Origin of the sequence: Pseudomonas sp. MH9.2 (genome assembly GCF_034353875.1) — a bacterium.
In the GTDB taxonomy this organism is placed as follows: domain Bacteria; phylum Pseudomonadota; class Gammaproteobacteria; order Pseudomonadales; family Pseudomonadaceae; genus Aquipseudomonas.
Genome location: NZ_CP133784.1, coordinates 2,012,945 through 2,070,615 on the forward strand (window position 1 = coordinate 2,012,945; position 57,671 = coordinate 2,070,615).

At 57.0% G+C, this 57,671-nt stretch carries 53 protein-coding genes (1 of these 53 cut by a window edge); 39 read left to right on the plus strand and 14 right to left on the minus strand.

What is annotated here, in order from left to right; genetic code table 11:
• The 7 genes from RHM55_RS09430 to RHM55_RS09460 form a co-directional block, all read left to right on the plus strand.
• On the plus strand, window positions 1-257 hold the 3' end of the coding sequence (locus RHM55_RS09430) for an Rnf-Nqr domain containing protein (RefSeq protein WP_322181400.1). Its footprint begins 331 nt before the window's first position; the window shows 257 of its 588 coding nt (coding positions 332-588); its start codon lies beyond the left edge, outside the window; the stop codon is at window positions 255-257.
• Window positions 254-1,120 (plus strand): electron transport complex subunit RsxB, encoded by an 867-nt coding sequence (gene rsxB / locus RHM55_RS09435; protein ID WP_322181403.1) that lies wholly within the window; start codon window positions 254-256, stop codon window positions 1,118-1,120. Before RHM55_RS09430 ends, rsxB begins: the two co-directional genes overlap by 4 nt.
• A complete protein-coding gene (locus RHM55_RS09440) occupies window positions 1,107-2,132 on the plus strand; it encodes an RnfABCDGE type electron transport complex subunit D (RefSeq protein WP_322181405.1) in 1,026 nt (341 codons plus the stop codon). Before rsxB ends, RHM55_RS09440 begins: the two co-directional genes overlap by 14 nt.
• Window positions 2,125-2,748 carry an RnfABCDGE type electron transport complex subunit G gene (locus RHM55_RS09445; RefSeq protein ID WP_322181407.1) on the plus strand — a complete coding sequence of 208 codons (624 nt, stop codon included), beginning with the start codon at window positions 2,125-2,127 and terminating at the stop codon, window positions 2,746-2,748. Before RHM55_RS09440 ends, RHM55_RS09445 begins: the two co-directional genes overlap by 8 nt.
• Entirely contained in the window at window positions 2,745-3,410 is a 666-nt protein-coding gene (locus tag RHM55_RS09450; RefSeq protein ID WP_322181409.1) for an Rnf-Nqr domain containing protein, read from the plus strand. The genes RHM55_RS09445 and RHM55_RS09450 overlap by 4 nt, the downstream gene beginning before the upstream one ends.
• The gene (nth, locus tag RHM55_RS09455; protein ID WP_322181411.1) at window positions 3,407-4,045 is read left to right on the plus strand and encodes an endonuclease III; all 639 of its coding nucleotides are present in this window, start codon (window positions 3,407-3,409) and stop codon (window positions 4,043-4,045) included. Before RHM55_RS09450 ends, nth begins: the two co-directional genes overlap by 4 nt.
• A 105-nt stretch (window positions 4,046-4,150) precedes the next feature.
• On the plus strand, window positions 4,151-4,333 hold the full coding sequence (locus RHM55_RS09460) for a PA3496 family putative envelope integrity protein (protein WP_322181413.1): 183 nt from the start codon (window positions 4,151-4,153) through the stop codon (window positions 4,331-4,333).
• A gap of 179 nt (window positions 4,334-4,512) precedes the next feature.
• On the opposite strand, the gene RHM55_RS09465 is transcribed toward RHM55_RS09460, so the two are convergent.
• Window positions 4,513-5,139, minus strand: a complete 627-nt coding sequence (locus RHM55_RS09465) for a response regulator transcription factor (RefSeq protein WP_322181415.1) — start codon at window positions 5,137-5,139, stop codon at window positions 4,513-4,515.
• Window positions 5,140-6,443: 1,304 nt separating this feature from the next.
• Here RHM55_RS09465 and RHM55_RS09470 point away from each other — a divergent pair.
• The 3 genes from RHM55_RS09470 (at window position 6,444) to RHM55_RS09480 (ending at window position 8,646) form a co-directional block, all read left to right on the plus strand.
• The gene (locus RHM55_RS09470) at window positions 6,444-6,989 is read left to right on the plus strand and encodes a hypothetical protein (RefSeq protein WP_322181417.1); all 546 of its coding nucleotides are present in this window, start codon (window positions 6,444-6,446) and stop codon (window positions 6,987-6,989) included.
• Between the two features lie 374 nt (window positions 6,990-7,363).
• A complete protein-coding gene (locus RHM55_RS09475; protein ID WP_322181419.1) occupies window positions 7,364-7,849 on the plus strand; it encodes a hypothetical protein in 486 nt (161 codons plus the stop codon).
• A 518-nt stretch (window positions 7,850-8,367) separates the two neighbouring features.
• A complete protein-coding gene (locus RHM55_RS09480; RefSeq protein ID WP_322181421.1) occupies window positions 8,368-8,646 on the plus strand; it encodes a hypothetical protein in 279 nt (92 codons plus the stop codon).
• Between the two features lie 221 nt (window positions 8,647-8,867).
• Here the strand turns inward: RHM55_RS09480 and RHM55_RS09485 are convergent, their stop codons facing one another.
• Window positions 8,868-10,085 carry an argininosuccinate synthase gene (locus RHM55_RS09485; RefSeq protein WP_219064177.1) on the minus strand — a complete coding sequence of 406 codons (1,218 nt, stop codon included), beginning with the start codon at window positions 10,083-10,085 and terminating at the stop codon, window positions 8,868-8,870.
• A gap of 129 nt (window positions 10,086-10,214) precedes the next feature.
• Window positions 10,215-11,120 (minus strand): flagellar protein MotY, encoded by a 906-nt coding sequence (locus RHM55_RS09490; protein WP_322181423.1) that lies wholly within the window; start codon window positions 11,118-11,120, stop codon window positions 10,215-10,217.
• Window positions 11,121-11,247: 127 nt separating this feature from the next.
• Here RHM55_RS09490 and pyrC point away from each other — a divergent pair, with 127 nt between their 5' ends.
• The 4 genes from pyrC to bfr all read left to right on the plus strand — a co-directional run bounded on the left by pyrC (window position 11,248) and on the right by bfr (window position 14,156).
• A complete protein-coding gene (pyrC, locus tag RHM55_RS09495) occupies window positions 11,248-12,294 on the plus strand; it encodes a dihydroorotase (protein WP_322181425.1) in 1,047 nt (348 codons plus the stop codon).
• Window positions 12,291-12,974: a ribonuclease T gene (gene rnt / locus RHM55_RS09500; RefSeq protein ID WP_322181427.1), complete on the plus strand. Its 684-nt coding sequence runs from the start codon at window positions 12,291-12,293 to the stop codon at window positions 12,972-12,974. Before pyrC ends, rnt begins: the two co-directional genes overlap by 4 nt.
• 290 nt (window positions 12,975-13,264) lie before the next feature.
• Window positions 13,265-13,483, plus strand: a complete 219-nt coding sequence (locus RHM55_RS09505) for a bacterioferritin-associated ferredoxin (RefSeq protein ID WP_322181429.1) — start codon at window positions 13,265-13,267, stop codon at window positions 13,481-13,483.
• 202 nt (window positions 13,484-13,685) lie between these two features.
• Window positions 13,686-14,156 (plus strand): bacterioferritin, encoded by a 471-nt coding sequence (gene bfr / locus RHM55_RS09510; RefSeq protein ID WP_322181431.1) that lies wholly within the window; start codon window positions 13,686-13,688, stop codon window positions 14,154-14,156.
• A 153-nt stretch (window positions 14,157-14,309) separates the two neighbouring features.
• Here the strand turns inward: bfr and grxD are convergent, their stop codons facing one another.
• From grxD to RHM55_RS09525, 3 genes are all read right to left on the minus strand, one after another.
• The gene (gene grxD / locus RHM55_RS09515) at window positions 14,310-14,651 is read right to left on the minus strand and encodes a Grx4 family monothiol glutaredoxin (protein ID WP_219064183.1); all 342 of its coding nucleotides are present in this window, start codon (window positions 14,649-14,651) and stop codon (window positions 14,310-14,312) included.
• A gap of 105 nt (window positions 14,652-14,756) precedes the next feature.
• The gene (locus RHM55_RS09520) at window positions 14,757-16,868 is read right to left on the minus strand and encodes a molybdopterin oxidoreductase family protein (protein ID WP_322181434.1); all 2,112 of its coding nucleotides are present in this window, start codon (window positions 16,866-16,868) and stop codon (window positions 14,757-14,759) included.
• A gap of 164 nt (window positions 16,869-17,032) precedes the next feature.
• On the minus strand, window positions 17,033-17,323 hold the full coding sequence (locus RHM55_RS09525) for a hypothetical protein (protein ID WP_322181436.1): 291 nt from the start codon (window positions 17,321-17,323) through the stop codon (window positions 17,033-17,035).
• A 332-nt stretch (window positions 17,324-17,655) separates the two neighbouring features.
• Between RHM55_RS09525 and argF the strand changes: the two genes are divergently transcribed.
• Both argF and RHM55_RS09535 read left to right on the plus strand, forming a co-directional pair.
• A complete protein-coding gene (gene argF / locus RHM55_RS09530; RefSeq protein ID WP_322181438.1) occupies window positions 17,656-18,576 on the plus strand; it encodes an ornithine carbamoyltransferase in 921 nt (306 codons plus the stop codon).
• Complete coding sequence (locus tag RHM55_RS09535) at window positions 18,573-19,637, plus strand: ABC transporter ATP-binding protein (protein WP_322181440.1); 1,065 nt, start codon at window positions 18,573-18,575, stop codon at window positions 19,635-19,637. Before argF ends, RHM55_RS09535 begins: the two co-directional genes overlap by 4 nt.
• 16 nt (window positions 19,638-19,653) lie before the next feature.
• Here the strand turns inward: RHM55_RS09535 and RHM55_RS09540 are convergent, their stop codons facing one another.
• A complete protein-coding gene (locus RHM55_RS09540; RefSeq protein ID WP_322181442.1) occupies window positions 19,654-20,436 on the minus strand; it encodes a PhzF family phenazine biosynthesis protein in 783 nt (260 codons plus the stop codon).
• Window positions 20,437-20,531: 95 nt separating this feature from the next.
• Window positions 20,532-21,002 (minus strand): Cys-tRNA(Pro) deacylase, encoded by a 471-nt coding sequence (gene ybaK / locus RHM55_RS09545; RefSeq protein WP_322181444.1) that lies wholly within the window; start codon window positions 21,000-21,002, stop codon window positions 20,532-20,534.
• A gap of 384 nt (window positions 21,003-21,386) precedes the next feature.
• On the opposite strand from ybaK, the gene RHM55_RS09550 reads away from it, so the two are divergent.
• From RHM55_RS09550 to RHM55_RS09610, 13 genes are all read left to right on the plus strand, one after another.
• On the plus strand, window positions 21,387-22,253 hold the full coding sequence (locus RHM55_RS09550; protein ID WP_322181446.1) for an MIP/aquaporin family protein: 867 nt from the start codon (window positions 21,387-21,389) through the stop codon (window positions 22,251-22,253).
• 30 nt (window positions 22,254-22,283) lie between these two features.
• Window positions 22,284-23,789 (plus strand): glycerol kinase GlpK, encoded by a 1,506-nt coding sequence (gene glpK / locus RHM55_RS09555; RefSeq protein WP_322181448.1) that lies wholly within the window; start codon window positions 22,284-22,286, stop codon window positions 23,787-23,789.
• 113 nt (window positions 23,790-23,902) lie between these two features.
• Window positions 23,903-24,658 carry a DeoR/GlpR family transcriptional regulator gene (locus RHM55_RS09560; RefSeq protein ID WP_219062058.1) on the plus strand — a complete coding sequence of 252 codons (756 nt, stop codon included), beginning with the start codon at window positions 23,903-23,905 and terminating at the stop codon, window positions 24,656-24,658.
• 300 nt (window positions 24,659-24,958) lie between these two features.
• Complete coding sequence (gene glpD / locus RHM55_RS09565; RefSeq protein ID WP_322181451.1) at window positions 24,959-26,497, plus strand: glycerol-3-phosphate dehydrogenase; 1,539 nt, start codon at window positions 24,959-24,961, stop codon at window positions 26,495-26,497.
• Window positions 26,498-26,817: 320 nt separating this feature from the next.
• A complete protein-coding gene (locus RHM55_RS09570; protein WP_322181453.1) occupies window positions 26,818-27,732 on the plus strand; it encodes a glutamate/aspartate ABC transporter substrate-binding protein in 915 nt (304 codons plus the stop codon).
• 88 nt (window positions 27,733-27,820) lie between these two features.
• On the plus strand, window positions 27,821-28,567 hold the full coding sequence (locus RHM55_RS09575) for an amino acid ABC transporter permease (RefSeq protein ID WP_322181454.1): 747 nt from the start codon (window positions 27,821-27,823) through the stop codon (window positions 28,565-28,567).
• On the plus strand, window positions 28,564-29,232 hold the full coding sequence (locus RHM55_RS09580) for an amino acid ABC transporter permease (protein ID WP_322182827.1): 669 nt from the start codon (window positions 28,564-28,566) through the stop codon (window positions 29,230-29,232). Before RHM55_RS09575 ends, RHM55_RS09580 begins: the two co-directional genes overlap by 4 nt.
• Window positions 29,229-29,963 (plus strand): amino acid ABC transporter ATP-binding protein, encoded by a 735-nt coding sequence (locus RHM55_RS09585; protein ID WP_219062062.1) that lies wholly within the window; start codon window positions 29,229-29,231, stop codon window positions 29,961-29,963. Before RHM55_RS09580 ends, RHM55_RS09585 begins: the two co-directional genes overlap by 4 nt.
• A 66-nt stretch (window positions 29,964-30,029) precedes the next feature.
• On the plus strand, window positions 30,030-31,940 hold the full coding sequence (locus tag RHM55_RS09590; RefSeq protein WP_322181455.1) for a sensor histidine kinase: 1,911 nt from the start codon (window positions 30,030-30,032) through the stop codon (window positions 31,938-31,940).
• Between the two features lie 24 nt (window positions 31,941-31,964).
• A complete protein-coding gene (locus RHM55_RS09595) occupies window positions 31,965-33,290 on the plus strand; it encodes a sigma-54 dependent transcriptional regulator (RefSeq protein ID WP_322181456.1) in 1,326 nt (441 codons plus the stop codon).
• Window positions 33,291-33,338: 48 nt separating this feature from the next.
• Window positions 33,339-33,668 (plus strand): GlpM family protein, encoded by a 330-nt coding sequence (locus tag RHM55_RS09600; RefSeq protein WP_219062347.1) that lies wholly within the window; start codon window positions 33,339-33,341, stop codon window positions 33,666-33,668.
• A gap of 115 nt (window positions 33,669-33,783) precedes the next feature.
• On the plus strand, window positions 33,784-34,158 hold the full coding sequence (locus tag RHM55_RS09605; protein ID WP_322181458.1) for a transporter: 375 nt from the start codon (window positions 33,784-33,786) through the stop codon (window positions 34,156-34,158).
• A 7-nt stretch (window positions 34,159-34,165) separates the two neighbouring features.
• The gene (locus RHM55_RS09610; RefSeq protein WP_322181460.1) at window positions 34,166-34,564 is read left to right on the plus strand and encodes an EamA family transporter; all 399 of its coding nucleotides are present in this window, start codon (window positions 34,166-34,168) and stop codon (window positions 34,562-34,564) included.
• A 28-nt stretch (window positions 34,565-34,592) separates the two neighbouring features.
• Here RHM55_RS09610 and RHM55_RS09615 read toward each other — a convergent pair whose 3' ends face one another.
• Window positions 34,593-35,378, minus strand: a complete 786-nt coding sequence (locus tag RHM55_RS09615; protein WP_322181463.1) for a MipA/OmpV family protein — start codon at window positions 35,376-35,378, stop codon at window positions 34,593-34,595.
• Between the two features lie 248 nt (window positions 35,379-35,626).
• Between RHM55_RS09615 and RHM55_RS09620 the strand changes: the two genes are divergently transcribed.
• The 5 genes from RHM55_RS09620 to RHM55_RS09640 all read left to right on the plus strand — a co-directional run bounded on the left by RHM55_RS09620 (window position 35,627) and on the right by RHM55_RS09640 (window position 41,895).
• A complete protein-coding gene (locus RHM55_RS09620; RefSeq protein WP_322181465.1) occupies window positions 35,627-36,325 on the plus strand; it encodes an MtnX-like HAD-IB family phosphatase in 699 nt (232 codons plus the stop codon).
• On the plus strand, window positions 36,318-37,712 hold the full coding sequence (locus RHM55_RS09625) for an aspartate aminotransferase family protein (RefSeq protein WP_322181467.1): 1,395 nt from the start codon (window positions 36,318-36,320) through the stop codon (window positions 37,710-37,712). Before RHM55_RS09620 ends, RHM55_RS09625 begins: the two co-directional genes overlap by 8 nt.
• On the plus strand, window positions 37,709-38,584 hold the full coding sequence (locus tag RHM55_RS09630) for an alpha/beta hydrolase (protein WP_322181470.1): 876 nt from the start codon (window positions 37,709-37,711) through the stop codon (window positions 38,582-38,584). Before RHM55_RS09625 ends, RHM55_RS09630 begins: the two co-directional genes overlap by 4 nt.
• Before the next feature lie 165 nt (window positions 38,585-38,749).
• The gene (locus tag RHM55_RS09635) at window positions 38,750-40,501 is read left to right on the plus strand and encodes an ATP-binding protein (protein WP_322181472.1); all 1,752 of its coding nucleotides are present in this window, start codon (window positions 38,750-38,752) and stop codon (window positions 40,499-40,501) included.
• The gene (locus RHM55_RS09640) at window positions 40,498-41,895 is read left to right on the plus strand and encodes a sigma-54 dependent transcriptional regulator (RefSeq protein ID WP_322181474.1); all 1,398 of its coding nucleotides are present in this window, start codon (window positions 40,498-40,500) and stop codon (window positions 41,893-41,895) included. Before RHM55_RS09635 ends, RHM55_RS09640 begins: the two co-directional genes overlap by 4 nt.
• Before the next feature lie 5 nt (window positions 41,896-41,900).
• On the opposite strand, the gene RHM55_RS09645 is transcribed toward RHM55_RS09640, so the two are convergent.
• From RHM55_RS09645 to metE, 3 genes are all read right to left on the minus strand, one after another.
• Entirely contained in the window at window positions 41,901-42,557 is a 657-nt protein-coding gene (locus RHM55_RS09645) for a DsbA family oxidoreductase (RefSeq protein WP_322181476.1), read from the minus strand.
• Window positions 42,558-42,629: 72 nt separating this feature from the next.
• Window positions 42,630-43,622 carry an alpha/beta hydrolase gene (locus RHM55_RS09650; protein WP_322181478.1) on the minus strand — a complete coding sequence of 331 codons (993 nt, stop codon included), beginning with the start codon at window positions 43,620-43,622 and terminating at the stop codon, window positions 42,630-42,632.
• A 122-nt stretch (window positions 43,623-43,744) separates the two neighbouring features.
• Window positions 43,745-46,057, minus strand: coding sequence for a 5-methyltetrahydropteroyltriglutamate--homocysteine S-methyltransferase (gene metE, locus RHM55_RS09655; protein WP_322181480.1), 2,313 nt, complete (start codon window positions 46,055-46,057; stop codon window positions 43,745-43,747).
• 107 nt (window positions 46,058-46,164) lie between these two features.
• Between metE and metR the strand changes: the two genes are divergently transcribed.
• Window positions 46,165-47,082 (plus strand): transcriptional regulator MetR, encoded by a 918-nt coding sequence (gene metR, locus RHM55_RS09660; RefSeq protein WP_322181482.1) that lies wholly within the window; start codon window positions 46,165-46,167, stop codon window positions 47,080-47,082.
• Window positions 47,083-47,321: 239 nt separating this feature from the next.
• On the plus strand, window positions 47,322-48,938 hold the full coding sequence (locus RHM55_RS09665) for an FMN-binding glutamate synthase family protein (protein WP_322181484.1): 1,617 nt from the start codon (window positions 47,322-47,324) through the stop codon (window positions 48,936-48,938).
• Between the two features lie 66 nt (window positions 48,939-49,004).
• On the opposite strand, the gene RHM55_RS09670 is transcribed toward RHM55_RS09665, so the two are convergent.
• On the minus strand, window positions 49,005-50,597 hold the full coding sequence (locus tag RHM55_RS09670; protein WP_322181487.1) for a glycosyltransferase family 39 protein: 1,593 nt from the start codon (window positions 50,595-50,597) through the stop codon (window positions 49,005-49,007).
• A 242-nt stretch (window positions 50,598-50,839) separates the two neighbouring features.
• Here RHM55_RS09670 and RHM55_RS09675 point away from each other — a divergent pair, with 242 nt between their 5' ends.
• Both RHM55_RS09675 and RHM55_RS09680 read left to right on the plus strand, forming a co-directional pair.
• Window positions 50,840-51,967 (plus strand): OpgC domain-containing protein, encoded by a 1,128-nt coding sequence (locus tag RHM55_RS09675; protein WP_322181489.1) that lies wholly within the window; start codon window positions 50,840-50,842, stop codon window positions 51,965-51,967.
• Between the two features lie 115 nt (window positions 51,968-52,082).
• Window positions 52,083-52,538, plus strand: a complete 456-nt coding sequence (locus RHM55_RS09680; protein WP_322181491.1) for a hypothetical protein — start codon at window positions 52,083-52,085, stop codon at window positions 52,536-52,538.
• 53 nt (window positions 52,539-52,591) lie between these two features.
• Here the strand turns inward: RHM55_RS09680 and RHM55_RS09685 are convergent, their stop codons facing one another.
• On the minus strand, window positions 52,592-54,013 hold the full coding sequence (locus RHM55_RS09685) for an amino acid permease (protein WP_322181493.1): 1,422 nt from the start codon (window positions 54,011-54,013) through the stop codon (window positions 52,592-52,594).
• 532 nt (window positions 54,014-54,545) lie between these two features.
• Between RHM55_RS09685 and RHM55_RS09690 the strand changes: the two genes are divergently transcribed.
• Complete coding sequence (locus RHM55_RS09690; protein WP_322181496.1) at window positions 54,546-57,671, plus strand: transglycosylase domain-containing protein; 3,126 nt, start codon at window positions 54,546-54,548, stop codon at window positions 57,669-57,671.

Genomic DNA, 57,671 nt, shown 5'->3' on the forward strand with positions numbered 1-57,671 from the left:
TACTGCTGGGTAACGCCGGGATTCTCGGGTTGGCGATGCTGAGCACACAGGCCGACAAGGGGATTTTCCTCACGCTGGCATTGAGCCTTGGGGCCGGACTGGGCTTCTGGTGGGTACTGAGTTTGTTTCATGATCTTCGTCAACGCATTCACATCCAGGATGTTCCACTGCCTTTTCGCGGCATGCCGATCGAACTGATCAGTGCCGGTTTGATGGGACTGGCCTTTCTCGGCTTCAGTGGGCTGGTCAAACCATGAACCTGATCCAACGTATCGATGCGCTGCTGCCGCAGACACAGTGTGGCAAATGTGGGCATCCCGGCTGCAAGCCCTACGCCGAAGGAATCGCCAGCGGCGAAGCGATCAATAAGTGCCCGCCCGGCGGCGACGAAACCATCGCAGCACTCGCCCGGCTACTGGAAGTCCCTGTCGTACAGTTGGACCTCGATCGCGGCCCCGCGCCAGCGCAGATCGCGTTCATCCGTGAAGCCGAGTGCATTGGCTGCACAAAATGCATTCAGGCCTGCCCGGTGGACGCCATCGTTGGCGCAGCAAAGCTAATGCACACCGTCATCATCGACGAGTGCACGGGTTGCGACCTGTGCGTGGCACCTTGCCCAGTGGATTGCATCGAAATGCACCCGTTGCCACTCAGCGTGATCCCGGTCGTTGGCGGTATGGCGTTTAGCAGCGAACTGCAACAAGCCCGCGCCAGCAAGCGCAACCATGCGCGCCGACGCTTCGAGCTGCGCAACGACCGGCTGCGTCGTGAAGAAGAGCATAAGCAGGCCGAACGGCTGGCCCGCTCCCAACGCCCCGTTCAAACACCCGTAACCACAGCAACGCCTGCACTCAACCCCGTACAGGCCGCCATCGAGCGCATCCGTGCGCAAAAAGCTGCGGCCGATGACCAGGCCCTGAAAAAAGCCAAAATAGCCTTGGCTATGAGCCGGGCGCAGTTGAACAAGTCGCTCAAGGCTTTTGGCCATCCGCCCACCGCCGAACAGCAAGCGCAACTGGTCGTGCTACAGCGCGAATTCGAAGCCGCCGAACACACCTTGATCACGCTCGAAGCAAACGCTCAGACGCAACCCAAGGTCGACACTCATGCCACCGCCTGAAGCAGCCGCCAGCCCGACCGAACAGGTCAGCGAGCGCCTGCAAAAGACCATGAGCCTGGTGTTACTGGCCACGGTGCCCGGCGCTCTGGTGCTTTTGTGGTTTTATGGATGGGGCGTTTTGATCAATTGGCTACTGGCGGCCAGCATGGCTCTGGCAGCCGAGGCCTTGGTGCTCACGCTGCGTCAACAGCCGCTCAGGCCCTCGCTGAGCGACGGTAGCGCACTGGTCAGTGCAACGTTGCTGGCATTCGCCTTGCCGCCGTATTCACCGTGGTGGCTGACACTGCTGGCCAGCGGCTTTGCACTGCTGTGTGGCAAGCACCTGTTCGGCGGAGTAGGAAAAAACCCGTTCAACCCGGCCATGCTTGGGTATGCCTTGGTGCTGGTGTCGTTTCCGCAACAGATGAACCACTGGCCGGCGCCTCACAGCCTGAACCTGATGGGCGGTCTGCAACAGATTTTCGGTTTCAACCTCGGCTCGACGACGCCACCCGATGCCTGGGCTCAAGCCACTGCGCTGGACGCCTTGCGGATCAATAAAAGTCTGACCGTCGACGAGCTGTTCGCAGGCAACCCGTCGTTCGGCCGGTTCGGAGGCAGAGGTGCCGAGTGGCTGAACCTGGCATTCCTGGCGGGCGGTGCATTCCTGCTCAAACAGCGGGTAATCAGCTGGCATGCGCCAGTGGGAATGCTTGGTAGCCTGTTTATCATCAGCCTGCTCTGCTGGAACGGTTCCGGGTCGGATTCCCACGGCTCGCCGCTGTTCCACTTGTTGACCGGTGCAAGCATGCTAGGCGCGTTTTTTATCGCGACAGAACCGGTGTCCGGCCCCAAAAGCCCACGCGCACGCCTATTGTTTGGGGCTGGAGTGGGCGTGATCACCTACCTTATTCGCACCTGGGGCGCCTACCCTGACGGGGTCGCTTTCGCGGTGCTGCTGATGAACCTTACCGTGCCTGCGCTGGAGCGAATGCGGCCTTCCGAAGAAAACCCGGAACCGCGTCATGAATAAACCCTCCAGAGCACTCAGCGTGCTGATCATTACCCTCATCGCCTGTGTCGGCGCGGGCCTGACGATCACTCTGCAACACGGCACAAGCGCGCGAATCATCGCTGCGCGCGAAGCGGCTCAGGCACAAGCGTTTCTATCGATTCTGCCACCAGACAGTTTCGACAATCACCCCTTGCAGCATCCTTTGACCTTGCCTGAGCAAACGCCTGCAACCCAGACAGTCATCGCCGCATATCTTGCAACGCTCGCCGATCAACCTAGCGCGATCCTTTTCCACAGCCGGACGCAGGGCTACTCCGGGACCATCGAGCTGCTGATTGGTGTTTCGACCACAGGCAAATTGATTGGGGTAAAAGCTCTCAAGCAAAACGAAACACCCGGTCTCGGTGCCCGTATCGCTACTGAACCGGGCTGGCTGGCAAGTTTTATCGGCAAATCAATGAGTGAGCCAGCAGAGTCAGGCTGGGCGCTGAAAAAAGACAACGGACAGTTTGATCAGATCGCGGGGGCGACGATTACCTCTCGAGCGACTGTCAGTGCGATCCACGAAACACTGCAATTCTTCGATGCCTATCGAGCGCAACTCCTGTCGCCATCCACAGGTAACCCGCCATGAGCGAGCGAGCGCAACATAACAATGATTTCAGCCCCCTTCTTGGCCCACTGAGCCTGACACCACTCCTGGGGATCACTGATTCACTCGTACGGGCCATGGGACTCTTGTTGGTCCTATGGATCGTCGGCGGCCTGCACAATGTGTTGGTCCGGTGGATGCGCCCGCTGTTAAACCCCGGCTCGCACCTGCTCGCCAGCACACTGGTGGCCGCCGCACTGGTCAGTTGCGCTGAACTGGTGTTGCAGGCTCAAGCGCTGGCGCTCTATCAGGGGCTGGGGATCTACCTGGCATTAATCGGCACTCATTGCGTGCTGAGCGAATACACCGGCGAAGCGACTGACGACCGGCCTCGGAATTATCCCAAGCCGATCGTTCTGTTCAGCGTATTGATGCTGAGTCTCGGGCTGCTGCGCGAGTTACTAGGCAACGGCACCCTACTCAGCCATGCCCAGTGGCTGTTCGGCGCAAGCGCGGCATACTGGGAAGTGAGTATATTTTCAGGGGGGCTGCACCTTGCCCTCCTGACGCCTGGAGGGTTTATCTTGCTAGGACTGCTCCTGGCTGCGAGAAACGTCTGGGCAAGCCGCTCAAGCCCAATTCGAACGCCTGATGCCAAGAACATCGACCGACTCTCCGCCTCCAAGGAAACGCTTCAGCCATGAATGCCGCAAAACGCCTGGAAATTTTCCGTCGCCTGCGCGAAGACAATCCGGAACCTAAAACCGAATTGGCCTACAGCTCACCGTTCGAACTGCTGATCTCGGTGATTCTTTCGGCTCAAGCGACAGACGTCGGAGTGAACAAAGCAACCGCACGCCTGTATCCGGTGGCCAATACCCCGCAAGCGATTTACGACCTGGGCGTGACAGGGTTGTCCGAGTACATAAAAACCATTGGTCTCTACAACAGCAAAGCAAAAAACGTCATCGAGACCTGCAGGATGCTGATCGAACTGCACGGTGGCCAGGTACCGCAGACCCGCGAAGCGCTAGAGGCCTTGCCGGGCGTCGGACGCAAAACCGCCAACGTTGTTCTCAACACGGCCTTTCGCCAACTGACCATGGCGGTCGACACCCATATTTTCCGCGTGAGCAATCGCACAGGCATCGCCCCCGGCAAGAATGTGGTCGAGGTGGAAAAGCAACTGATGAAGTTTATTCCGAAGGATTACCTGCTCGATGCTCATCACTGGCTCATCCTGCATGGCCGTTATGTTTGCCAGGCCCGAAAGCCCCGTTGTGGCAGCTGCAGGATCGAAGACCTCTGTGAATACAAGGACAAGACGTCTGACGATTGAGCGATAGAGGTTCCAGGGGGCAATCGATTGAAAAAATCTTTTTTACCCGGTCATGAATTGTCGCTATAAGGTGCGCCAATGACAGCCTAAGCCTGGAGTCACTTTATGAGCACTGGCAAAGAGCAATTGGACACAGAAGACGACTTCGCTACGGTCGAAGCGGATGAGGACGAGCAGGCGCCTGTGGAACAGGCAAAGACCAATTTGAGCAAACGCCGAACCATCGACAACCTTCTGGAAGAGCGGCGCTTGCAGAAGCAACTGGCTGAGTACGACTTCGACCTTTAAAGCATCGAACCTACCCGACCTCAATGCCTGGCGGTCTTTGATTGTAAAGGGTTTTCCCGTATAAAGCCTCTCACTCGCGAGAGGCTTTAGCGATGATCGGTTATCAATATACGACCACGGCAAAGCCTGCTCTCTCTTTCCCGTATTCCTGCTATCCCCGAGCACGGCGAAACGATGTCTCAGACCAGCCCATTGCGCTGAGCGAGTTCAATCAAATCAACCAAAGAACGGGCGTTAAGCTTGAGTAACAGGCGCGTCTTGTAAGTACTGACAGTTTTATTGCTCAAAAACATCCCGTCAGCAATTTCTTTGTTGGTTTTACCGCGAGCCAGCTGCTGCAACACCATCATCTCTCGGCCAGACAGCCGATCGACCATATCTGCCTCACTGGCATTACCCAGGCTTGAGCGCACGGAATGAAGTGCCTGGTTGGGGAAATAACTGTAGCCCGACAACACCGCCTTAATCGCGCTTAGCAACTCAGTGAGATCTTGTTGTTTACAGACATAGCCGGCAGCACCGGCTTGCATGCAGCGCATGGAAAAATGCCCCGGAGCTTGAGAGGTCAGAATCAGCACCTTGAAAGGCAACGTCATCGCTGTCAGACGGGCGATTACCTCCAGCCCGTCCAGCTTCGGGATACCTATGTCAAGAATAACGATGTCGGGCAAATGCTCTCGAGCCAGCTGCAAGGCGTCCACGCCATTATCCGTTTCCGCGATGACCTCATAGCCATGGCGCTCCATTAGCATGCGTACAGCAAGGCGAATGACGGGGTGATCATCCACGATCAGCACTTTATTCATGGGTAAGTCCAATTTTCGCTGTTCGATTTTTTAGAGTCAGCACAATAGCCTAGTCGTTTAGTGCTTTGCATAGCGCCCCCCCCGAGGACCAACAGCCAGAGACCATTCCTACATATACGACAGATACGCCCTACAAAAGACGCCATGCGTGATGTACTTTTTGATCCTTTTGACAATCGGCAACCCTCGGCGGCGGATGAACTGGTTTCAGTTTTGTTTGCTGATCTCCAGCATCGTGGTTCACGTAATAGAGTTATCAACGTTTGGTCAAGCACAGATCCGACACCTCGATAACTAGTCAATCGAGATTTGGCATTTTCAGTGCTCACTCGGGATCCTGCGAAGCACAAATATAGCCATAAGCCACATTTACCAACGTTTTCAACCCTTACTCCGCGGTGCCTGAAACTGGTTTTTTACAGAGTGTCAGTGAACCATGAACGCACTGATGAACGCACGTGTCGACCCTCTGTCTATTCAGAGATGTGTCGGATTGTCAGACACAATACAGAACACCCGTCATAAATTATTACCTATTATATTGCGGATGTCTCAGCAAAATTTACAAATGTTGAATTTAAAATCCACGTATTTGCACAGCTTTTTTATTATTCTCATCCACTTTAGGAAAAAAGCTACACGACACTCAGAAAAGTCCTAAAGCTCACGCCCTCATTCAACCCGACACCAACAGAAATACTTAATCCAACCGAACTGAATAGATAGCCCGCATCACCGATGCAGGCCATTTGCGTTACCACCTTAAAAGTTTATATAACAAACACGGCACGGTTACGGAGTGCAGACCTGAAGAAAGTCATCGACCTTACAACAAAACGCCTGCAGCCCTATACAAAGAGCTCATCCGACCTAGAGTTAATGCTATTCGTTGAACACTGGCCATACCTGGCGACACGAAGAGGAAACGTACTACATCACATTAAGAATGCCGACCCCTCCAATGTAATAACCTCGCACAACTCGCCAGGTAATTCATATAAAGCGCTTTTTTTCACTTGCAAATTCTATTACCAGTCGTTACTTTTTATTAGCAGCAACTCTATTAGAACGCTTGCCCACCCTATTTAATCGAATCACGGGATAAAGTTACTCATCGAGCCTGCTCACTGTACTGCCCGTGACTCGGTGATTTCATTGATTATTGGGCGGCGCCACTAAACTCGACAACTTAAAATCCGCCACTTTTCAAGAGCCCTTATTTTTCCCGCATAACCGGATCGAAGCGACTCACACCCAATGATGTGCTCACTTCCCCAACAGCATACAAACACAGGCCTATTACCATGAACAATAAAGCCCCCCATTCCCGCTCTAAACATGCGCCTCTGCTGGATTTGGCGACTGCCGTGGACCAGTTCATTCAGCGAGGAGGCGTTATCAATGTTATCCCGACCGGAGAGACTGCAGACACTATCCTGGCGTCAGAAATCCCCCCGCGCCTTGATATAGATCTGGAGGAAGACACCCATAAAAAACTGGAACTATTGAAAAGTTTGGTGGCCAAGGGTGCTGGCGTCAACGCTCTCCAATACTCCCTGAGGATGAACAAGAAAGATGTGAGACGGATGGCCGGGGAACACGGCCTGAAGATATCCTATAGCCGACCTATTCGCGGTATCCAGAATGAAAAAAAGGCAGAGCCTGCTACCGTTGATGACGACATTGCAGGCCACGCCATGCATTATTCCAACTTGGGGTATACGGCATGGGAGATCGCTCAGAAATTGAACTTGAGCGTGCGCCAGGTATGGAAAATCGGGCAGGACTATCGATTTGAATTCAGACAAGCCCGCGACAGAACCGACTCAAGCGACTTGCCTGAGGCGTAACACATTAAGCACCCCGACCGTCATCCGAGCCTGTGCTTGTGGGTAACGCAGCCTAACAAAACAGGTGTAAGCGTGATGACCGCATCACCGTCAGTCTTCATGCCTCGCAACGACCGGCTTTGGTCTTTTCAACCCCTGCCTGCCCGTGCCAGGCAGCCTTAAGCCAGTTGTTAGCCGACGCCATCGAAAAGCCCCACACTGTCCCTCTCTAATAACTAAAGAACTTAGTTATCTATCGCAATTAAATCCGCCCCCGCCGCCACCGTTAAACATACCCGCGTGGGTTTGCCTATTGCAAAAGATCGCACAATCCGCTTAAACAACATTACTCACTGCTCACCTCACATCCACTGACACTACCCTCAGGAACTAACATGAATAAAGACTCCATCACCGGCATGAACCCAGTGCGTATAATTGCCTTGTTCGCAGCGCTCTCCGAAGCCTCCGCCGCCACGGCGCTGCCCTTTCTACACGAGGACAACCAGACCCTTTATGTTTGGTTCCTCATTGTCTTCCCTTGCACCCTGACGCTTATGTTTTTTTTGACATTAAACTTCAACTATAAAGCCCTCTATGCGCCCTCTGACTTCTCCAATGAAAAAAACTTTCTAAAGGTCTCAAAAAAAACCGATCTTTATTCTAAAGACACGCCGCAGCAACCCCCACTCAAAGCGCCTACAAACGGGAATAAGAAGAAATCATTTTCGAAACTCTTGCTCCACCCTGCCAATAGACAGGATGCTTTTTATGGAGGGCCCATCTCCTGTCAGCGCGACTTAGAGAATACCCTATCCCTGCTCACTGTCCAGAACAGCACCTCTCACAGTAACACCCCCCCTCTGCCCGGTGGATTTTAGTGATTAAAGACTGGGACGAACCGATGCCGCATGACGAACTCATTGAGTTAATTAACCGCTGGGCAAAAAGCACACCACACTCCGACATTTCCGCCGTATGGGTAATTGAATCAGACCGTGTTATTTATCTATGAAAACACCCGAATACACGAGAGCGCTGTTCAACTGTTCGTTGCCCGCCGTAAGAACAATACGACAGGCGCCATGGACAACTCTAGAATTAACAACACTTCATTTACTTAATTGCGTAGGCGTTTACCGTGAACACCCACCGAATTATCTTCCAACGCCGTCCGACCGACGATGAAGACCTTAAGCCTCTTAAGACGCGAGCCCTGAGAAATCAAAACCCAAACTATTCCTTTGAATGAGTGACGCGACGCCTCGTATCTAAAAAGCGACTAGTGTAATGAGAAGCCGCCTGCGAATGCCCTCAGCCTTAAAAACTGACGAGCCAACGCTAACGTAAAAACACCGCGCACCGTCAAGGTCCCTCATCCAATTGAGCAGAGCATACAATGACGCTATTAAAAGATTATCACGACACCCAAAAAGCGCTTGAGCAACAACTGTCGTTGCTGGCATCACTCAAAAAAAATTCATCCTTAATAAAGGAGCTTGAGTTCGAGAAAAAAATCAAAGCGCTGATGACGCGCTACCGTAAAACGCCGAAAGACTTGATTACACTTTTCGACACCACAGCACCGCTCACTAACACGACTGTTCACGAACGTCCTGTCACGTACGCAACGGGGGCCAAGAGACTAAAGAAGACACCAGAATCAAAGCCTCAGTGATCCATTTCACGGGTGCACCCGAGACTGCAGAGTTGAATCACAGGACGACCTGGCAGTCCCTATGCGATGACCTGGCAGCGCTGAAAAGCGTTGCCAGACTCAAATTCAACGCTGGCCCTTGACCCGCTTCCATTGGAAAAATGGGTCAAGGGCTATATCGCTTCCGTGCACGAATACCTCAAACAAACCTTGGTTTATTCAATGGCCCCCGGCACCGGCCATCAGAACAACTTACGGCCTTTGTTTGCAGCAATGCGCATGCGCAGAGCATTCAATTTGATAAAGCCGGCTGCGTCCGCCTGATTGTAAGCGCCGCCGTCCTCTTCAAACGTCGCAATATTTGCATCGAACAACGACTCGTCGGATTTACGACCTGTCACGATGACATTGCCTTTATACAGCTTCAGACGCACAACGCCGTTCACGTGGGCCTGAGACGCGTCGATCATCTGTTGCAACATCAGACGCTCAGGGCTCCACCAGTAGCCGGTGTAAATCATGCTGGCGTACTTAGGCATCAACTCGTCTTTGAGGTGAGCGACTTCACGGTCCAGGGTGATTGACTCAATGGCGCGGTGAGCGCGCAGCATGATGGTGCCACCTGGTGTCTCATAGCAGCCACGAGACTTCATGCCCACATAACGGTTCTCGACGATATCCAGACGTCCGATACCGTTTTCGCCGCCGATGCGGTTCAGGGTGGCCAATACTGTCGCAGGCGTCATATCTACGCCGTCCAGCGCCACGATATCGCCATTGCGATAGGTCAGCTCAAGATACGTTGCAACGTTCGGCGCGTCCTCTGGGGACTTGGTCCAGCGCCACATGTCTTCTTCGTGCTCAGTCCAGGTGTCTTCCAGCACGCCGCCTTCATAGGAGATGTGCAGCAGGTTGGCATCCATGGAGTACGGCGACTTCTTCTTGCCGTGACGCTCGATCGGGATGGAGTGCTTTTCAGCGTAATCCATCAGTTTTTCGCGCGACAGCAGGTCCCATTCACGCCATGGAGCAATCACCTTGACGCCTGGCTTGAGGGCATAGGCGCCCAGCTCGAAACGAACCTGATCGTTACCTTTGCCGGTGGCGCCATGGGAAATGGCATCAGCGCCGGTTTCGTTGGCGATTTCGATCAGACGTTTGGCGATCAGCGGACGTGCGATGGAGGTACCCAGCAGGTACTCGCCCTCGTAGACGGTATTGGCGCGGAACATCGGGAATACGAAATCGCGCACGAACTCTTCGCGAAGATCGTCAATGTAGATTTCTTTCACGCCCATGGCTTTTGCCTTGGCGCGGGCGGGCTCGACTTCTTCGCCTTGGCCCAAGTCAGCAGTGAAAGTCACTACTTCGCAGTTGTACGTGTCCTGCAGCCACTTGAGGATTACCGAAGTATCCAGGCCACCGGAATACGCGAGAACCACCTTGTTTACGTCCGCCATGCCATCACTCCACCGGGTTGTACGGAAAACCGGTGATTCTACCGCTCAAACCTGTCAATTTACAGAGGCGCGACAGCTTGTGACGACGAAGCGACAGTTAGTGTCGAGAGTACGACCGATTCATGCCGCTCAGGACGTGGCAGCGGCATTGCTCGCAGCCGCAACAGGTGTGGGCTCATCAGGCGCGACACGTTCCAGCTGGATGTTGACCCGACGGTTGCGTGCACGGTTGGCGGCATTGGTGTTGGGCACCAGCGGATACCGCTCGCCATGAAAGCGCAGGGTTATCTGCTTTTCCTGCACACCTTGAGTCTTGAAGAAGTCCATCACCGCCAACGCCCTGCGCCGCGACATATCACGATTGGTCAGGCGGTTACCACTGTTATCCGAATGGCCATCGAGTTCAATGTGGTTAACGGTGGGATCGGCTTTTAGGAACTCAGCGATGACCTGCAGCTTTGCCCGCGCTGGCGCATCAAGATCGACGCCGTTGCCTGGGAAGCCTATCTGCGCCTGCTTGACCTGTTCGAAATTCATCGGTAGCAACTTGGTGGTACAGGCTTGGTAATCGCTGAACGCCTTGTTGAACCTGACCGGTAACAGCCGCACTTCCACAGCACTATTACCCTCTTGAGAGTAATGACGAATAACCGGACTGCGACCTTCAAGCAAGCCTGCCATCAGGCGCCCGGCCTGGCCCTGGGAGCTATTGAATGGAATGCCGCCATTGCTTACTTTGACCGAGCCCAGATTGATATCACCGCGCCCCGGCTGCCAGGGCGCTGCCGCCGCCAACAGGGTCGCAGAACCCGAGCCGAGCATACTGCCAGTAGCCTTGAGACGAAACGTGGCCTGCTCACCCGCGCGGCGCACGAATTCGCCCACACCGAAATCGGTGATGGGTTGGGTCAGGCGACACTCGAATTTGTCACCTTCGACTTTCCATTCGATACTTTCCAGACGCGTCTGGAAGGTGATAGCCACTGCCGGCAGACTGGCAAACACGCTGAGCAAGGCTAGATAACGCTGGCGCACGGGAGGCTCCACTAGAAAACTGCATACGTCTGGCTATCGGTAACTTCCCGGAAAACTTGATAGCGAGTGCCTGGAAGAGTCTTTTCCGGTAGCATTCCCAGCGAGTTTGACCCGCCTGGAATCCCCAATGTCTGACCGCCTGACCCTTCTGCGTCCCGACGACTGGCACATTCACCTCCGTGATGGAGCTGTTTTGCCTCACACCGTCGCTGACGTAGCGCGTACTTTTGGACGCGCAATCATCATGCCGAACCTGGTGCCTCCCGTGCGTAATGCACAGGAAGCTGACGCCTATCGCCAGCGCATTCTTGCTGCGCGCCCGGCAGGCAGCCACTTCGAACCGCTGATGGTGCTGTACCTGACCGACCTGACCCAGCCGCAGGATATACGCGCGGCCAAGGCCAGCGGGTTTGTCCATGCCGCCAAGCTGTACCCGGCCGGGGCAACCACCAACTCCGATTCCGGCGTCACCAGCATCGACAAAATTTTCCCGGCGCTCGAAACCATGGCTGAAGTCGGCCTGCCGCTTCTGGTCCACGGGGAAGTGACCCGTAGCGAAATCGACGTTTTCGACCGTGAAAAAATCTTCATTGATGAGCATTTACGTCGAGTGGTTGAACGCTTCCCAACGCTGAAGGTGGTTTTCGAACACATCACCACCCGCGAAGCCGTGCAGTTCGTCAACGACGCTTCGGCGAACGTCGGGGCGACGATCACCGCCCATCACCTGCTTTATAACCGCAACCACATGTTGGTCGGCGGCATTCGCCCGCACTTCTATTGCCTGCCGATTCTCAAACGCAACACTCACCAGGAAGCATTGCTCGATGCTGCCACCAGTGGCAGCGCGAAATTCTTCCTCGGTACCGATTCAGCGCCTCACGCCCAGCAAGCCAAAGAAGCGGCGTGCGGCTGTGCCGGTTGCTACACCGCTTACGCTGCCATCGAGCTGTACGCCGAAGCGTTCGAACAACGCAACGCCTTGGACAAACTGGAAGGTTTTGCCAGTGTTCACGGCCCGGCGTTCTATGGCCTGGCACCCAACCGCGACACCATAACGCTGGTCCGTGATGAATGGACCGCACCTACCAGCCTGCCATTTGGCACGCTGTCCGTAATTCCGCTGCGCGCCGGTGAAAAACTGCGCTGGCGCCTGCTAGAGGAACACGCGTGAGCGAAGATCATTTCGACGACGAACAGGACGGTCATGGCGGCGGAGGCGGAGGCGGTTCTCGGCACCCGATGGCTGCCCGTTTCCGCGGCTATCTGCCGGTCGTTATCGACGTAGAAACCGGCGGGTTCAACTCGGCGACCGATGCGCTGCTGGAAATCGCCGCAGTCACGATCGGCATGGACGAAAAAGGCTTCGTGTTCCCTGAGCACACGTACTTCTACCGCGTTGAACCGTTCGAAGGCGCCAATATCGAAGCTGCCGCGCTGGAGTTCACCGGGATCAAGCTCGATCACCCGCTACGCATGGCGGTCAGCGAAGAAACTGCGCTGACCGACATCTTCCGTGGTGTTCGCAAAGCCTTGAAAGCCAATGGCTGCAAACGTGCAATTCTGGTGGGGCATAACGCCAGCTTCGACCTCGGCTTCGTAAACGCTGCCGTCGCGCGCCTGGACATGAAGCGCAACCCTTTCCACCCGTTCTCCAGTTTCGACACCGCGACCCTTGCGGGTCTGGCTTACGGTCAAACCGTGCTCGCCAAAGCCTGTCAGACCGCGGACATCGACTTTGATGGCCGTGAAGCACACTCAGCCCGCTACGACACCGAAAAAACCGCAGAACTGTTCTGCGGCATCGTCAACCGCTGGAAACAAATGGGCGGCTGGGAAGACTTCAACGACTGAAGCCTGTCCTGCTCTCCAAAAACCGGCCCACGTGGCCGGTTTTTCATGTGCGCCATCAGGTGTTTTATAGGAGATGCCGCCCAGTATTCGACGCGGCGCTGTGTTCTGGACGCAAGGGGCGCGCTCAAACCTGTTTACAGGACAAGACTGGCTTATCCGCGACCTCCCCATCGCTCCCTGCCCGGAGTCGACAGCTCTAATCCAGGCCTCAGACAAACTGCTTTGACAAGCATTCTCATTACGATTAGTATCCCCAGCACTGAGTCATCAACCAGCGACGGTTCTCACTTATGTATGTCTGCCTCTGCCAAGGTGTTACTGATGGGCAAATCCGGGACGCGATCCTTGAGGGTTGCTGCAGTTACCGTGATGTCCGCCAAACGTTAGGCGTCGCCAGCCAATGTGGCAAATGCGCGACCGTTGCCAAAGCCGTGGTGCGTGAAACCCTGACGGAGCTGCAAAGCAGCCAGGTAATGCTGGCCTACCCCGCAGAGTTTTCAGTTGCCTGAATGGCGCCTTTTCAAAGAACCGGACCTTGTGTCCGGTTTTTTTATGTCTTTAATTCAAACGCTTAGCCGATAAATACGGAACTCAAACACTCTTATTAGTATTTAATTCGACTTATTATTCAATACCTTAGGTTTGACAGCCCCTATTAGTGCGGCTCAGACTCCGAGCCTATCTACATAAGCCATAGAACAGGACCTCGACATGAAAGGCGACATCACCGTCATCCAGCATCTCAACAAGATCCTCGGAAACGAGCTGGTCGCAATCAATCAATACTTTCTGCATGCCCGCATGTATGAAGATTGGGGCCTGAAAAAACTCGGCGCGCACGAGTACCACGAATCCATCGACGAGATGAAACACGCTGACAAGCTGATCAAGCGCATTCTGTTCCTGGAAGGCCTGCCTAACGTACAAGATCTGGGCAAGATCCTGATCGGAGAGCACACCAAGGAAATGCTTGAGTGCGACCTCAAAATCGAAAAAATAGCGCTGACTGACCTCAAAGCGGCCATCGCGCACTTTGAAGTTGTTGGCGACTTCGGTAGCCGTGAGCTGCTCGAGGACATTCTCGAATCCGAAGAAGAGCATATCGACTGGCTTGAAACCCAGTTAGGCTTGATCGATAAAGTCGGGATCGAAAACTACTTGCAGTCGCAGATGGGCGACTGATCGCTCACTGACGAAAAAGCCCCGCACCTCAATCACGAGGGCGGGGCTTTTTAATGCCTGGTATTTGAACGCGGTGAGTCAGGCACACCGCGTCAAATCATTCGCAGGCAAGCCTGCTCCCATAGCTTCTGGGCAGACTCACATCAGCATCCATCAAGCGTCGGCTTTATCCGCTGCGGCTTTGGCGGTCGCTTCTTTGACCTGCGTTTGCAGCTCACCACTGGCAAACAGCTCGGTGATGATATCGCTGCCGCCAACCAGTTCACCACCGACCCACAGCTGTGGGAACGTCGGCCAATTGGCATATTTAGGCAGGTTGGCGCGAATTTCCGGGTTCTGCAGGATATCGACGTAAGCGAACTTCTCGCCACACGCCATCAATGCCTGGGAAGCTTTCGCCGAAAAACCGCACTGCGGAGCATTCGGAGAGCCTTTCATGTAAAGCAGAATGGTGTTGCTGGCAATCTGCTCTTTAATAGTTTCGATGATATCCATGGAGCACCTCGGCTGAACTTTCCGACTCAGATGTCGGCACGGTGGCGCATTGTAACGGAATCCCGAGCACTACGCTCGGGCTCTACTCAACCGCCGACGGGTTACTTACGCCGCCGCCACGTGCACCGGCACCCCGTTCAGTACGGCGTTACCTGACAATGCGTCCAGTTGGTGCTCATCAGTCAGGTCGTTGGCGCTGACGCCCGGCTGCTTGCTGGCGATGCTCATGTGCACCCCAGGGCGCGCATGGCCCCACCCATGAGGCAGGCTCACCACCCCCGGCATCATCTCGACGCTGCCCAGGACTTGCACCTCGACCACCCCGACCCGCGAACTGACCCGAACCCATTGCCCGTCAGTCAGCCCGCGGCTGGACAGATCATCCGGGTGCATCAGTAACTGATGACGCGGCTTGCCTTTCACCAACCGGTGATAATTATGCATCCATGAGTTATTACTGCGCACATGACGACGGCCAATCAGCAGCAGCGCTCCTGCTTGTTGAGGCGCCTGCATTGCAGAGAACCGCGCCAGATCGGCAAGGATCACGGCAGGTGCCGCCTGAATCCGCTGATTGGCCGTTTTCAGACGCGGCTGAAGGTTGGGTTTGAGTGCCCCCAGATCCAGTCCATGCGGATGATCGCGCAACGTCTCCAACGAGAGTTTGTGTTCAGTCGCATCGCCGTACAAGCCGGCGCGCAAACCCAGGTCAATCATGCGTGCTGGCGGTATTGTCGGTTTCAGCTCGCGCCCGGCCTTTGCGGAAAATGCCTGGGCCAGGCCGACGAAAATCTCCCAATCGTGCAACGCGCCTTGCGGCTTTTCGAGAATCGCACGATTGAATCGTGTGACATTGCGCACCGCAAACATATTGAACGTGGTGTCGTAATGATCGTTTTCCAGCGCAGAAGTCGACGGCAGAATCAGGTCGGCATAGCGCGTGGTTTCGTTGATGTACAGGTCAATGCTGAGCATGAACTCCAGACCATCCAGCGCCTGCTCCAGCTTGCGCCCGTTAGGGGTCGAGAGCACCGGATTGCCCGCAACCGTGATCAGCGCACGGACCTGCCCTTCCCCTTCGCTCAATATTTCTTCAGCCAAGGCAGAAACCGGTAGCTCGCCCGCGTATTCCGGCAGACCCGAAACCCGGCTCTGCCAGCGATTGAAATGCCCGCCCGAGGTCGAGCTGACCAGATCCACTGCGGGCTCCGTACACAGCGCCCCACCGACACGGTCCAGGTTGCCGGTGACCAGATTGATCAGTTGCACCAGCCAATGGCAAAGCGTGCCAAAGGACTGCGTGGAAATCCCCATCCGCCCATAGCACACCGCTTTGTCGGCACGGGAAAAGTCACGCGCCAGCTGGCGAATCTGTTCAGCAGGTATTCCACAACGCGGGCTCATGGCTTCAGCGCTCAGGTGGTCGATGGCCTGCCGCACCTCATCCAGCCCATCTACCGGCAGATGACTGTCGCGCGTCAGGCACTCGTCGAACAGGGTGTTGAGCATGCCAAACAACAGCGCGGCATCCCCACCGGGCTGCACGAATATATGTTGATCGGCAATCGCTGCCGTTTCGCTGCGACGAGGATCAACCACCACCACCTTGCCGCCTCGTGCCTGAATCGCCTTAAGGCGCTTTTCAACGTCGGGGACGGTCATGATGCTGCCATTCGACGCCAGCGGGTTGCCGCCAAGAATCAGCATGAAGTCGGTGTGATCAATGTCGGGTATGGGCAGCAACAAACCGTGTCCATACATCAAATGGCTGCTCAAATGATGAGGCAGCTGATCTACTGACGTCGCAGAAAATCGATTGCGGGTTTTCAGCAACCCCAGGAAATAGTTGCTGTGGGTCATCAGCCCGTAGTTGTGCACGCTAGGGTTGCCTTGATAGACCGCCACCGCATTTTGCCCATGACGCTGTTGCAGGGCGAACAGACGGTCTGCGACCAGGTCAAACGCCGCTTGCCATTCGATGGGCTGCCACTCGCTGCCCACTCGGAGCATCGGCTGGCGCAGACGGTCAGGATCGTTCTGGATATCTTGCAGCGCCACCGCCTTGGGGCAGATGTGCCCCCGACTGAAGCTGTCCAGAGCATCGCCCTTGATCGACGTAATCCGCACCCCGGCACCCTCTTGGGTCGTGGTCTCGATGGTCAGCCCGCAAATGGCTTCACACAGGTGGCAGGCACGGTGGTGGAGGGTCTTGGTCATTGCCAGCCTCATTTTGTTTTGGGCCACCTTACGGCAGCGGAAACAAAACTATGGCGGTTGAGGGGCGAGTACGCCAGAGGGGTTCGTCTTGTGAATCGGGGGGCATCAAGCGGGCCGATACGGCCCGTGCAGGTGTGCCGATGCGCGTCAGTTGATCAGCAGCATCAGGCTATCGGAGTGACTGACTTGTGCTGCATTTGCAACTCATCGACGGTTTCGATCTGCTCCTGAGCGACGTGAACGCCGGTCAGTTCGCCGATCAGGCGCCAATGATCATCAAGGCCGACGCTGATGGTCGCCATGCGATCAATCATGCGCCGCCCCGCCGACCGGGTAATCTCATCATTGCTGCGCAGCAACTCGAATGACATGGACGTTATCGACGCGGTGAGGTGCGTCAAAGTACGTGCCGTCAGTCCGAGTAATTCCGTAAGCTGCTGTTCTTTAGAATCCATTCCTCATAGCTCCTGTGATGAGCAATTGCCATTTATACCTCAGCCTCGACATTTATGAAATGGTCAGCCAGCCTGCTCAAGGCCGGGGCAGACAGTAATGTTATGGAACTGTTACGTGATCGACATTAATTGCCAAGGTCTTGGACCCCAGTGTACAAATGCTTCAGTCTTTCCAGAAGTCAGCGCGCTATTGGCAATACGCGACATTTGCTTATAACATCGCGCCTTTCCCTATTCGTCGCCCCGTGCGGCTTTCGCCGCAGGTCTCGCCCGTTTTCCTGATAAAACCCGGCTTTGAGTATCTGCGGTCTGTTGCAAAAAGGTAGTTAATGATGAGCGCAAGGCACTTTCTCTCGATGATGGATTACACGCCAGAAGAGCTAGTCAGCGTGATTCGTCGCGGCATAGAGCTGAAGGACCTGCGTAACCGCGGCGTACTCTTCGAGCCACTGAAAAACCGGGTTCTCGGCATGATTTTCGAGAAATCCTCGACGCGGACGCGTATTTCGTTCGAAGCAGGGATGATCCAGCTGGGCGGTCAGGCGATCTTTTTGTCGCCTCGCGACACCCAGCTGGGTCGAGGCGAACCGATCAGCGACTGCGCTAAAGTCATGTCGCGCATGGTCGATGCGGTGATGATCCGGACGTTCGCCCATAGCAACCTGACGGAGTTTGCCGCCAACTCCCGCGTGCCCGTGATCAACGGCCTTTCCGATGACCTGCACCCCTGCCAGCTGCTGGCAGACATGCAAACCTTTCTCGAACATCGCGGTTCGATTCAGGGCAAAACCGTGGCATGGATCGGCGATGGCAACAACATGTGTAACAGCTATATAGAAGCCGCGATCCAGTTCGATTTTCAGCTACGTGTCGCCTGCCCCGAAGGTTATGAGCCCAACGCCGAATTCCTCGCACTGGCCGGTGACAGGGTCAGCGTCGTTCGAGATCCTCGGCTAGCCGTGGCGGGAGCACACCTGGTCAGCACCGATGTCTGGACCTCTATGGGTCAGGAAGAGGAAACCGCCAAGCGACTGGCCTTGTTCGCCCCCTTCCAAGTGACGCGCGAGTTGCTTGATCTGGCCGCCGAAGACGTCCTGTTCATGCATTGTCTGCCCGCTCACCGTGGCGAAGAAATCAGCCTCGATCTGCTCGACGATCCTCGGGCTGTGGCCTGGGATCAAGCCGAAAATCGCCTGCACGCGCAAAAAGCACTGCTTGAGTTTCTGGTCGAGCCGGCCTACCACCACGCATGAGCCAGCCTTTACTGCTGAATCTGCGCAATCTGGCGTGTGGCTATCAGGATCAACGGGTGGTGCAGGACCTTAACCTGCACCTCAATACCGGCGATATCGGCTGTTTGTTGGGCTCCTCAGGGTGCGGCAAGACCACCACACTGCGAGCCATCGCCGGTTTTGAGCCGGTGTATGAAGGTGAAATCACGCTGGCTGGCGAAGTGATCTCGCGCCCAGGCTTCACCCTGGCGCCCGAGAAGCGCCGGATCGGCATGGTCTTTCAGGACTACGCGTTGTTCCCGCACTTGAGTGTCGCGGAAAACATCGGCTTCGGCATTCGCAAACACCCCCGCCTCAAGCAGGTCACCGACGAACTGCTCGAACTGGTCAACCTCGGCACGCTGGGCAAACGTTACCCGCATGAGTTGTCAGGCGGCCAACAACAGCGTGTCGCACTGGCTCGAGCCTTGGCACCGGAGCCTCAGCTGCTGTTACTGGATGAGCCGTTTTCCAACCTTGACGGTGAGCTGCGGCGGCGCCTCAGTCATGAAGTCCGCGAGATCCTCAAGGCACGTGGCACCAGCGCAATTCTGGTGACTCACGATCAGGAGGAAGCCTTTGCTGTCAGCGATCACGTCGGTGTCTTCAAAGAGGGACGCCTTGAGCAGTGGGATACGCCCTACAACCTCTATCACGAACCGCTGACCCCCTTCGTTGCCAGCTTTATCGGTAAGGGCTATTTCATTCGTGGGCAACTCGTCAGCCCGGAAGCAGTGCAGACCGAGCTGGGCCTGTTGCGTGGCAATCGCGCCTACATGTGGGCGATCGGTAGCGCCGTGGATGTGCTGCTAAGACCAGATGACATCGTCTACGCGCCAGACAGCACACTCAAGACGCACGTTGTGAGCAAGACCTTTCAAGGCGCCTCGACACTGTATCGACTGCAAATGCCAACAGGCAGCCAACTGGAAGCGATCTTCCCCAGCCACGTCGACTATCGCGCAGGTGACGAGGTCGGGATTCGTGTGGCGGCTGATCATCTGGTGCTGTTCCAGGCCGCCGGCAGTCTCAGGTATATCTAACGCCTCTATCGGGGCATCAACCGAGCAATAACTTCCCGCTCGCCACCAAGGTTGCATGCCCACCGATTTTGACCCGCCCGCCCTCCAGTCGACAGAACAGTTCGCCGCCACGGGCCGAGCATTGGTAGGCGGTCAACCCCTGCTTGCCAAGACGCTTCGACCAATAGGGGATCAAGCTGCAGTGGGTCGAGCCGGTCACCGGGTCTTCGGGGATACCGATGGCCGGTGCGAAGTAGCGGGAGACAAAATCATGCTGGGTGCCCATGGCCGTGACGATAACGCCTGGCCACGGTAAACGCGCCAGCGCGGCCATATCGGGCGTGCAGTCGCGCACCGCCTGTTCGGACTCCAGGACCACCAGCAACTCGGTCGAGCCCAACACATCGACGATATCGACGCCCAGCGCGCGCTGAAGCTCGACAGTTACCCCCACTTCGTGGGGCATCAGGGCCGGAAAGTCCAGCAACAACCGATCGTTTTCGCGGGTGACGCTCATGGCGCCGGACTTGCCAATAAAATCTATCCGCTCGACCGGCTCTTTGTAGACCTCGAACAACACGTAAGCGCTGGCCAGGGTGGCGTGACCACACAATGGGACTTCGGTGGCTGGAGTGAACCAGCGGATGTGCCAGCCCTGAGCTTCACGGACCAGAAACGCGGTTTCCGCCAGGTTGTGCTCGGCAGCAATCTGCTGCATCAACTCATCCGCCAGCCAGGCATCCAGTCGATAAACCATCGCCGGGTTGCCACTGAACGGGCGGTTACTGAAAGCGTCAACCTGGTGAAATTCAAGCTGCATGAGTGGGCCCATCCCTGACATTAGTTGCCCCAGCATGCGCGTCCGCCGGATGCACCGCCAGTCACAGAACGTGTCGTTATCGACAATACAGAGCGCTAGGCGCGACCAATCCCGGAAAATGTTGCCTGGGTGAGCCCGGCCAGTACGGCAGCCGAAAGCTCCACCTCCAGGCCTCGACGCCCGGCGCTGACGAAGAGAGTGGCGAAGGACTGTGCCGATTGATCGATGAAAGTACGCAATCTCTTCTTCTGCCCTAACGGGCTAATGCCGCCCAATAAATAGCCTGTGGCGCGCTGAGCAGCTGCGGGATCAGCCATTTCGACTTTTTTTGCCCCCGCTGCATGCGCCAGCGCTTTGAGATCAAGACTTCCGACGACCGGGACCACCGCCACCAGCAATTCGCCTTTTTCAGTCACCGCCAACAGGGTTTTGAACACCTGCGCAGGCTCCAGACCAAGCTTCTCAGCCGCCTCCAGACCATAAGAGGCCGCCTTCGGGTCGTGTTCATAACTGTGCACACGGTGATCTGCGCGAACTTTTTTCAACAAATCCAATGCGGGGGTCATGCAGCTCTCCGGGATGTCGCGGGACGTTGAGATCAAGACGCCTACTTTAGGACATCTCCAGCCAAAACACCTTATCGGCAGCGATATTCAAGCTATGTCGCCGTCATGGACGGTACCAAAAAAAATTTCAGGTCAGCAATAAGATGTTTCCTACATAGAAATGGGCAACGAACTAAAGACTGGCGGTCAGATTATGGCCTATGGTTCACTTTCGACCTTTGACAGCATTCTTTCTTGTCTATATTTTTTCGATAACGAATATTTTCGATTTGGTGGTGACTAAGGATCGTTGGCTGCTCGGAGACGAGGACTTCTCTGATGTGGAAAAAATAAGCGCTGATGACTTTCCTTCAGCGTTTTAGAACAACAAAAAAAGAGGTTTCCATGACAACGGCTATACCGCAACCCCTGCAACAACCCACGCTGACGGGTCAATGCCTGGCTGAATTTCTGGGCACCGCGTTGTTGATTTTTTTTGGTACCGGTTGTGTTGCAGCGCTCAAGGTCGCTGGCGCCAGCTTTGGATTGTGGGAAATCAGTATCATCTGGGGCATTGGCGTCAGCATGGCGATTTACCTGACCGCCGGCGTATCCGGCGCGCATCTCAATCCTGCAGTAAGCATTGCGTTATGTATTTTCGGTGACTTTGAAAAGAGAAAGCTGCCACTTTACATTCTCGCCCAAGTGACCGGCGCCTTTTCCGCGGCCGCGTTGGTGTACCTGCTCTACATCAGCCTGTTCTTCGAATTCGAACACGTACACCACATGATTCGCGGGACTCAAGCCAGTCTTGAGCTGGCTTCAATCTTTTCCACGTACCCCAATCCGGCGATATCCACCGGACAAGCCTTTTTGGTTGAAGTGGTGATCACCGCCATTCTCATGTGCGTGATCATGTCCCTGACCGACGACAACAACGGCTTGCCTCGAGGCCCGATGGCGCCGCTACTGATTGGCTTGTTGATCGCCGTGATTGGTAGCGCCATGGGACCACTGACCGGGTTTGCGATGAACCCGGCGCGGGATTTCGGTCCCAAGCTCATGACATTCTTCGCAGGCTGGGGTCCGATGGCGTTTACTGGCGGCCGTGAAATCCCCTACTTTCTGATCCCGATTTTCGCGCCAATCCTTGGTGCCTGTCTGGGCGCTGCAAGCTATCGCGGGCTGATCGCTCGCCACCTGCCCAGCGCCCTTGTTGTAGAGAATAAGGACGCTAACGTCGTTCGCAGCAAAGCTCAGGCTTCATCTTGAACCTCACCCATCCAGTGCAAGGCAATCGACATGACTGACACACAGAATAAGAACTACATCATTGCCCTTGACCAGGGTACGACCAGTTCACGCGCCATTATTTTCGACCGCGATGCCAACGTGGTCAGTTCCGCGCAAAGCGAGTTCGTCCAGCATTACCCGCAAGCGGGATGGGTCGAACATGACCCCATGGAAATCTTCGCCACCCAGACCGCGTGCATGACCAAGGCACTCGCCCAAGCTGATCTGCATCATGATCAGATTGCGGCCATCGGCATCACCAATCAGCGGGAAACCACCGTCGTATGGGAAAAAGAAACCGGCCGCCCTATCTACAACGCGATTGTCTGGCAATGCCGCCGCAGCACCGAAATCTGTCAGCAACTCAAGCGTGACGGACTGGAAGACTACATCAAGGAAACGACAGGGCTGGTCACCGACCCCTACTTCTCCGGCACCAAGCTCAAGTGGATTCTCGATCACGTCGAAGGCAGCCGAGAGCGCGCACGCAAAGGCGAGCTGCTGTTCGGCACCATTGATAGCTGGCTGATCTGGAAATTCACCGGCGGCAAGGTTCACGTCACCGACTACACCAACGCCTCGCGCACCCTGCTCTTCAATATTCATACCCTGGAATGGGATGAAAAAATGCTGAAGGTGCTGGATATTCCACGCGAGATGCTGCCTGAGGTACGGTCCTCCTCTGAGGTTTACGGCCACAGCAAAAGCGGCATCCCTATCGCCGGTATTGCGGGAGACCAGCAAGCGGCCTTGTTCGGCCAGATGTGCGTTGAACCCGGTCAGGCCAAGAACACCTACGGCACCGGCTGCTTCCTGTTGATGAATACCGGAAAGAAAGCCGTGAAGTCGCAACACGGCATGCTGACCACCATCGCCTGCGGACCGCGCGGCGAAGTCGCTTATGCCCTTGAAGGCGCTGTGTTCAACGGTGGCTCCACCATCCAGTGGCTGCGAGACGAACTGAAACTCATCAATGACGCGCTGGACACCGAGTACTTCGCCGGCAAGGTCAAGGACAGCAATGGCGTCTACCTCGTCCCCGCCTTTACCGGACTGGGCGCGCCGTACTGGGACCCGTATGCCCGTGGTGCATTGTTCGGCCTGACGCGCGGGGTCAAGGTCGACCACATCATTCGTGCCGCGCTTGAATCGATCGCCTACCAGACGCGTGACGTGCTGGACGCCATGCAGCAGGATTCCGGCGAGCGCCTCAAAGCCTTGCGTGTGGACGGCGGCGCTGTGGCCAACAACTTTTTAATGCAGTTCCAGGCCGACATTCTCGGGACGATGGTCGAACGTCCGCAAATGCGTGAAACCACCGCACTGGGCGCTGCTTATCTCGCCGGCCTGGCCATCGGTTTCTGGGGCAGCCTGGACGAGTTGCGCAGCAAAGCGGTGATCGAGCGCGAATTCGAACCGCAACTTGCCGAAGAGGAAAGAGAAAAACTCTATGCCGGCTGGAAAAAAGCCGTGAGCCGCACCCGCGATTGGGAACCGCACGAAGAAAGCAACTGATCGACGACTGCCCGCAAGGGCGGGGAGCGGTATGAGTTTCCGGCTGACAGCGCTATTAGGCTGCGGCATGATGGTCGCCATTCGTTTGGCAGCCCGATAGGAAAATCAAAACAATGAACCTGCCTCCCCGCCAGCAGCAGATCCTCGAGCTGGTACGCGAACGCGGCTATGTCAGCATTGAAGAAATGGCTCAGCTGTTTGTCGTGACCCCGCAAACCATCCGCCGTGATATCAATCAATTGGCGGAAATGAGCCTGTTGCGCCGCTACCATGGCGGCGCAGCCTATGACTCGAGCATCGAGAACACAGCCTACGCCATGCGTGCAGACCAGATGCGCGACGAGAAACAACGGATCGCCGAGGCCATTGCCGCGCAGATCCCGGACCACGCCTCGCTGTTCATCAATATCGGCACCACCACCGAATCCATTGCCCGCGCGCTGCTGAATCACAACAACCTGAAAATCATCACCAACAACCTGCATGTGGCCTCGATCCTCAGCGCCAAGGATGACTTTGAAGTCCTGCTGGCTGGCGGCACTGTTCGCCGCGATGGCGGCGTGGTGGGTCAAGCCTGTGTCGACTTCATCAATCAGTTCAAAGTCGACTTCGCCTTGGTCGGTATTAGCGGCATTGATGAAGACGGCAGTTTGCTGGACTTTGATTATCAGGAAGTACGGGTGTCCCAGGCGATCATCGCCAACGCCCGAAAAGTACTGTTGGCCGCCGACTCCAGCAAGTTCGGACGCAACGCCATGGTCCGCCTGGGACCGATCAGCCTGATCGACTGCCTGGTCACCGACGAGGCCCCCGTCCCTGCGCTGATGCAGTTATTGACCCAGTACAAGATTCGTCTGGAAGTGGTCTGACCTCCCGACATCTATCTATCGTCTGACATTCAGCTTTCATCGCGAATAAATTCGTCCCCCCAGAGACCACAAACGCTCTATGGGAGCGAGTTCATTCGCCAGGGACGCGACGCGCGCGTGCCTGGCACACTGAATTAAAATGTTCGAATTTATTCACTTACCTCCCCTCCCATCAGTATTTTCAATGAATGCAGACTGGATGCGCGCTCTTTATTGCGCTATGATTTTCGAAATTGAACATAAATGTTCGGATTCGCCGTTCGAAGCTATGTTTTGAAGATCCAGACAGGAGGCCATCAAATGCCCCACACCACCTTGCCCGTGCCACCGCTTTCCGAAATCTACGACATCGCCGTCATTGGCGGTGGTATCAATGGCGTAGGGATAGCCGCGGACGCTGCCGGTCGCGGTTTATCGGTGTTCCTTTGCGAAAAGGATGACTTGGCCAGCCATACATCATCAGCCAGCAGCAAGCTGATCCATGGTGGACTGCGCTATCTCGAACATTATGAGTTTCGCCTGGTACGAGAAGCGCTCGCCGAACGTGAAGTGCTGCTGGCCAAAGCGCCGCATATCGTCAAGCCGATGCGCTTCGTGCTCCCTCATCGTCCGCATCTGCGCCCTGCGTGGATGATCCGTGCCGGCCTGTTCTTGTATGATCATCTGGGCAAGCGGGAAAAACTGCCCGCCTCGCGCAGCCTGCGCTTTGGCAGCGACAGCCCGCTAAACGCGACGATAACCCGTGGTTTCGAATACTCCGATTGCTGGGTCGACGACGCCCGCCTGGTGGTACTCAACGCCATGGCCGCGCGTGAAAACGGCGCGCACGTTCATACCCAAACGCGCTGCATCAACGCCCGTCGCAGTAAGGGCCTGTGGCACATGAACATGGAACGTTCCGACGGCAGCCTGTTTTCCATTCGCGCCAAAGCGCTGGTCAACGCCGCCGGGCCTTGGGTTGCCAAATTCATTCGTGATGACCTTAAACTCGACTCCCCTTACGGGATCCGCCTGATTCAGGGCAGCCACCTGATCGTGCCCAAACTGTACGAGGGCGAAAACGCGTTCATTCTGCAAAACGAAGATCAGCGCATCGTCTTCACGATTCCTTACCTGGAACGCTTCACCATCATTGGCACCACGGACCGTGAATATCAGGGCGATCCGAGCAAGGTGACGATTACCGAAGACGAAATCGACTACCTGCTCAAAGTGGTCAATGAGCACTTCAAGAAACAACTGAGCCGCAGCGACATCGTGCGAACCTACTCGGGCGTTCGTCCGCTGTGCAATGACGAATCGGACAACCCTTCGGCGGTGACCCGCGATTACACGCTGTCACTCTCGGGCAGCGCTGAAGAAGCACCGATCCTATCGGTGTTCGGCGGCAAGTTGACGACTTATCGCAAGCTGGCTGAATCGGCGATGACCCACCTTGCGCCCTTCTTCCCGCACATGAAACCAAGCTGGACCGCCACTGCCAGCCTGCCCGGGGGCGAAGACATGAGCACGCCACAGGCCCTGAGTGATGAATTGACGAAACGCTTCGACTGGCTGCCAAGCGACGTTGCCCAGCGCTGGGCCCGCACCTACGGCAGCCGCAGCTGGCGCCTGCTCGAAGGTGTGCAGAGCCTCGCCGATATGGGCGAGCACCTCGGGGGCGGCCTCTACACCCGCGAAGTCGATTATCTGTGCAGCGAGGAATGGGCTCTGGATGCCGAAGACATTCTTTGGCGTCGCAGCAAGTTGGGTCTATTCACCACACCGAGCGAGCAGGTGCGCGTGCAGGACTACCTCAACACGGTCACGCGCAATAAAAGCAGCATCGAAGCCGCCTGACCCTCCCCGCCAACAGCCTCCTCGCAAAGGGGAGGTTGTTGTGCAGCAGCCTCAAGTCATTCGGTTTTCCGAACGCGCTGCCCCGATTAGTTCGGACTGCCGGACGCGGCCAGATTCTCCTGCGTCATAGCATCAAATAAAAACGATACAAATCAATATTTTAATCCTTATCTCCGCTTTGGCATGAGTCATGCTCTACACTCAATGTCGAATGTGCCGACTGTAGCGTGCGCCTGATTGGGCCGCCGTTGAACACACTCGTTTATTCAGAGGACCTCCACACAGGTCCCCATAAAAAAAACAAAGCCGAGGATCAACTGATGCGCATCGTTCCCCATATTTTGGGCGCAGCAATCGCTGCCGCTCTGATTAGCACTCCAGTTTTCGCTGCCGAACTCACCGGCACACTGAAGAAAATCAAAGAGTCTGGCACCATCACCCTCGGACACCGCGACGCCTCCATCCCGTTCTCCTATATCGCTGACGCTTCCGGGATTCCGGTCGGCTACTCCCACGATATCCAGCTGAAAGTCGTCGAAGCCATCAAGAAAGACCTGGCCATGCCTGACCTGAAGGTCAAATACAACCTGGTCACGTCGCAAACCCGTATCCCGCTGGTGCAAAACGGCACTGTAGACCTTGAGTGCGGTTCCACCACCAACAACGCCGAACGCGGTCAACAAGTTGACTTCTCAGTAGGCATCTTCGAAATCGGGACGCGCCTGCTGGCCAAAAAAGACTCTCCGTACAAAGACTTCGCCGATCTGAAAGGCAAGAACGTCGTGACCACTGCGGGCACCACGTCCGAGCGCATCATCAAATCGATGAACGCCGACAAGCAGATGGGCATGAATGTCATCTCTGCCAAGGACCATGGCGAATCCTTCAACATGCTCGAGTCCGGCCGTGCGGTCGCGTTCATGATGGATGATGCACTGCTCGCAGGCGAAATGGCCAAAGCCAAGAAGCCTGATGACTGGGCAGTGACCGGCACCGCGCAGTCCTATGAAATCTACGGCTGCATGGTTCGTAAAGACGACGCCCCGTTCAAGAAAGCTGTCGATGACGCGATCAAGGCAACCTTCACCTCGGGCGAGATCAACACGATCTACGCCAAGTGGTTCATGCAGCCGATCCCGCCGAAGGGTCTGAACCTGAACTTCCCGATGAGCGACGAGCTGAAAAACCTGATCGCCAACCCTACCGATAAGCCAGCTCCCGACAAAGCCATCTAAGCACTGGTTAATCTTCACTTGGGCACGCAAACGCGCGCTCAAGTGAACGACGGTGCCTGTGAATCGATCAAACTGAGGGGAGACCCTGATGAATTACAACTGGGACTGGGGCGTATTCCTCAAGTCCACCGGTATCGGCAAAGAAATCTATCTGGACTGGTACCTCACCGGTCTGGGCTGGACCATCGCTATTGCCGTCGCCGCCTGGATCATCGCTTTACTGCTGGGCTCTGTGCTCGGGGTCATGCGTACTGTGCCTAACCGCTGGGTGTCGGGCATTGCCACGGTTTACGTGGAACTTTTCCGCAATGTTCCGCTGCTGGTGCAATTGTTTATCTGGTACTTCCTGGTGCCGGATTTGCTGCCTGACAACCTTCAGCAGTGGTACAAGCAAGACCTCAACCCCACGACATCGGCTTTTCTAAGCGTCGTGGTCTGTCTTGGCCTGTTCACTGCTGCACGGGTTTGCGAACAAGTGCGCACCGGTATCCAGGCGCTGCCTGGCGGCCAGGAATCGGCGGCCAGAGCCATGGGCTTCAAACTGCCACAGATCTACTGGAACGTGCTGCTGCCCCAGGCCTATCGCATCATCATTCCACCCCTGACCTCGGAATTCCTGAACGTCTTCAAGAACTCGTCCGTAGCCTCGTTAATCGGCCTTATGGAGCTGCTTGCGCAGACCAAACAGACCGCCGAGTTCTCCGCCAACCTGTTCGAAGCCTTCACCTTGGCGACGCTGATCTACTTCACCTTGAACATGAGCCTGATGCTGTTGATGCGCATGATCGAGAAGAAAATTGCAGTGCCCGGGCTGATTTCCCTGGGAGGTAAATAATGGACTTCAGTGGAATTGTTCCCGCCCTGCCGGGGATGTGGAACGGCATGATCTTGACCCTGCAACTGATGGCGCTGGGCGTCATCGGCGGCATTGCGCTTGGCACTGTCCTGGCATTGATGCGCTTGTCATCGAGCAAGTTGCTGGCAAGGCTCGCTGGCGCTTACGTGAACTACTTTCGCTCGATCCCGCTGCTGCTGGTAATCACCTGGTTCTATCTGGCGGTGCCGTTTGTGCTGCGCTGGATCACTGGCGAGGACACCCCGATCGGAGCGTTCACCTCCTGCCTGGTGGCGTTCATGATGTTCGAGGCCGCGTACTTCTGCGAAATCGTACGGGCCGGTGTCCAGTCCATCCCAAAAGGCCAGATGGGCGCAGCCCAGGCGTTAGGGATGAACTACGGGCAAATGATGCGCTTGATCATCCTGCCTCAGGCGTTTCGCAAAATGACCCCGCTGCTGCTGCAGCAGAGCATCATTTTGTTCCAGGACACGTCGCTGGTGTATGCAGTCGGCCTGGTGGACTTCCTCAATGCCACGCGCTCCAGTGGCGACATCATTGGCCGTTCCAATGAGTTCCTGATCTTCGCCGGTCTGGTGTATTTCACGATCAGCTTTGCCGCCTCGCTGCTGGTGAAGCGTCTGCAAAAAAGGTTTGCCGTATGATTTCCATCAAGAATATCAACAAGTGGTACGGAGACTTCCAGGTGCTGACTGACTGCAGCACCGAGGTCAAAAAAGGTGAAGTGGTGGTGGTTTGCGGCCCATCCGGCTCTGGCAAATCGACACTGATCAAGTGCGTGAACGCGCTGGAACCCTTCCAGAAGGGCGACATCATTGTCGATGGCACCTCGATCAGCGACCCCAAGACCAACCTGCCCAAACTGCGTTCGCGGGTCGGCATGGTGTTTCAGCATTTCGAACTGTTCCCGCACCTGAGCATCGTCGAAAACCTGACCATCGCCCAGATCAAGGTCCTTGGCCGCAGCAAGGCCGAAGCCACCGAAAAAGGCCTCAAGCTGCTTGAGCGTGTCGGCTTGTCCGCGCATGCCAACAAGCACCCGGGGCAACTTTCCGGTGGTCAGCAGCAACGTGTGGCGATTGCCCGGGCGTTGGCGATGGACCCGGTGGTCATGCTGTTCGATGAACCGACCTCGGCTTTGGACCCGGAAATGGTCAACGAAGTGCTCGACGTCATGGTGCAACTGGCCCACGAAGGCATGACCATGATGTGCGTGACCCATGAAATGGGCTTCGCCCGCAAAGTGGCGAACCGAGTGATCTTCATGGATCAGGGGCAAATCGTCGAAGATTGCGAGAAAGAAGAGTTCTTTGGTGATGTGACCGCACGCTCCGAGCGCGCCCAGCACTTCCTTGCCAAGATCCTGCAACACTAAGTAAGTCCGGCTGTCTGTGCCCACCTTTATTGGGCACAGGCTGCTGGTCGGTCCCGGACGACTGTGATGAAATGCGATCCCAACCTCTATCGCGCCGCGCCGCCATCACTTGCCGTGAAACCCCGCCTGATACGCCATCTGTTTTTGCCCCCGCTGGTCGTCTTGCTGATGGTCGCGCTGGGCTATGTCAGCTATCTGATCAGCGAGCACAACGGCGTTCAAGCCCTGAGCGAGAACGGTGAACGGCAACTGGAGCTGCACGCCCGCACCGTAGAAAGCGAGATCAGCAAATACACCTACCTGCCGAGCGTTCTCGAGCTCGAAGCCAACGTCTCGCGTCTATTGAATGACCCTGCGCCGGAGCTGCGTCAGGACGTCAACGAATACCTGGAAGGCCTGAATCGCCGCAGTCGTAGCCGAGCGATTTACGTCCTCGACACCACCGGTCGCGTGCTGGCCACCAGCAACTGGCGTGATGCCGACAGTTATCTGGGCGAGGACCTGTCGTTCCGCGCTTACTTTCAGGACGCGGTGCGCGGCCTCCCCGGTCGGTTCTACGGGATTGGCAGCACCACCGGAGAGCCCGGCTATTACCTGGCCCATGGCCTGGAACAGCAAGGCAAGATCATTGGCGTCGCCGTGATCAAAGTGCGCCTCGAAGCCTTGGAGGAGCGCTGGCAACGGGCTCGGCTGGAAGCCTTCGTTACCGATGAGAATGGCATCATCATTCTGTCCAGCGACCCGTCGCGCCGGCTGAAATCGGTTCGCCCGCTGACGCCGGAAACCAAGGAGCGGCTCGCGCGCAGTCTGCAGTATTACTGGTGGCCGCTGAATGAATTGGTTCCGCTGGCCCGGGAGCAACTGGCCGAGGGCGTCGAGAAACTGACCTTCCCCGCCAATACCAGCGTCGATCACGACCCTACCGACGTCAGCTACCTGGCCCAGACCCGACGGCTGAACGATACGCCGTGGCACTTGACCCTGCTGACACCATTGCAGGAGTTGCGCAGCGAAGCCGCACGCCAGGGAATGTTGGTCGCGGTGGCCTGCGCACTGGTGGCGTTTCTGCTGATCGCCTGGAATGAGCGACGCAAAGTGATCGCCACTCGACTGGCTGCCCGCGAAGCCCTGCAAGAAGCCAACGATGAACTCGAGCGCAAAATTGCCGAGCGAACCGCCGATCTGCGTGCCAGCAACGAACGCCTAAAAGCGCAGATCCGCGAACGGCGCCTCGCCGAAGACACATTGCGTCGCGCTCAGGATGAACTGGTCCAGGCCGGCAAACTTGCCGCCATCGGCCAGATGTCCACCAGCATCGCCCACGAACTCAATCAACCCTTGGCCGCCTTGCGCACCTTGTCCGGCAATACCGTACGCTTCATTGAGCGCGGCGCACTGGACACCGCCAGCACTAACCTGCGAACCATCAATGAGCTGGTCGATCGCATGGGCCGGATCACCGCCAGCCTGCGCGCCTTTGCCCGACGTGGAGATGACAAAGGCCAGGCGTCGTTGCGCAAGGCCGTCGACGCCGCACTGCAGGTTCTCAATGGCCGACTGGAGAACTTCGACCTCACGCTGCATGAGCATTTTGAAGACGTGTCCTTGCGAATCGATCAAACGCGCCTGGAACAAATCCTGGTCAACCTCGTCGGCAATGCCCTGGATGCAATGCAGGCCCAGCCCTTGCCCGAGTTGTGGCTCGAAGGTGAAATCGCCGACGGCCGCTACCGCCTCTATGTGCGCGACAATGGTCACGGTATCGGACCCGAAGCGCGCAAGCATCTGTTCGAACCGTTCTTCACCACCAAACCCGGTGAACATGGCCTTGGCCTTGGCCTGACCCTTTCTGCCAGCCTCGCTGCCGCAGCCGGGGGCAGTCTCAGCGCCGAGCATCCTTCCAGCGGCGGCACCGCTTTTATCCTGAGCCTGCCACTGCTCGATACGCCCGCACCTCCTGAAGCCGAGCCGATATGAGCCGCTATTAATGAGCCGAACAGCATGAACAGCGACCTGACCGTTCTGATCGTCGAAGACGACCCACACGTCCTCCTGGGTTGCCAGCAAGCCTTGGCCCTGGAAGACATTCCCAGCGAAGGCGTGGGCAGTGCCGAAGAGGCGCTGGCTAGGATTGGCGAAGACTTCGCCGGCATCGTCATCAGCGATATCCGTTTGCCGGGAATCGACGGACTGGAATTGCTGACCCGCCTCAAGGCGCGAGACCGCAGCCTGCCGGTGGTGCTGATTACCGGTCACGGCGATATTTCCATGGCCGTCAACGCAATGCGCGACGGCGCTTACGACTTCATGGAAAAACCCTTCTCCCCCGAGCGTCTGGTGGACGTTGCCCGACGCGCTCTGGAGCAACGCAGCCTGGCGCGTGAGGTGTGGTCGCTGCGCCGACAACTGGCCGAGCGAAACTCACTGGAAGGCCGAATCATCGGGCGATCGCCGGCCATGCAAAACCTGCGGGCGTTGATCACCAATGTTGCAGACACCTCAGCCAACGTCCTGATCGAAGGCGAAACCGGCACGGGCAAGGAGTTGGTTGCCCGCTGCCTGCACGACTTCAGTCGCCGCCATTCTCAGCAGTTCGTCGCGCTCAACTGTGGCGGTCTGCCGGAGAGCCTGTTCGAAAGCGAGATCTTCGGCCACGAAGCCAACGCATTTACCGGCGCAGGCAAGCGTCGCATTGGCAAAATCGAACATGCCCACAACGGCACACTGTTTCTCGATGAAGTCGAAAGCATGCCGATAACCCTGCAGATCAAACTGCTGCGGGTGTTGCAGGAGCGCACGCTGGAACGCCTGGGCTCGAACCAGAGCGTCGCAGTGGACTGCCGGGTGATTGCCGCGACCAAGTCCGATCTGGATGAGTTGAGCAAGGTCGGTCAGTTTCGCAGCGACCTGTATTACCGGCTGAACGTGGTCACTCTGGAATTGCCTCCGTTGCGCGAACGCCGCGAGGACATCCTGCAGTTGTTCGAGCACTTCTTACAGCTCGCATCGTTACGCTTCGATCGCGAAACCCCGGAGCTGGATCGTCAAACCCTGTCGAGCCTGATGAGCCACGACTGGCCGGGCAATGTGCGCGAACTGCGTAACGTCGCCGAGCGTTACGCCCTCGGCTTGCCGGCGTTCAAGAAGTCCGGCGCAAGCATAGCTGGCAACAGCCTGGACTTTGCCGAAGCGGTGGAGGCATTTGAAAAGAACCTGCTCAGCGATGCCTTGCAACGCAGCGGCGGCAACCTCAGTCAGGCCAGTCAGGAACTGGGCATGGCCAAGACCACGTTGTTCGACAAGGTCAAAAAATACGGGTTGGGTTGATCGTCCCGCCCCCTTTGCCATCTGAATTAAGAGGCCATCGTGGACCTGATTTTCAAAGCCCTGCTGGGCGCTGCTGTGGTGGTGATTCTGGCCGCGCTGGCAAAAACCAAAAATTACTACATCGCCGGCCTGGTGCCGCTGTTCCCGACCTTCGCCCTGATCGCCCACTACATCGTCGGTAAGGGTCGCTCACTGGACGATTTGAAGACCACCATCCTGTTCGGCATGTGGTCGATCATTCCCTACTTCATCTACCTGGCAGCGCTGTACCTGATGGTCGACCGCTGGCGTCTGGAAGTATCCCTTGCCCTTGCGGCACTGGCCTGGCTGGTCGCGGCAACCTTGCTGGTGACATTCTGGATTCGGTTTCACGGGTAAGCGCGTCGACACATTCGCACACAGCCTGTACCCAGGCCGGCGCATTCCTGCACTGGCCCATCCCTTGCATTCATCCGACCCACTTCCCCTCGGCCAACTGGCAGGAGCTGCTCCCTTGACCCCAACCGTGATCCTGCTGATCGCGCTATGCATCGTGCTCGATGTAATTGGCCAACTCGCTTTCAAGCTCGGCCTGGATCGGCTGCCCGAGCACGTGGGCGGCTTTCGTTTGCGCAATTTCTGGCGACAAATCGCCGGTGCGCCCCTGCTATGGTGTGGGGTCGCCTGTTATTCCGTTCTTTTCGTTGCCTGGCTGGAGGTACTGTCACTGGCACCGCTGAGCCTGGTGTTTCCGGCGATCAGCCTGAGCTATTGCGGCGTGGTGCTGGGTGGACGCCTGGTGTTGGGCGAAACCGTCAGTCGACGGCGCTGGCTCGGCACTTTCGTCATCACTACCGGCGTCATGCTGGTTTGCGCAACGGGCATTTGAGGCCTCTATGACAAAGAGTTGGATTGAAGGGCGTGGCGCAAGCATTGGCCTCTGGGCACTATTGATCGCCTTTGAAAGCGGCGCGCAAATATCACTGAAAGTGGGCGGAGACGGACTGGCCTCCATTCCGTTCGGTGTGAGCTGGCTACTGGCTGCGGTGAGCAATCTGGCGGTCATGGTCGCAATTGTCTGCTATATCGGCTCGTTCCTCAGCTGGATGCTGATCCTGCGCCGCAGCAACCTGTCGCTGGCCTTTCCCTTGAGCTCACTGGTGTTCGTGGTAGTACTGCTCGGCTCATGGCTCGGCTTGGGCGAAACCATCAGCCCGATGCACTGGCTGGGTGTGTGCGTGATCATTGGCGGGATTGTGCTGCTGGCGGAAGGGCAACAACCAGCGGCCACGTAAGGGTCGTGCCCGCTTCTAACCGACGACTCTAGAGGCCGTTGAAATGATAAGCCACGGCGATACTGACCTCGCCCTGGTTATCGTTGCCTCGTTGTTTGACGATTGAACTGTCCGCAGCTGAACCGACCAGATGAGTCCAGCTGGCGCTGGTCAGCAGTAGCCAGCCTCGGCCAAGGGGGAACTGCGCGCTCTGGGTCAGGGTAACGTTCTGCAGGCCGCCGCTGGCGTCGTATTGACGAATGCCCGAGGCCTGGGCCTCCTGTGCACTCACGCCGTAAAAAGTTTGGGCTTGCCGGCCATCCGCATAATTCGCCGTCACCGACGTATCGCCAATAATGCCCAACCCCAGTGGATAACCCAGCTCACCACCTATCCGGCCCAGCACCCCGCCCTGACCATCGCTACCACCCAGCGCATGCCCCATTTGGGCATATACACGCCAGAAATCATCAGGGCTGTATTGCACGAAACCACCGGCCTCGCCCATGTCCGATACATCACGCAAGCCGCGCAATAAGCCATTGGCATTCCGGCCCGGAACATAGTTAAGGAACGGCCCGGCGCTCCAGCCACCCCCCTTCAGCGCCTTCCAGGACAAGCCATCGTCCGAACTGAGACCGAGGTCACCCCAGGTCAGGTCCATATAGGGCAAAGGCCGGACTTCGTAACTGCTCCCGCTGGGATCATGAGGTCCATAGCTAAGAGCCATACCAAGATCGCCAACGATTGGCTCAGCCTGTCCAGGCGAGCTGAAACCGAAAATACACGCAAAACTTGTGAGTAAAAAACAGCGATTTAGCCCGAAAGTAGGCATAAAAACTAACTCAAACAGAAAAACATGCGCGCATCAATGCCTAAACACCCCCCCAATGCAAGCACTTATGTTGTTTGTAGCAACCTACAAAAATTGTAGCTTGCTGGTCTGCTGTGCTCGGCGGCGGCTGCCAAAAACCACTGATAGAGGGATTTGCGCATATTGGCACAGTCCATGCTGTACCCCACTGCAAGCGCAAAGCGCGCTCTCTACTTACCTGATCGACCTTATCAAATAGGCACCTGCAGATGATGCACTGGCATATCGTGTGTGATTTCGATGGGACCGTCACCCGGACCGACGCTGTGGATAACATCCTCGAGCGTTTCGCCGACCCTAGCTGGGAGGCCATCGAAGACGAATGGCTCTCTGGCAAGATCGGCTCGCGAGAATGCCTGGGTCGGCAGCTCGCGCTGGTGAAAGCCTCACCATCCCAGCTCCTCGGCTATTTCGACACCGTCGATATAGACCCGGCATTTCCTGACTTCGTCGAACTTATCCTGAGTCGCGGCGCGACGCTGGACATCGTCAGCGACGGCATCGAACAAGGCATCGCCCGCGTTCTTTCGCGGCATGAGTGCCCGCTGCTGCCAATCATTGCCAATCGCCTGCGCCAGGTCGATCAGGACAGCTGGCGCATCGAGTTCCCGCATTCCAGCGATGCCTGCCGCGCAGCCTCCGGCAACTGCAAATGCAAGTCCGCCCCCAAAGGCAAACGCATCCTGGTGATCGGTGACGGTCAATCCGACATGTGCGTGGCCGGGACCGCCGACTTCGTTTTCGCCAAAGATCGCCTGGCCGAACATTGCGAACGCACTGGCATTCCGTATGCCCGCTTCGACTCGTTCGCCGACTTACCCGCTTTGCTCGCCCGCTTGCCTCACAGCGAACCGGCCCGCGCAATCAGCCTCCCTCTTGAACAGCAGGAACTCTTCCACCATGTCTGAAATTCGTATCGCAACCCCTGAAGACCAGATTCTTCTGGAGAAAGAAGCTAAGTATTGCTCCTTTGGCGACACCGTTCACTACATCGACCCGCCGCGCATTTTCAATCGCTGTGAAGGTTCGTACGTCTACGACACCAGTGACCAGGCTTACCTCGACCTGCAAATGTGGTACTCGGCGGTCAACTTCGGTTACGCCAACCCACGCTTGAATAACGCACTCAAGCAACAGATCGACTCCATGCCGCAGATTGCCAGCCAATACCTGCACCGTGGCAAAATCGAGCTGTCAGAAATGATCGCCGTAGACGCCAAGAACAAGTTCGGTCTTGACGGTCGCGTTCACTTCAACGTCGGCGGTTCGCAGTCCATCGAAGACTCCTTGAAAGTGGTCCGTAACGCCAGCAACGGCAAAAGCTTGATGTTCGCTTTCGAAGGCGGTTATCACGGCCGTACCCTGGGCGCTTCGTCAATCACTTCCAGCTATCGCTATCGTCGCCGCTACGGCCATTTTGGCGAGCGAGCGCAGTTCATTCCTTTCCCTTACCACTTCCGTGGTCCGAAAGGCATGACCAAAGAAGAATATGGCAGCTACTGCGTACAGCAGTTCGCCCGCCTGTTCGAGACTGAATACAACGGTGTCTGGGACCCGAAAACCAACCAGTGTGAATACGCGGCATTCTACGTCGAGCCGATTCAGGGCACTGGCGGCTACGTTATCCCGCCGATGAACTTCTACAAAGAACTGAAGCAAGTGCTGGATCAGCACGGCATCCTGATGGTGGTCGACGAAATCCAGATGGGTTTCTTCCGCACCGGCAAGCTGTGGTCCATTGAGCACTTCGACGTCAAACCTGATGTAATCGTGTTCGGCAAAGCGCTGACCAACGGCCTCAACCCATTGGGCGGTATCTGGGCTCGCGAAGAACTGATCAACCCAAAAATCTTCCCGCCAGGTTCGACTCACTCCACCTTCGCCTCCAACCCACTGGGTACTGCGGTAGGTCTGGAAATGTTCAAAATGACCTCCGAAGTCGACTACGGCGCGATGGTCATGGAAAAGGGCAAGTACTTCCTGGCTGGCCTGCAAGACCTGCAAAAACGCTACCCGATCATCGGCGACGTCGACGGCTTGGGCTTGGCACTGCGCGCAGAAATCTGCGGCCCGGATGGCTTCACCCCGGACAAGGCCACACTCGACTTCATGGTTGACGAAGGCATGAAGGGCGACATCGAAATCGACGGCAAGCGCTTAGGCCTTATCCTCGATGTGGGCGGTTACTACAAGAACGTCATCACCTTGGCTCCGTCGCTGGAAATCAGCTACGCAGAAATCGATCTGGGCATTGCCCTGCTCGACCGCCTGCTGCATAGAGCCATGAAGCGGTGAACCTGCCAGAGATCGATATGGGCGAAGGTAACGCCAGTTTCGTTCTCGGCAGTGGTCCGGTCGCGGTGTTGTTGATCCACGGCCTGACCGGCACCCCGACGGAGTTACGTCGGGTTGCCCAAGGCTTGGCCAAGCGTGGGTACACCGTGTACGTACCCACGCTTGCCGGGCACTGCGGCGACAACGCCGACCTGCAAGCCACAGGTTGGAAAGACTGGTACGAGAGCGCGCGCAAGGCCTTTGTCGGCATCCGCCAACGCCACGCGCAGGTGTTCGTCGGCGGGCTGTCGATGGGCGCCGTGATGTCCATGCACATGGCTGCCGAGCATCCGGGGCAAATCGCCGGCCTGCTGCTGTATTCGACGACCTTGCGCTACGACGGCTGGAACATGCCAAAAGCTGCGGTACTGACACCGCTACTGATGGCCATTCCATTCGGCGTGCACCTGTGCCGTTTCAACGAAACATCGCCTTACGGCATCAAAGACAAGCGCTTGCGGGCTATCGTCGAACGCCAGATGAAAGCCGGCGAAAGCAGCAATGCCGGATTACTGACCATGTCAGGTGTCAATGTTCGCGAACTGCATCGATTGGTTGCCGTCGTGAAACGAGAAATGCCTTCGGTCACCACGCCTGCGTTAGTGTTGCACTCCATCGAAGACGACATCACCAGCCGCTGGAATGCTGATTATGTCGAGAAGCACCTTGGCGGCAAGGTCACTAAAGTACTGCTCGACAACTGCTATCACATGATTACCGTCGACCTGCAGTACCGTAAGGTGATCACGCTGAGCGCAGACTTTATCGACAGCCTGACCGAGCAACCGTCCCTCCAGGCTGTTCCTCTGAATGATCATCGGCAACTGGCCTGAGCTCAACATGCTCACCCCACCTGCCTTCTTCCGTCTTTGGGCAAGCAGCGCCGCCTGCAATAATTGTTTTCCCGGGGCGCTGGAGCACTGTATTGAAACGGGGCAAACTCGCTGTACACAGGAGCGATTCGACCCTGGCACGGCTGCTGCAATAAGCGAGCGTTGATGAGCGAAGAAAAAAGCCGCACCCGAAAAACGTTTACCCTTTCGCACTGGACCGTACAGCGCAAACTGGTCCTCGCGTTCTGGCTGGTCAGCGTCATTCCGACAATGATCGCCGCCGAATTGGCGGCGACCACCGTGTCGCAGATTTTTGAAAGTAACGTCAGTGTTTGGTTGCAGGAATCGACCCGGATCGTCCAGGACGAGATCAGCGAAATCCTGCGGGTTAACAACAGGGTCTCTCAGTTGTTCCTGCAAAATACCCGCCCGTCGGCCCCCTCTGCCGCCCGGCACAACAAATTGACCACCGACCTCGCTAATGCGATGGGCATCGAAGTTGTCGCGCTGATCCGCAGCAGTGACCACAAAGTGGTTTTCTCCACCGTTGCCGACAATATCATCGAGCAGATCAGTATCGCGCCCAACGCTGTAATGCAAACCATCCATAACGGCAGCGTGTTCACGGGCGTCGTTGTTTCGACCTATCAGTCGACTCAGGATGACGTCGATTATGAGTTACTGGTCGGGACCTATCTGGACAACAGCTTCCTTACCAGCGTGGCTGATGTGCACTCCCTCGACCTGCGGCTGTACATGAAAGACACGGGCGGCTTCAGCGAGATTTTTTCAACACAGCGCTTTATGAACCACCCGGCGATCGTGCCACCCGAAATCGAACAGACATTGCGCGAGACTAAAGAGCCCAGCGAGCAGTTCACCACCAGCTATGCCGGTCTTTACACGCCGATTTTCAATGACACCGGGGAGCTTCAAGGCATCATTTTCAGCGGCCTGCTACGGCATACCTCTCTGGTCGGACTGGTCAATCAGACCAATTTATTCATGCTGATCCTGCTGTTGGGCTCGGCCCTGTCGCTGAGCGTCGGTTGGTTGATTTCACAACGACTGACCAAGCCACTGCGCGGTTTGTCCGAAGGCGTAAGGGCTGTGACCGCTGGCGATTACCGTCAGCGCGTCGAGGTCATCGGCACTGACGAATTGGCTGAACTCAGCGTGACCTTCAACGACATGACCGAACGCCTCAAAGAGCTTCAGCATCTGGAAGCACAACTGCGCCGCCGTGACCGTCTGCATACCTTGGGCGAAGTGGCGATGGGGTTGGCCCACGAGATCCGCAACCCGCTGGGCATCATCAAAACGGCCACCCAATTGCTGCACCGCCGTGCGCAGCTGCCGGAAACCGACAAGCGCCACCTGGAGTATGTGATTTCAGAGGTCACCCGGATCAACGACCTGATCACCGAGTTCCTCGACTTCGCCAAACCCAGTGCGCCGATCCGCTCCACGCAACGGGCCAGGCCTCTGCTGGATGACTTGCTGGGGTTTTGTGCGCCGGAACTATCGACCCATAATATCGAAGCGGTGATCGTCGAGCACGATGCCAATGCCATGATTTATGCCGACGCCCGGCAACTGACCCAGGCCTGTCTGAACCTGGTCCTCAATGCGATCGACGCGATGCCCTCGGGCGGTCGCTTGACGATCGGTATTGCTATCGTTGAAGACACTACGGTCATCAGTATTTCCGACACAGGCCACGGTATTGAACCGGACATGATCGAACGTATCTTCAGCCCATTTGTCACGACCAAGGCATCCGGCACAGGATTGGGCCTGGCGAAGGTCTTCTCGATCATGGAAAACCACGATGGCCGGGTAGAATGCGTCAGCCAGGTGGGGGTCGGGGCGACCTTCAATCTGTATATCCCAGCCTATGATGGAGAGTGGTCATGAGCCATAACGTGCTGGTGGTTGATGATGAGCCCAAGCTCTGCGAACTGCTGGCTTCGGCCCTGAGCCAGAATGATATCCAGGTGTTCACTGCCGGCAACGGCCTGCATGCCTTGGCGGTGCTCGAACGCGAAGAGATCGATCTGGTGATCACTGACTGGCGCATGCCAGGCATGGATGGCCCGCAATTGCTGGCTGAAATAAAACTCCGCTTCCCTCTGCTGCCGGTGATCGTCATGACCGCTTACAGCACGGTGAAAAACGCTGTGCAGTCGATGCGCAACGGCGCGTATGACTACATCAGCAAGCCCTTTGATATCGATGAACTCGACATCACGGTCAACAAGGCCCTGCAATTTCGCGACATCCTGCGTGACAACGCACGTCTGCGCGCCGAACTCGATCAGCATCAGCAGATCGACAGCCTGGTGGGCGAGAGTCCGGCCTTTCAGCGAGTGCTGCAGGCAGTGGATTCGGTGCGAGAAAGCAACGCCACCATCTTGCTGACCGGCGAAAGCGGGACCGGCAAAGAAATGGTCGCACGGGCGATCCACAAACACGGCAACCGCGCGGACCAGCCCTTTATTGCGGTCAACTGCGCGGCAATCCCTGAAGGCTTGCTTGAGAGCGAAATGTTCGGCCATCGCAAGGGCGCCTTCACTGGCGCAGTGGCTGATCGCGTCGGACGGTTCATGCAGGCCGACAAAGGCACACTATTTCTTGATGAAGTCGGCGACATGCCGCTGGCACTGCAGGCGAAAATCCTGCGTGCCTTACAGGAACGGGTGATCGAGCCCGTGGGTGATTCACGTGAGCGCAAAGTTGATGTGCGGGTGATTGCCGCGACCAACAAAGACCTGCTCGACGCCGTGGCGAAAAAGGAGTTCCGTGAGGACCTTTACTACCGCCTGAATGTGTTCCCGATCCCCCTGCCCCCCCTGCGCGAGCGGGCCGACGACATCGCACCACTGGCCATGCATTTTGCCCACACCCTGGGCGCCGCAGCAGGCAAACGCATCACCGGTTTCAGCCCGGAAGCCATGCTGGCGATGACCAATTACCCTTGGCCGGGCAATATTCGCGAGCTACAAAACTGTGTAGAGCGCGCCACCATCGTCGCCTCCAGCCACATCATTGAAGAAAGCGACCTACCGGCCTACCTGTTCGGCTCGCGCCCGCTAGACAGCAGCGTCATCAATCTAGTCAGCGAAGGGGCAAATATCCCGAAAGATCTGGATGCGGCCCTCGCCGAAGTGGAAAAAGCCTACATCCTCGCCGCCCTGCATGAAACCCACGGCGTCCAGGCCGCTGCCGCACACTTGATCGGGGTCTCCGAGCGCAGCCTATGGTATCGCCTGAAAAAACTGGCCATCCACGTGGACAAGATTGTCCGGTAGACGCGTTATTGCGGCTCAGCGGCCTCCGCAATGATCTGACGAATGGCGTCGGTGAACGCTTCCACCGGTTGCCCGCCAGACACAGCATAGCGGTCGTTGAAAACGATGGTCGGCACTGAACTGACCCCACGCGACACCCACAGCTGTTCCAACTCACGGACCTCGGCGGCATATTCGCCTGAAGCCAGAATTGCTTCGGCACGCTGGCGGTCCAGGCCCACCCGTTCAGCCACGGCTGCCAGCACGTTATGATCCGAAGGGTTGGCGTGATCCGTGAAGTACGCTGCAAACAAGGCCTCTTTCAACGCTTGCTGCTTGCCTTCCAGTTCAGCCCAATGCAACAGGCGGTGGGCGTCGAAGGTGTTGTAGATGCGTCGGTCACCCTGTGAGAAGGTAAACCCCAGCTCGGCACCGCGCTGGCGAATCACTTCGCGATTCTGCCGGGACTGTTCGGGCGTCGAACCGTATTTCTCGAAGATATGCTCGTTGATGTCCTGACCTTCAGCGGGCATGTTCGGGTTGAGCTCGAACGGCTGGAAATGGATCTCGGCCTTGACCTCATCACCCAGCCCTTCCAGCGCCTGGGTCAAAGCGCGCAGGCCGATCACACACCAAGGGCAGGACACATCAGAAACGAAATCGATTTTCAGGGGTGTCCTCATGGAACCCTCGCTCACGTATTGCAGTGGGAAAGCTCGCACCTTACACCTTCGTCGGCGTCCTTTTCACCTGAGCTACAACTGCGCGACGTGACTGCCGTCGTGTTGATGCGCTTTCAGATACGGCAGAACCGCCGCCAGGAGCGGCGCCTTGAACGCTTCCTGAAAGCGATGAGCCAGCCCCGGAATCAAGCGCAACTGACTGCCCTGGATATGCGCAGCGACATGGATGCCGTGCATCACCGGCAACAACGGATCGGCGGTGCCGTGCACCACCAGCGTTGGCAGGCGCAAACGGTCGAGCAGTTCGACACGACTGGACTCGGCCAGAATCGCCAGAATCTGGCGCTTTACGCCATCAGGATTGAAGGCGCGGTCATAAGAAGTTGCCGCCTGCTGCAACAGCTTCTTGCGATCATCCAACACCTGAGGGCTGCCCAGTGCGGCAAGCAAGTCGGCCTGTTGTTCTATGGCCACCTCGCGACTCGGCGCACTGCGTCTGGCCAGCAGTTGCAGCAACGCCGGGCTCGGTGCAGGCAACCCCTGCGCGCCGGAACTGGTCATGATCAGGGTCAGGCTTTCTACGCGATCAGGCGCAATGTCCGCCAGGTGCTGAGCGATCATCCCGCCCATACTCGCGCCCAGCACATGGAATTGCCGAACATGCAGCGAATCCATCAAGCCCAGGGCGTCGTCGGCCATATCTGTCAGGCTATACGGTGCAGAAACCGGTAAGCCAAGCTTGTAGCGCAGGACTTCATAGGTGAGGTTGGGACTGGCTGGCGCCTGTGTCCAGGTGGACAAACCCACGTCGCGGTTGTCGTAACGGATGACCCGAAAGCCTTGCTGACAGAGCGCGACCACCACCTCGTCCGGCCAGTGAATCAACTGGCCTCCCAGCCCCATCACCAAAACCAGGGCCGGATCGGAGTTACGCCCGATGCTCTGATACGCCAGGTGCACCTCTTTGAGGTCGGCCACTTGCGTGGGGACGTTGACATCGCATCGAGAAGCCGCAAAAGACGGCAGGCCGCACAACAGTGCGATCCAGAAAATTAACACCCGCATGAAAAACACCAAGCCGCAAATCCCCAGTAGGTGCGAAGTTTGATGATGTTTTTCAAAGCGCGCTGCCACAGTTTCATGACAATTTGATGAATGCTGCCCGGTGGTCGGGGTTCAGCCTGCGATCAAACCCATTCGCACCGCAGTTGCCGTGCCGCCGCCACCATGTTCGCCAACGCGGCTTCTGTCTCGACCCAGCCGCGGGTTTTCAGGCCGCAATCCGGATTGACCCACAACCGTTCAGCAGGGATGTGCCTGACCGCCTTGGTCATCAGTTTGACCATCTCGGCGGTCTCCGGCACGCGCGGCGAATGAATGTCATAGACCCCCGGCCCGATGTCATTCGGGTAGTCGAATGCGTTGAAGGCCTCCAGCAACTCCATGTCCGAGCGTGACGTTTCAATGGTAATTACGTCGGCGTCCATGGCAGCAATTGATTCGATCACGTCGTTAAATTCGCTGTAACACATGTGGGTGTGGATCTGGGTTTCATCACGCACGCCAGACGCGCACAGGCGAAAAGCCTCCACCGCCCACTCCAGATATTCCTGCCACTGTGCACGGCGTAGCGGCAATCCTTCGCGGAAGGCTGCTTCGTCGATTTGCACGATTTTGATTCCCGCCTGCTCCAGATCCAGCACTTCGTCACGGATCGCCAGCGCCAGCTGTTGCGCCTGAATCTTGCGTGAAACATCTTCACGCGGGAACGACCACATCAGCATGGTCACCGGGCCTGTGAGCATGCCCTTCATGACCTTGCCGGTCACGCTCTGCGCGTAGCGCGTCCATTCAACGGTCATCGCCTGCGGACGGCTCACGTCACCGAATATCACCGCTGGCTTCACGCAGCGCGAACCGTAGCTCTGGACCCAGCCAAACCGGCTAAACGCATACCCGTCCAATTGCTCGGCGAAGTACTCGACCATGTCGTTACGCTCAGCCTCGCCATGCACCAGTACATCCAGCCCCAAGCGCTCCTGAGTCTCCACCGCATGGCGAATTTCACAGTGCATGGCTTCGGTGTAATCAGTGGCCGACAAGGTGCCCTGTTTGAACGCCTGACGCGCCAGACGAATGGACGCGGTCTGTGGGAACGAGCCAATGGTAGTCGTCGGAAACAGCGGCAGATTCAGCCGCGCACGTTGCTGCTCAATGCGCTCGTCAAAAACTGACTGGCGCCGACTGTCAGCCGCAGTGATCGCCGCCAGACGTGCCTCGACGTGGGGTTTGTGAATACGAGGTGATTGCTGGCGGCTGAGCTGTATAGCGCGACTCTCAACCAAAGCGGCCTGCACTGTCGTAGCCTGCGGATCGTTCAAGGCCGCGCTGAGCACCGCGATTTCTTCGCACTTCTGCACGGCAAAGGCCAGCCAGCTTTTCAGTTCGGCATCCAGCGTGTCTTCGCGGTCGAGACTCACCGGGCTGTGCAACAGCGAGGATGACGCGGAGACCCACAGATTGTCGCCAAAGCGGACGTGCGCGTGCTGCAGTTGCTCCAGTGCGTTGTCCAGATCGCAGCGCCAGACGTTACGCCCGTTGACCACACCCAACGACAGCACTTTATAGGTCGGCAGACGGTCAAGCACTGCCGCCAGCTGTTCCGGCGCGCGCACCAGATCAATGTGCAACCCCGCTACTGGAAGCGCCACTGCCAATCCAAGGTTGTCTTCAAGGCCACCGAAATAAGTGGCGACCAGTTTTTTCAGCGGCGAGTATTGCAGGCTGTGATATGCCCGCTCGAACGCGTTTTTCCAGTCTTGTGGCAGGTCGAGGGTCAGGATCGGTTCATCGATCTGCACCCATTCAACGCCCTGCGCCGCCAGACGTCCGAGAATTTCGCCGTACAACGGCAGCAGGCGTTCCAGCAAATCAAGTTTGTCGAAGCTGTCGCCCTTGGCTTTACCCAGCCACAAGTACGTCAAAGGGCCGATCAATACCGGTTTGACTGCATAACCCAGCGCCCGGGCTTCGTCGACCTCCTCGAACAACTGCTCCCAGCTCAGCTGGAAACGCTGGTCCTCAGTGAATTCAGGGACGAGATAGTGGTAGTTGGTATCGAACCACTTGGTCAACTCTTGAGCGTATTGCGCCTTGCCGTGGCTATCGCCGCAGCAATGATCGCTGGCGCCACGGGCCATGGCGAACAACGTATCAAGGGTTGGCAAGCCAGCATCGTCTTTGGCGCCAGCGAAGCGTTCAGGGATCACGCCGAAAGTCAGCGAATGCGCCAGCACCTGGTCGTACCAGGCAAAGTCGCCGACTGGCAGCAGGTCAATCCCGGCGTCTTTCTGCAAACGCCAGTGGGTAGCACGCAACTCACGACCAACTGCACGCAGGCCCGCTTGATCAAGGTCGCCTTTCCAGTACGCTTCCAGCGCTTTTTTCAATTCACGGTCTGCGCCGATGCGCGGAAATCCAAGCGTGTGGGCCAAGGCCATGACAACGTCCTCCCAATAAAAGATGGCGCTATTGTCGACAGCTCGACCAACATGAGACAAACTCATTGTATTCGTGTTGATCACAAAGTTTATTCATGGAGACCTCCATGCTGGAAATCCGCCACCTGAAAACCCTCCACGCCTTGCGCGAGGCCGACAGCCTTGTGGAAGCGGCCGAGCGCCTGCACTTGACGCAATCTGCCTTGTCCCATCAGTTCAAGGAGCTGGAGGAGCGCATGGGTATGTCGCTGTTCACGCGCAAAACCAAACCCGTACGGTTCACCAGTGCAGGGCTGCGCCTGTTGCAGCTGGCTGATTCAGTCCTCCCGCAATTGCGGGGTGCCGAGCGTGACATCGCCCGTCTGGCGGGCGGAACTGCGGGGCGCCTGCACATGGCTATCGAGTGTCACAGTTGCTTCCAGTGGCTGATGCCGACCATCGACCAGTTCCGTGATGCCTGGCCGGAAGTCGAGCTGGACCTGTCGTCCGGGTTTTCCTTCGCGCCGCTGCCGGCACTGGCCCGCGGCGATCTGGACTTGGTGGTGACCTCCGACCCACTGGAGCTGGTGGGCATCACCTACGTCCCATTGTTTACCTACGAAGCCATGTTGGCGGTGGCCAATCAGCATCCGCTGGCGAACAAGGCGTATGTTGTCCCGGAAGACCTGCTCAAGGAAACCTTGATCACCTACCCGGTTGAGCGCGACCGTCTGGACATCTTCACCCGCTTTCTGGAGCCGGCCGATGTTGAACCGGCGCAGGTGCGAACCTCAGAACTGACGGTGATGATGATGCAACTGGTCGCCAGCGGACGCGGCGTGTGTGGCATGCCCCATTGGGCGCTGCATGAATACAGCTCGCGGGGCTATGTGAAAGCCAAGCGATTAGGCGAAAAAGGCCTGTTCGCCACGCTGTATGCCGGCATCCGCGCCGACATGCTCGATGCGCCGTACATGCGTGATTTCCTGCTGACCGCCAAAGACACCTCGTTCTCGACGCTGGATGGGGTGAGTGCAGTCAGGTGAGGATGTACGGCCCGCTCGCGCCTCCCCGGAAGCAGAGACAGGCCGTTATCCGATGGGCTTAGCGTGATCTTCGCCGAAACACTTTGAGCTGACAGAGTATTATCGGCGCTACATTCGTCTGCACCGAGGGAAGGTTTCATTGCCGGTCCATAGAGACCCGGGGTGAAACCACTGATTGATAGGCGCGGAACAGCGCCAGCATTTTCGTCATTAACCGTCATAAAGCCCCAGGATTCCGCATGAGCCTGTCCCTCCTCAGTCGTTACGCTTTTTTTGTGTTTTGCGTATGTTTCACCTTCGCCAGCATTCCGTTCTGGCACCACGAATGGCTCTGGCCATTCACCCTGGTCACCGGTGTACTCAGCCTGATCGGCATCGGCGATCTGCTGCAGACCCCGCACGCGATACGCCGCAATTACCCGATTCTGGGCAACATCCGTTACCTGGTCGAAGGCATCCGCCCGGAGATCCGCCAATACCTGCTGGAGTCCGACAGCGACGCTCTGCCCTTCTCTCGGGCCCAGCGTTCGTTGGTATATTCGCGCGCCAAAAATGAAACGGCGGACAAGCCTTTCGGCACGCTGATCGATGTCTATCAGACAGGTTTCGAATTCATCGGCCACTCGATGCGCCCCGCACCGTTGAGCGATCCCCACGCCTTTCGCGTGCTGGTCGGTGGTCCGCAGTGCAAACAACCGTACTCGGCCTCGGTCTTCAATATCTCGGCGATGAGCTTCGGCTCGCTTAGCGCCAATGCGATTCGCGCGCTGAATCAGGGCGCCAAACTCGGCAATTTCGCCCACGACACCGGCGAAGGCAGCATCAGCCCGTATCACCGGGAAAACGGCGGCGATTTGACCTGGGAACTGGGCAGCGGCTACTTCGGCTGCCGGACATCGGATGGCCGTTTCGATCCGGTGCGCTTCGCCGCACAGGCAAAAGATCCGCAAGTGCGAATGATCGAAATCAAGATGAGCCAAGGCGCCAAACCGGGCCACGGAGGCATCTTGCCCAAAGGCAAAGTGACCAAGGAAATCGCCGAAACCCGCGGCATCATGATGGGCGAAGATTGCATCTCACCCTCGCGACACAGTGCGTTTTCGACCCCTTGCGAACTGATGCACTTCATTGCTCAACTGCGCGAACTGTCTGGTGGCAAACCCGTGGGCTTCAAGTTTTGCCTGGGGCATCCGTGGGAGTTCATGGGCATCGCCAAAGCCATGCTCGAGACCGGCATCCTTCCAGACTTCATCGTGGTCGACGGCAAAGAAGGCGGCACCGGCGCGGCACCCGTGGAATTCACCGACCACATGGGCGTGCCTATGCGTGAAGGTCTGCTGTTCGTGCACAACACCCTGGTCGGCCTGAACCTGCGGGACAAAATCAAGCTGGGTGCCAGCGGCAAGATTGTCAGCGCGTTCGATATCGCTAGCGTGCTGGCGATTGGTGCCGATTGGGCCAACTCGGCACGCGGCTTCATGTTCGCAATTGGCTGCATTCAATCGCAAAGCTGCCACACCAACAAATGTCCGACCGGCGTTGCCACCCAGGATGCATTGCGTCAACGGGCACTGGTAGTGCCAGACAAAGCGCAGCGGGTGTTCAACTTCCACCGCAGCACGCTCAAGGCATTGGCCGAAATGCTGGCTGCAGCCGGCCTCGATCACCCTTCGCAGCTTGAGGCCAAGCATCTGGTCCGACGGATGTCCGCCACAGAGATCAAACTGTTCTCCCAGTCCCACGTATTCCTCAAGCCTGGCGAATTGCTGACCGGCGAAGTGGATGGCGAGTTCTACTCGAACATGTGGCAGATGGCGCGAGCCGACAGTTTTGAGCCCAACACTGCCGCAGCCTGAGGCCGATTGATGCGTTGAGCCCCGACGAGGAACGATGGTCGAGGCTCAACGTTACTGACACTGCACTTAGTTACTGGCTGCTCTCAACGGCCCACACACGGCCGTTGTGCAGACGGCGTAAAGCCAGACTTGCGTGTCACCCGTGGTCAACGCACTGACTGGCAACCAGTTTTTCGGGACTGTCATGGCTTCGTCCGGTTCACTGCCCTGGACCACCCATACCCGCCTTGTCTCGGAAGGCAGTGAGCCAAGGTTATCGACATACAGCGCGTCCGCATCTTGATACAACAGAGCACCCTCAGCCTGTTCGCCAGGACGTCCAGACTCCCCAGTCGGCAACGGCGGGGTGTAGAGCAACGGAATCGTCCCGGTTTTGTTGTAGTAGGCAACGCTCAAGTACCAATAAATATCGTTTACCACGATGCGGTCACCCGTAGCGAAGTGCTGATTAATGTAATCGGTCGTCTTGTCGATCTGATTGTCTGGTTGATTGACTGTGTCATTCAATTTATTCGTCTGGTTATAAACGTTGTAGAGCCCTACCCCCTCCCCACTGACTAAAACTGTCAGGCATACAATGGCAAGCGTTCGATACCGATGCGCCAGTCGATCCAGTGCGATGGCCAGGATCAGCGGCAACCCGATCACCGCGAACATGAAATAACGGGGCACAAAAAACGAATGTTTAAACGAAACTAAAAACACTACCCCTATTGGCACAAAGGTATAGATGGCCAGTAACGCATGAAGCCTGTAAGGCTGATTGTCGCGCAGGACACTCCATCCGGAAGCCAGCAACACCCACACAGGCAGGGCAATAAATATCGGCCAGGGCAGACTTCTCCCATCATCGAGCGTTAACGATTCCCAAATAATGGAAGGCACGCTGAAGACTGTGACAGGCGGTATCCAGCCCACTTCCCCGGTCAACGACAATTGATTGATTAAATGAGGGACCCAGGGCAAGTAAAGAACCACCACGGCAGCGTTGGCGGTCCACCACGCAGGTCGTGAAATGAGGTGGCATGTACGCGAGTGCTGGAAACGTAGCAACAGCAGATAGAGCCAATGCGAGACCACACACAGCCCCGCAAAATAGTGGGTATAAAGCCCCGCTGCCATTAGCAGCGTGTAGACGATCAGGTATCGACGCTGCTGCGGATGTTTAATCCAGTAAATCAGGGCTATCGTCGCCCCCATCAGCCAGGCCCCCTGAAGTGCGTACATCCGCACCTCTTGGCTGTAACGCACGGCAATAGGCAGAAGTGCCAGAAGCAGCCCGGCCAGCATCGCGGCACGACGCGTTGCAATCAACCTCACCAGCCAGACACCTAACCCAACAGTCACCCCGCCCGCCAACACACTCATGGCCCGAAGCGCAAAAACCCCGCTGCCAAATGCAGCCGTCCACCCATGCAGCAGCAGGTAGTAAAGAGGCGGATGAACATCGTATGTGGTGTGAGACCAGATGAGAGGGAACGAAAACTCACTCATCAGCACGCTGGCAGCTTCGTCGTACCAGATGGCCGGCCCGGTCACTTCATAAAAGCGCACCAAAGCTGCAAGGGCCAGGATGGTCAGCAGCACCCAGCGCTCCCGAAATAACCATGCAACACGTTCAGCACTCGTGCTTTTTTGGGGCTGAAGTAGCTCCATCATGCGAATCCCCCCGACTTGCGCTTAAGCTTCCAGACCGATCATGAGCACTGCATACCCTGCAGACTGTGACCATTGCCTAAGGTTCTACCGCAGCAGCCCCCATGTTCCTGAGACATTAAGTAATAGCCTGTTTTTGCATTTATTCACCAATGACGCCACCCTGCGCGCCGCCGATGTGCTACTTGGAACCTCCAAGGCCGCACCCACCTCCCGATCGAACACCCGCTGAAGAGCCCGCTGACATGATTAACGGACGCGATCCTCGAATCGATTTCTTTCGAGGTCTGGCGCTGATCTTCATTTTCTGGGATCACGTGCCTGGCAACCCCTTCGCCCAACTTACTGTACGCAACTACGGCTTCAGCGATGCGGCGGAGATCTTTGTATTTCTCGCCGGTTATGCAGCAGTGCTGGCCTATGGACGCATCGCCTTGCGCGACGGTTTTGTCGTCGCCTGCGTCCGCATCCTGCGGCGGGCGTGGGTGCTGTATGTGGTGCATATCTTCCTGTTGACGCTGCTGATGGGTATCGTGTTCGTCGCCAACAATCATGTCGAAACCCGCGACATGATCCAGGAGATGGGCTTGAGCTACTTCGTCAGAAACCCGCAACAAGCCTTGGCCGATGAGTTACTCCTGCGCTTCAAACCCAACCTGACTGACCCGTTGCCGCTCTACATTCTGCTGTTGCTGGCCTTGCCACTGATCCTGCCCTGGATGCTGCGCCGGACCGAATACGTGGTCGGACTGTCCGTTGCGTTGTACCTGATGGTGCCGCTATTTGGCTGGAATCTCTCGGCTTATGAAGGCGGCGTCTGGTACTTCAACCCCGTGGCCTGGCAACTGCTGTTCGTCCTCGGCGGTGCCTGCGCAATTCGTGGGCAACGACCGAGCGCCCCGCAACCACGCCCGCTGAAGCAGCAACCGTTGTTCATCGTCTGCGCGACATACGTGGTGATCTCCGGGCTGATTACCCTGTCGTGGAAATGGCCGGGGCTGCACGAGATGTTGATACCAAAAGCCATCTCCGACCTGCTGTACCCGATCAGCAAAACCGACCTCTCGCCCGCGCGCCTGCTGCACTTTCTGGCGCTGGCTTACTGCGCCGCAAAACTGCTGCCGACAGGTCAGGCATGGCTGAACAACTGGCCGACCCAGCAAACCTGCCGCATGGGTCGCTATTCCCTGGAAGTCTTCTGCCTCAGCGTCCTGCTCGCGCCGCTGGCCGACATGGCCAACGCTCTCGCTGGCGACACCTGGCCGATGCAAGTCTTTACCGCTCTGCTGGGTTTGGGCTTGATGATGCTCATGGCGAGCGGGCTGGAATTGAATAAAAGGCTGGGGACGCCGGGGCGGGTGGTGGCAGTTTGAGAACGCCGTCTCACTGAAACGCACTCTCGGAAATTTCCTACGGGTTTATCAGGCCAAGTTTTTTGAAGGTGGGTCGTTATGCAAGGAGAGTGAACGAATCAGTGAGGGAAGGATGATGGAAATCAAAGGTACTGCCGTTTGGGTAGGGGGATATCAGGCAATTGAGGAGCCGCTGCTACCGCTGCCTGAAAACTGGAATTGTCCGGAAGATCTGGCGGCAATGACGCGCCCTAAAATGTATACCCTGGAAAAGCTTTTACCCAAAAGTTGTTTTCCTGTAACCCTGTCGGAGGACCAACTTTCAGAGATCAACACGAGAGAGGTAGATCCGTGGGGAACCGATATGATCCCGCTGACAGAAAAAGAGTGCTGCTGGACATGCCGTATGTTCCAAACATGGGCATTGAGATGGGATGCCGAGATAGAGCTTGAACACATAAAATCCGAACTGATCCTTTTCAAAGCCGATCTTGGTTTGTCGAACGCTGAATTGTCAAAAAACTACAAGAACTGTGGGAGCAGGCTCGCCTGCGAAATCAGCCCACCAAATACCGCAGACAGTGAGGGGTAAAAAAAGCCCCGATCATTATGAACCGACCAGGGCTTTTTGCGTTTCAGGCGGTGTTACAACGCCGGACGTATAGCGCCCACTGCTTCGTTTTTCGGCGCCAGGTTGAACACGTAGAACAGTACCGTCAGCAGTACCAGGAACGCTGGCCCGACATACAACGCGATGCGGGTTTCTTCGAAGTAAGCCATCAGGCCTACCACTAGGATCAGGAACGCCAGCGCCAGATAAGAGCTGAGCGGCCATAGCCACATACGGAATTTCAGTTGGTCGCGCTCGGTTTTGCTCAGGCCTCGGCGGAAGTTGAGTTGCGCCAGCAGGATCATGGTCCAGGTCCAGATCGCACCGAAGGTCGCGATGGCCGTTACCCAGACGAAGACTTTTTCCGGCACTAGGTAATTGAGAAATACGCCGATCAACAAGGCAAAAATCGACAGCAGCAGTGCACGACGTGGTACGCCGTTGCTCGAGGTTTGGGCGAAGCCACGCGGTGCCTGGCCGTTCTGCGCCAGGCTGTAGAGCATGCGTCCGGTACTGAAGATGCCGCCGTTGCAGGACGACAGTGCCGCAGTGATGACCACGAAGTTGATGATGCCGGCGGCAGTCTTGATACCCAGACGCTCGAAGGTCATCACAAAAGGGCTGCCCTGGGTGCCTATTTCGTTCCACGGGTAGATCGACAGGATCACAAACAGCGCACCAACGTAGAACAACAGAATCCGCCAGAACACCGAACCGATGGCACTGGGAATGGTTTTCTGTGGGTTCTTCGCTTCACCGGCGGTCAGGCCGATCATTTCAACGCCGAGGTAGGCGAACATCACCATTTGCAGTGACATCAGGATGCCTTGCACGCCGTGGGGCATGAAGCCGCCGTGGCTCCACAGGTTGGCAACGCCCAACGCGACACCGTCATTACCGAAACCGAAGGCGATGACGCCAATACCGCCGACGACCATGGCGATGATGGTGACGATTTTGATCAGGGCGAACCAGAACTCGAATTCACCGAAGGCTTTGACTGCGATCAGGTTGATGGAGCCCATGCTGATCAGTGCCGCTAACGCCCATATCCAGCGCGGAACCTCGGGAAACCAGACACCCATGTAAACGGCCACGGCGGTGATTTCCGCAACGCAGGTCACCAGCCACAAGAACCAGTAGTTCCAGCCGGTAAGGAAGCCCGCCAAGGGGCCGAGATAGTCTTGTGCGTAGCGGCTGAAAGAGCCAGCGACCGGGTTGTGCACGGCCATTTCGCCGAGCGCGCGCATGATCACCAGGATGGCCAGGCCACCGATGATGTACGACAGCATGATCGCGGGCCCTGCCATCTCGATGGCTTTGGCGGAACCGAGAAACAGGCCGACACCAATACAGGCACCCAAGGCCATCAGACGAATGTGGCGCTCGCCCAACTCTCGTTTCAGAGGCCCGCCTTGAACGGTCTCGGTGTGCAAAGTGTGCTTGCCGACTGGCATAAATTTACAACCTCATATTGTTATTGGATATGTAGTCAGTCGACGATTCAAAGCACCGGCGGGTAAGCCTGCGCGTCGCATTATCAGGTTCGTCCTTATGAGCGAGCCCGTCATGCGCGAATGGTCCTACTGAAATCGGAGGCGAGCCCAGCACAACAAACGTGCGCATCACGCCTCAAAAAAGAACATCCATCGGAAAAGGCCAGATACGTACTCTCGCGATGGTCGCGCAGTATAAAAATCCACAGCCAGTGGCTTTCACTATATAAACACTTAAATTTGGCGATAATTCACGGCAAAAACCGCTTTAGAAGAGGGATATATTCTGCCGCAGGGTTTTAATCTATCTCGTGCGCAAACAGGGTTTGTATCGCCCACACGCCCTACCCTGACGCACGGTTGATGCCTCGATATCAAGCGAGAGGTTTCAAGGGAATTTGCCTACATGCGTATGACAAAGTTTTCACCAATCGCGACCAGCGTCTAAGCTTGTGACAGGTGCGATTAACACGCTTAACCGGGCCAATCGACTATGGGCGCTTTATGGCATTCCGATTCAAAGAAGACCGTGGTTCCTGCTGACGGTCCTGATGACGCTCCCCTGCCTAAACGTCCACGCCGTAAACGGTATGGCTGGCGTCTGTTCTGGTTGCTGTCGCTGATAGGGCTGGCCGCTCTAGGGCTTGCCATATCTGCCGAAACCCGCAGTTCAAAACTGCAAGCCCGTGAGTTCAGCCGCTTCGCCGCCACGCTCAGTTATTCGATGCAGCCCGGTCCGAGCAACTCAATCATGTACCCCGGCGAGGGCCCGTTCGATCGACGTCTGGGGTATTCGGCGCTGGGTGAGTTTCTGCCACGCTTGCTCAAACGCGATTATCTAGTGACCCGGCAAACCCGGTTCTCTCCCGACCTGCTCGCCTATAGCCAGCGCGGTTTCTTCGTGCCCTACCAAGAGAAAATTCAGGCAGGGTTGTCGATTACTGATTGTCGGGGAGCTCCGCTCTATCAGTTCCGTTATCCGCAGCAGCTCTATTCCAGCTTTGCGGCGATCCCGCCCTTGGTGGTCCACAGTTTGCTGTTTATCGAGAACCGCGACCTGCTTGACCCGCAACAACCCTTGGCCAACCCTGCCGTCGACTGGCCGCGCTTTGCCAAGGCCGCGCTCTCCCAGGTCGCCAAGCTTTTCGCCCTGCCCGGCCAATCCGCTGGCGGCAGTACACTCGCCACGCAACTGGAAAAGTATCGCCATTCACCCGATGGATTGACCCAGTCCGGTGCAGAGAAGCTGCGGCAGATGATTTCCGCCAGCGTCCGTGCCTATCAAGATGGCCCGCAGACACTGGAGGCACGGCAGCGCGTGGTCCGTGATTACCTCAACAGTGTCCCGCTGTCAGCCGTGCCGGGGCATGGTGAAGTGCATGGCCTGGCTGAGGGTTTACGCGTCTGGTATGGCGCAGACTTCGATAAGGTCAATCAGCAACTGACTGACACTGCCAACGACCCGAAAAGCCTCGCTGAACGCGGTCTGGCGTTGCGTCAGGTGTTGTCACTGGTGATCGCCCAACGTCGGCCTTCGCATTATCTGGCCCGAGGTCGCGAAGAGTTGGCGCAACTGACTGACAGCCATATCCGCCTGCTGGCGCAGAACAATGTCATTGATCAAGCGCTGTCGAACGCAGCGCTGGCCAGCGCTGTGACCTATCGTGACTGGGCCCAGCAACCGACCCTTCAGCCCATCGAAACCAACAAGGGCATCAGTGTCGCCCGCAGTCGTCTGTCCACTCTGCTCAATCGCCCTCTGTATGACCTCGACCGTCTGGATCTGGCGGCGACCAGTACCTTACAAGGGGAGTTGCAAACCAGCGTCAGTCAATACCTGCGGGATCTGGCGGACCCGGCCTTCGCCACAAAAATGGGCTTGATCGGTGAACATTTGCTGACGCCGACCAGCACCCAGGAGGTGCGTTACAGCTTCACCTTGTTCGAACGCGACCCGGATGGTTCTCGGGTGCGGGTGCAGACCGACAGCACCGACCAACCGTTCGACATCAACGAGGGCAGCAAGCTGGAACTGGGCTCTACTGCAAAAATGCGGGTGCTGACCACCTACCTGGAAATCATGTCTGAGCTGCATCAACGCTACGCCGGAAAAATGCCCTCCGAACTGAAAAAAGTCCCGGTCGAAGACCAGGACCGGCTAACCCGCTGGGCCCTCGATTACCTGATGCAGAACAAGGATCAAGACCTGTCGAAGATGCTCGCCGCAGCGCTGGATCGGCAGTACTCCGCCAGCCCCGGCGAAAGTTTTTTCACTGGCGGCGGGATGCATCACTTCAATAACTTTCGCAAAGAAGACAATGGTCGGAGCCCAAGCTTGCGCGACGCGATACGCGAGTCCATCAACCTGCCGTTCATACGCTTGATGCGTGACCTTGTGCGTTACAGCATCTATCAGTCGGCCAACAGCAACGCCCTGTTGCTCAAGGATGATAACGACCCCAGACGCCAGGAATACCTGAGCCAGTTTGCCGATCGCGAGGGCACGGTGTTTCTTCTGCGCTTCTGGAAGCGCTACAAGAACAAGTCCACCCAGGACCGGCTGGATACCTTCCTCGACGGCATGCACCCCACGGCGATTCGCCTGGCCGCCGTGCACCGTTACTTATTGCCCAATGCCGATCAGAGCGCGTTTAACGCTTTCGTTCGCGCGCACTTGGCCGATGACAAAGCGGCGGTCGACAAATTGACCGACAAGCGCCTTGGCGAGCTGTATCAAAACTACGGGCCGGGCGCGTACAACCTGCCGGATCAAGGGTATATCGCCAAGGTTCACCCCTTGGATCTGTGGCTGGTGGGCTACCTGCTGCAACACCCGCAAGCGAAGTTCAGCGAAGCACTTGTCGCCAGTCAAAACGAGCGTCAAGAGGTGTATAGCTGGCTGTTCAAAAGTCGGCACAAAAGCGCCCGCGACACGCGGATTCGCACGATGATGGAGATCGAAGCGTTCCTCGATATTCACAGCCGCTGGCAACGACTGGGTTATCCGTTCGATCATCTGGTGCCGTCACTGGCGACCGCCATCGGCAGCTCGGGGGACCGTCCGGCAGCATTGGCCGAGTTGATCGGGATCATTCAGAACGATGGTATCCGCCTGCCTGTACTGCGCGTCGACAGCCTGCATTTTGCTGCCGGCACGCCCTACGAAACGCAGTTGGCGAATAATCCCAATCTGGGTAAGCGTGTGCTGCCGGTCGAGGTCGCAACGGCCATGCGTGAAGCGCTGTCGCAAGTGGTGGATGCCGGCACGGCGCGGCGTGTGCAGGGCAGCTTCAAACTCGAGGACGGCACCGTGCTGGCCATGGGCGGCAAAACCGGGACCGGTGACAACCGGATCGAGAGCATTGGCGCCAGAGGCAGAATCCTCGGGTCGAGGTCAATCAACCGCACGGCGACGTTTGTGTTCTACATCGGCGCCAATCACTTCGGGACGTTGACGGCGTTCGTACCCGGTCGCGCGTCCGAAGCCTTCAAGTTCACGTCAGCGTTGCCCGTGCAGGTGCTCAAAGGCATGGCGCCGATCCTTAACCCTTATCTCGTGCCGGGCAGCCACACCGCCTGTAACGCCCCGCCCGTGTCATTGCAGGTCAGCACTCAATAA

Bases quoted from the DNA above. Each gene is read 5' to 3' on its own strand.
- rsxB (WP_322181403.1), top strand. From the start codon at position 254: ATGAACCTGATCCAACGTATCGATGCGCTGCTGCCGCAGACACAGTGT.
- RHM55_RS09440 (WP_322181405.1), top strand. From the start codon at position 1,107: ATGCCACCGCCTGAAGCAGCCGCCAGCCCGACCGAACAGGTCAGCGAG.
- RHM55_RS09445 (WP_322181407.1), top strand. From the start codon at position 2,125: ATGAATAAACCCTCCAGAGCACTCAGCGTGCTGATCATTACCCTCATC.
- RHM55_RS09450 (WP_322181409.1), top strand. From the start codon at position 2,745: ATGAGCGAGCGAGCGCAACATAACAATGATTTCAGCCCCCTTCTTGGC.
- nth (WP_322181411.1), top strand. From the start codon at position 3,407: ATGAATGCCGCAAAACGCCTGGAAATTTTCCGTCGCCTGCGCGAAGAC.
- RHM55_RS09460 (WP_322181413.1), top strand. From the start codon at position 4,151: ATGAGCACTGGCAAAGAGCAATTGGACACAGAAGACGACTTCGCTACG.
- RHM55_RS09465 (WP_322181415.1), bottom strand. From the start codon at position 5,139: ATGAATAAAGTGCTGATCGTGGATGATCACCCCGTCATTCGCCTTGCT.
- RHM55_RS09470 (WP_322181417.1), top strand. From the start codon at position 6,444: ATGAACAATAAAGCCCCCCATTCCCGCTCTAAACATGCGCCTCTGCTG.
- RHM55_RS09475 (WP_322181419.1), top strand. From the start codon at position 7,364: ATGAATAAAGACTCCATCACCGGCATGAACCCAGTGCGTATAATTGCC.
- RHM55_RS09480 (WP_322181421.1), top strand. From the start codon at position 8,368: ATGACGCTATTAAAAGATTATCACGACACCCAAAAAGCGCTTGAGCAA.
- RHM55_RS09485 (WP_219064177.1), bottom strand. From the start codon at position 10,085: ATGGCGGACGTAAACAAGGTGGTTCTCGCGTATTCCGGTGGCCTGGAT.
- pyrC (WP_322181425.1), top strand. From the start codon at position 11,248: ATGTCTGACCGCCTGACCCTTCTGCGTCCCGACGACTGGCACATTCAC.
- RHM55_RS09505 (WP_322181429.1), top strand. From the start codon at position 13,265: ATGTATGTCTGCCTCTGCCAAGGTGTTACTGATGGGCAAATCCGGGAC.
- bfr (WP_322181431.1), top strand. From the start codon at position 13,686: ATGAAAGGCGACATCACCGTCATCCAGCATCTCAACAAGATCCTCGGA.
- grxD (WP_219064183.1), bottom strand. From the start codon at position 14,651: ATGGATATCATCGAAACTATTAAAGAGCAGATTGCCAGCAACACCATT.
- RHM55_RS09520 (WP_322181434.1), bottom strand. From the start codon at position 16,868: ATGACCAAGACCCTCCACCACCGTGCCTGCCACCTGTGTGAAGCCATT.
- RHM55_RS09525 (WP_322181436.1), bottom strand. From the start codon at position 17,323: ATGGATTCTAAAGAACAGCAGCTTACGGAATTACTCGGACTGACGGCA.
- argF (WP_322181438.1), top strand. From the start codon at position 17,656: ATGAGCGCAAGGCACTTTCTCTCGATGATGGATTACACGCCAGAAGAG.
- RHM55_RS09535 (WP_322181440.1), top strand. From the start codon at position 18,573: ATGAGCCAGCCTTTACTGCTGAATCTGCGCAATCTGGCGTGTGGCTAT.
- RHM55_RS09540 (WP_322181442.1), bottom strand. From the start codon at position 20,436: ATGCAGCTTGAATTTCACCAGGTTGACGCTTTCAGTAACCGCCCGTTC.
- ybaK (WP_322181444.1), bottom strand. From the start codon at position 21,002: ATGACCCCCGCATTGGATTTGTTGAAAAAAGTTCGCGCAGATCACCGT.
- RHM55_RS09550 (WP_322181446.1), top strand. From the start codon at position 21,387: ATGACAACGGCTATACCGCAACCCCTGCAACAACCCACGCTGACGGGT.
- glpK (WP_322181448.1), top strand. From the start codon at position 22,284: ATGACTGACACACAGAATAAGAACTACATCATTGCCCTTGACCAGGGT.
- RHM55_RS09560 (WP_219062058.1), top strand. From the start codon at position 23,903: ATGAACCTGCCTCCCCGCCAGCAGCAGATCCTCGAGCTGGTACGCGAA.
- glpD (WP_322181451.1), top strand. From the start codon at position 24,959: ATGCCCCACACCACCTTGCCCGTGCCACCGCTTTCCGAAATCTACGAC.
- RHM55_RS09570 (WP_322181453.1), top strand. From the start codon at position 26,818: ATGCGCATCGTTCCCCATATTTTGGGCGCAGCAATCGCTGCCGCTCTG.
- RHM55_RS09575 (WP_322181454.1), top strand. From the start codon at position 27,821: ATGAATTACAACTGGGACTGGGGCGTATTCCTCAAGTCCACCGGTATC.
- RHM55_RS09585 (WP_219062062.1), top strand. From the start codon at position 29,229: ATGATTTCCATCAAGAATATCAACAAGTGGTACGGAGACTTCCAGGTG.
- RHM55_RS09590 (WP_322181455.1), top strand. From the start codon at position 30,030: ATGAAATGCGATCCCAACCTCTATCGCGCCGCGCCGCCATCACTTGCC.
- RHM55_RS09595 (WP_322181456.1), top strand. From the start codon at position 31,965: ATGAACAGCGACCTGACCGTTCTGATCGTCGAAGACGACCCACACGTC.
- RHM55_RS09610 (WP_322181460.1), top strand. From the start codon at position 34,166: ATGACAAAGAGTTGGATTGAAGGGCGTGGCGCAAGCATTGGCCTCTGG.
- RHM55_RS09615 (WP_322181463.1), bottom strand. From the start codon at position 35,378: ATGCCTACTTTCGGGCTAAATCGCTGTTTTTTACTCACAAGTTTTGCG.
- RHM55_RS09620 (WP_322181465.1), top strand. From the start codon at position 35,627: ATGATGCACTGGCATATCGTGTGTGATTTCGATGGGACCGTCACCCGG.
- RHM55_RS09625 (WP_322181467.1), top strand. From the start codon at position 36,318: ATGTCTGAAATTCGTATCGCAACCCCTGAAGACCAGATTCTTCTGGAG.
- RHM55_RS09635 (WP_322181472.1), top strand. From the start codon at position 38,750: ATGAGCGAAGAAAAAAGCCGCACCCGAAAAACGTTTACCCTTTCGCAC.
- RHM55_RS09640 (WP_322181474.1), top strand. From the start codon at position 40,498: ATGAGCCATAACGTGCTGGTGGTTGATGATGAGCCCAAGCTCTGCGAA.
- RHM55_RS09645 (WP_322181476.1), bottom strand. From the start codon at position 42,557: ATGAGGACACCCCTGAAAATCGATTTCGTTTCTGATGTGTCCTGCCCT.
- RHM55_RS09650 (WP_322181478.1), bottom strand. From the start codon at position 43,622: ATGCGGGTGTTAATTTTCTGGATCGCACTGTTGTGCGGCCTGCCGTCT.
- metE (WP_322181480.1), bottom strand. From the start codon at position 46,057: ATGGCCTTGGCCCACACGCTTGGATTTCCGCGCATCGGCGCAGACCGT.
- metR (WP_322181482.1), top strand. From the start codon at position 46,165: ATGCTGGAAATCCGCCACCTGAAAACCCTCCACGCCTTGCGCGAGGCC.
- RHM55_RS09665 (WP_322181484.1), top strand. From the start codon at position 47,322: ATGAGCCTGTCCCTCCTCAGTCGTTACGCTTTTTTTGTGTTTTGCGTA.
- RHM55_RS09670 (WP_322181487.1), bottom strand. From the start codon at position 50,597: ATGATGGAGCTACTTCAGCCCCAAAAAAGCACGAGTGCTGAACGTGTT.
- RHM55_RS09675 (WP_322181489.1), top strand. From the start codon at position 50,840: ATGATTAACGGACGCGATCCTCGAATCGATTTCTTTCGAGGTCTGGCG.
- RHM55_RS09680 (WP_322181491.1), top strand. From the start codon at position 52,083: ATGGAAATCAAAGGTACTGCCGTTTGGGTAGGGGGATATCAGGCAATT.
- RHM55_RS09685 (WP_322181493.1), bottom strand. From the start codon at position 54,013: ATGCCAGTCGGCAAGCACACTTTGCACACCGAGACCGTTCAAGGCGGG.
- RHM55_RS09690 (WP_322181496.1), top strand. From the start codon at position 54,546: ATGGGCGCTTTATGGCATTCCGATTCAAAGAAGACCGTGGTTCCTGCT.